At 59.2% G+C, this 57,671-nt stretch carries 46 protein-coding genes (1 of these 46 cut by a window edge); 24 read left to right on the top strand and 22 right to left on the bottom strand.

Annotated features, from left to right (window positions below):
• On the top strand, positions 1-271 hold the 3' end of the coding sequence (locus KT71_RS07055) for a DUF547 domain-containing protein (RefSeq protein ID WP_202962397.1). The gene continues 647 nt to the left of window position 1, outside the view; only the last 271 of its 918 coding nucleotides appear in the window; the start codon falls outside the window, past its left edge; the stop codon is at positions 269-271.
• Positions 272-295: 24 nt separating this feature from the next.
• Here the strand turns inward: KT71_RS07055 and KT71_RS07050 are convergent, their stop codons facing one another.
• From KT71_RS07050 to KT71_RS07025, 6 genes are read right to left on the bottom strand one after another with little or no spacing between them, the layout of a single operon-like run.
• Positions 296-1,486 (bottom strand): MFS transporter, encoded by a 1,191-nt coding sequence (locus tag KT71_RS07050; RefSeq protein WP_023659392.1) that lies wholly within the window; start codon positions 1,484-1,486, stop codon positions 296-298.
• Positions 1,470-2,510 carry an adenosine deaminase gene (locus KT71_RS07045; protein WP_008296131.1) on the bottom strand — a complete coding sequence of 347 codons (1,041 nt, stop codon included), beginning with the start codon at positions 2,508-2,510 and terminating at the stop codon, positions 1,470-1,472. The genes KT71_RS07050 and KT71_RS07045 overlap by 17 nt, the downstream gene beginning before the upstream one ends.
• On the bottom strand, positions 2,511-4,646 hold the full coding sequence (locus tag KT71_RS07040; protein ID WP_023659391.1) for a nucleoside hydrolase: 2,136 nt from the start codon (positions 4,644-4,646) through the stop codon (positions 2,511-2,513). It lies immediately after the preceding gene.
• Positions 4,647-4,675: 29 nt separating this feature from the next.
• Positions 4,676-5,524, bottom strand: coding sequence for a sulfite exporter TauE/SafE family protein (locus KT71_RS07035; RefSeq protein WP_008296133.1), 849 nt, complete (start codon positions 5,522-5,524; stop codon positions 4,676-4,678).
• Positions 5,525-5,539: 15 nt separating this feature from the next.
• Positions 5,540-6,643, bottom strand: a complete 1,104-nt coding sequence (locus KT71_RS07030) for a purine nucleoside permease (protein WP_008296134.1) — start codon at positions 6,641-6,643, stop codon at positions 5,540-5,542.
• Between the two features lie 51 nt (positions 6,644-6,694).
• Complete coding sequence (locus KT71_RS07025) at positions 6,695-8,221, bottom strand: adenosine deaminase family protein (protein ID WP_084566966.1); 1,527 nt, start codon at positions 8,219-8,221, stop codon at positions 6,695-6,697.
• A 251-nt stretch (positions 8,222-8,472) separates the two neighbouring features.
• Between KT71_RS07025 and puuE the strand changes: the two genes are divergently transcribed.
• The 13 genes from puuE to KT71_RS06960 all read left to right on the top strand — a co-directional run bounded on the left by puuE (position 8,473) and on the right by KT71_RS06960 (position 22,471).
• A complete protein-coding gene (gene puuE, locus KT71_RS07020; protein WP_023659390.1) occupies positions 8,473-9,489 on the top strand; it encodes an allantoinase PuuE in 1,017 nt (338 codons plus the stop codon).
• 105 nt (positions 9,490-9,594) lie between these two features.
• Positions 9,595-10,167 (top strand): cupin domain-containing protein, encoded by a 573-nt coding sequence (locus tag KT71_RS07015; RefSeq protein WP_238549460.1) that lies wholly within the window; start codon positions 9,595-9,597, stop codon positions 10,165-10,167.
• Between the two features lie 285 nt (positions 10,168-10,452).
• Positions 10,453-12,828, top strand: coding sequence for a TonB-dependent siderophore receptor (locus KT71_RS07010; RefSeq protein ID WP_008296139.1), 2,376 nt, complete (start codon positions 10,453-10,455; stop codon positions 12,826-12,828).
• Positions 12,829-12,937: 109 nt separating this feature from the next.
• Positions 12,938-13,912, top strand: a complete 975-nt coding sequence (locus tag KT71_RS07005) for an AAA family ATPase (RefSeq protein WP_008296140.1) — start codon at positions 12,938-12,940, stop codon at positions 13,910-13,912.
• Positions 13,913-13,922: 10 nt separating this feature from the next.
• Entirely contained in the window at positions 13,923-14,870 is a 948-nt protein-coding gene (locus tag KT71_RS07000; protein ID WP_008296141.1) for a DUF58 domain-containing protein, read from the top strand.
• Positions 14,867-15,400 (top strand): DUF4381 domain-containing protein, encoded by a 534-nt coding sequence (locus tag KT71_RS06995; RefSeq protein ID WP_008296142.1) that lies wholly within the window; start codon positions 14,867-14,869, stop codon positions 15,398-15,400. The genes KT71_RS07000 and KT71_RS06995 overlap by 4 nt, the downstream gene beginning before the upstream one ends.
• Positions 15,393-16,385: a vWA domain-containing protein gene (locus KT71_RS06990; protein ID WP_008296143.1), complete on the top strand. Its 993-nt coding sequence runs from the start codon at positions 15,393-15,395 to the stop codon at positions 16,383-16,385. The genes KT71_RS06995 and KT71_RS06990 overlap by 8 nt, the downstream gene beginning before the upstream one ends.
• On the top strand, positions 16,378-17,358 hold the full coding sequence (locus KT71_RS06985) for a vWA domain-containing protein (protein WP_008296144.1): 981 nt from the start codon (positions 16,378-16,380) through the stop codon (positions 17,356-17,358). The genes KT71_RS06990 and KT71_RS06985 overlap by 8 nt, the downstream gene beginning before the upstream one ends.
• On the top strand, positions 17,352-18,023 hold the full coding sequence (locus KT71_RS06980) for a hypothetical protein (RefSeq protein ID WP_008296145.1): 672 nt from the start codon (positions 17,352-17,354) through the stop codon (positions 18,021-18,023). Before KT71_RS06985 ends, KT71_RS06980 begins: the two co-directional genes overlap by 7 nt.
• Positions 18,023-19,438 (top strand): BatD family protein, encoded by a 1,416-nt coding sequence (locus KT71_RS06975; protein ID WP_023659388.1) that lies wholly within the window; start codon positions 18,023-18,025, stop codon positions 19,436-19,438. The genes KT71_RS06980 and KT71_RS06975 overlap by 1 nt, the downstream gene beginning before the upstream one ends.
• Positions 19,439-19,563: 125 nt before the next feature.
• A complete protein-coding gene (locus tag KT71_RS06970; RefSeq protein WP_008296147.1) occupies positions 19,564-20,583 on the top strand; it encodes an adenosine deaminase in 1,020 nt (339 codons plus the stop codon).
• Between the two features lie 3 nt (positions 20,584-20,586).
• On the top strand, positions 20,587-21,885 hold the full coding sequence (locus KT71_RS06965) for an NCS2 family permease (RefSeq protein WP_023659387.1): 1,299 nt from the start codon (positions 20,587-20,589) through the stop codon (positions 21,883-21,885).
• Between the two features lie 16 nt (positions 21,886-21,901).
• Positions 21,902-22,471: a phosphoribosyltransferase gene (locus tag KT71_RS06960; protein ID WP_008296149.1), complete on the top strand. Its 570-nt coding sequence runs from the start codon at positions 21,902-21,904 to the stop codon at positions 22,469-22,471.
• A 7-nt stretch (positions 22,472-22,478) separates the two neighbouring features.
• On the opposite strand, the gene KT71_RS06955 is transcribed toward KT71_RS06960, so the two are convergent.
• The 9 genes from KT71_RS06955 to cphA all read right to left on the bottom strand — a co-directional run bounded on the left by KT71_RS06955 (position 22,479) and on the right by cphA (position 35,911).
• Entirely contained in the window at positions 22,479-23,249 is a 771-nt protein-coding gene (locus tag KT71_RS06955) for an SDR family NAD(P)-dependent oxidoreductase (RefSeq protein ID WP_008296150.1), read from the bottom strand.
• A 40-nt stretch (positions 23,250-23,289) separates the two neighbouring features.
• Positions 23,290-25,437: a 3-hydroxyacyl-CoA dehydrogenase NAD-binding domain-containing protein gene (locus tag KT71_RS06950; protein WP_023659386.1), complete on the bottom strand. Its 2,148-nt coding sequence runs from the start codon at positions 25,435-25,437 to the stop codon at positions 23,290-23,292.
• 26 nt (positions 25,438-25,463) lie between these two features.
• Entirely contained in the window at positions 25,464-26,672 is a 1,209-nt protein-coding gene (locus KT71_RS06945) for an acetyl-CoA C-acetyltransferase (RefSeq protein WP_008296152.1), read from the bottom strand.
• Positions 26,673-26,787: 115 nt separating this feature from the next.
• Positions 26,788-27,627 carry an S-formylglutathione hydrolase gene (fghA, locus tag KT71_RS06940; protein ID WP_008296153.1) on the bottom strand — a complete coding sequence of 280 codons (840 nt, stop codon included), beginning with the start codon at positions 27,625-27,627 and terminating at the stop codon, positions 26,788-26,790.
• A 7-nt stretch (positions 27,628-27,634) separates the two neighbouring features.
• Entirely contained in the window at positions 27,635-28,741 is a 1,107-nt protein-coding gene (locus KT71_RS06935; RefSeq protein ID WP_008296154.1) for an S-(hydroxymethyl)glutathione dehydrogenase/class III alcohol dehydrogenase, read from the bottom strand.
• A gap of 94 nt (positions 28,742-28,835) precedes the next feature.
• The gene (locus tag KT71_RS06930; protein ID WP_008296155.1) at positions 28,836-30,107 is read right to left on the bottom strand and encodes a DEAD/DEAH box helicase; all 1,272 of its coding nucleotides are present in this window, start codon (positions 30,105-30,107) and stop codon (positions 28,836-28,838) included.
• A gap of 161 nt (positions 30,108-30,268) precedes the next feature.
• Positions 30,269-31,426 carry an amidohydrolase family protein gene (locus KT71_RS06925; RefSeq protein ID WP_008296156.1) on the bottom strand — a complete coding sequence of 386 codons (1,158 nt, stop codon included), beginning with the start codon at positions 31,424-31,426 and terminating at the stop codon, positions 30,269-30,271.
• Entirely contained in the window at positions 31,417-33,135 is a 1,719-nt protein-coding gene (locus tag KT71_RS06920; RefSeq protein WP_202962396.1) for a Mur ligase family protein, read from the bottom strand. The genes KT71_RS06925 and KT71_RS06920 overlap by 10 nt, the downstream gene beginning before the upstream one ends.
• Entirely contained in the window at positions 33,125-35,911 is a 2,787-nt protein-coding gene (gene cphA, locus KT71_RS06915; protein WP_008296158.1) for a cyanophycin synthetase, read from the bottom strand. Before cphA ends, KT71_RS06920 begins: the two co-directional genes overlap by 11 nt.
• 148 nt (positions 35,912-36,059) lie before the next feature.
• On the opposite strand from cphA, the gene KT71_RS06910 reads away from it, so the two are divergent.
• The 4 genes from KT71_RS06910 to KT71_RS06895 all read left to right on the top strand — a co-directional run bounded on the left by KT71_RS06910 (position 36,060) and on the right by KT71_RS06895 (position 41,175).
• Complete coding sequence (locus KT71_RS06910) at positions 36,060-38,216, top strand: cyanophycinase (RefSeq protein ID WP_008296159.1); 2,157 nt, start codon at positions 36,060-36,062, stop codon at positions 38,214-38,216.
• Between the two features lie 21 nt (positions 38,217-38,237).
• Positions 38,238-39,227 carry an acrylyl-CoA reductase (NADPH) gene (gene acuI / locus KT71_RS06905; protein ID WP_008296161.1) on the top strand — a complete coding sequence of 330 codons (990 nt, stop codon included), beginning with the start codon at positions 38,238-38,240 and terminating at the stop codon, positions 39,225-39,227.
• Positions 39,228-39,250: 23 nt separating this feature from the next.
• Entirely contained in the window at positions 39,251-40,624 is a 1,374-nt protein-coding gene (locus KT71_RS06900) for a YjiH family protein (RefSeq protein ID WP_152025186.1), read from the top strand.
• A 191-nt stretch (positions 40,625-40,815) separates the two neighbouring features.
• Positions 40,816-41,175 carry a hypothetical protein gene (locus tag KT71_RS06895; RefSeq protein ID WP_008296163.1) on the top strand — a complete coding sequence of 120 codons (360 nt, stop codon included), beginning with the start codon at positions 40,816-40,818 and terminating at the stop codon, positions 41,173-41,175.
• 91 nt (positions 41,176-41,266) lie between these two features.
• Here KT71_RS06895 and KT71_RS06890 read toward each other — a convergent pair whose 3' ends face one another.
• The 5 genes from KT71_RS06890 to KT71_RS06870 all read right to left on the bottom strand — a co-directional run bounded on the left by KT71_RS06890 (position 41,267) and on the right by KT71_RS06870 (position 48,921).
• Complete coding sequence (locus KT71_RS06890) at positions 41,267-44,638, bottom strand: TonB-dependent receptor domain-containing protein (RefSeq protein ID WP_008296164.1); 3,372 nt, start codon at positions 44,636-44,638, stop codon at positions 41,267-41,269.
• A gap of 243 nt (positions 44,639-44,881) precedes the next feature.
• Complete coding sequence (locus tag KT71_RS06885) at positions 44,882-45,718, bottom strand: PhzF family phenazine biosynthesis protein (RefSeq protein ID WP_023659384.1); 837 nt, start codon at positions 45,716-45,718, stop codon at positions 44,882-44,884.
• A 31-nt stretch (positions 45,719-45,749) separates the two neighbouring features.
• Positions 45,750-47,039, bottom strand: coding sequence for a serine hydrolase domain-containing protein (locus KT71_RS06880; RefSeq protein WP_023659383.1), 1,290 nt, complete (start codon positions 47,037-47,039; stop codon positions 45,750-45,752).
• A 97-nt stretch (positions 47,040-47,136) separates the two neighbouring features.
• Positions 47,137-47,430, bottom strand: coding sequence for a putative quinol monooxygenase (locus KT71_RS06875; protein WP_008296167.1), 294 nt, complete (start codon positions 47,428-47,430; stop codon positions 47,137-47,139).
• A gap of 72 nt (positions 47,431-47,502) precedes the next feature.
• A complete protein-coding gene (locus KT71_RS06870) occupies positions 47,503-48,921 on the bottom strand; it encodes a DUF3336 domain-containing protein (RefSeq protein ID WP_008296168.1) in 1,419 nt (472 codons plus the stop codon).
• 191 nt (positions 48,922-49,112) lie between these two features.
• Here KT71_RS06870 and KT71_RS06865 point away from each other — a divergent pair, with 191 nt between their 5' ends.
• The 4 genes from KT71_RS06865 (at position 49,113) to gdhA (ending at position 52,740) form a co-directional block, all read left to right on the top strand.
• Positions 49,113-49,781 carry a crotonase/enoyl-CoA hydratase family protein gene (locus KT71_RS06865; RefSeq protein WP_008296170.1) on the top strand — a complete coding sequence of 223 codons (669 nt, stop codon included), beginning with the start codon at positions 49,113-49,115 and terminating at the stop codon, positions 49,779-49,781.
• 29 nt (positions 49,782-49,810) lie between these two features.
• Positions 49,811-50,404, top strand: coding sequence for a flavin reductase family protein (locus tag KT71_RS06860; RefSeq protein WP_008296171.1), 594 nt, complete (start codon positions 49,811-49,813; stop codon positions 50,402-50,404).
• Between the two features lie 132 nt (positions 50,405-50,536).
• Positions 50,537-51,193: a tetratricopeptide repeat protein gene (locus KT71_RS06855; RefSeq protein WP_008296172.1), complete on the top strand. Its 657-nt coding sequence runs from the start codon at positions 50,537-50,539 to the stop codon at positions 51,191-51,193.
• Positions 51,194-51,378: 185 nt separating this feature from the next.
• Complete coding sequence (gene gdhA / locus KT71_RS06850; RefSeq protein ID WP_008296173.1) at positions 51,379-52,740, top strand: NADP-specific glutamate dehydrogenase; 1,362 nt, start codon at positions 51,379-51,381, stop codon at positions 52,738-52,740.
• Positions 52,741-52,769: 29 nt separating this feature from the next.
• Here gdhA and KT71_RS06845 read toward each other — a convergent pair whose 3' ends face one another.
• Positions 52,770-54,287 (bottom strand): amidohydrolase family protein, encoded by a 1,518-nt coding sequence (locus KT71_RS06845; RefSeq protein ID WP_023659381.1) that lies wholly within the window; start codon positions 54,285-54,287, stop codon positions 52,770-52,772.
• A gap of 17 nt (positions 54,288-54,304) precedes the next feature.
• Positions 54,305-55,387 (bottom strand): YkvI family membrane protein, encoded by a 1,083-nt coding sequence (locus KT71_RS06840; protein ID WP_008296175.1) that lies wholly within the window; start codon positions 55,385-55,387, stop codon positions 54,305-54,307.
• Between the two features lie 201 nt (positions 55,388-55,588).
• Between KT71_RS06840 and KT71_RS06835 the strand changes: the two genes are divergently transcribed.
• Both KT71_RS06835 and KT71_RS21045 read left to right on the top strand, forming a co-directional pair.
• Positions 55,589-56,779 carry an ISL3 family transposase gene (locus KT71_RS06835; protein ID WP_023659380.1) on the top strand — a complete coding sequence of 397 codons (1,191 nt, stop codon included), beginning with the start codon at positions 55,589-55,591 and terminating at the stop codon, positions 56,777-56,779.
• A 473-nt stretch (positions 56,780-57,252) separates the two neighbouring features.
• Positions 57,253-57,671, top strand: a 419-nt coding sequence (locus tag KT71_RS21045) for a hypothetical protein (protein ID WP_008296178.1), incomplete at its 3' end; no start/stop codon positions are given.

Genomic DNA, 57,671 nt, shown 5'->3' with positions numbered 1-57,671 from the left:
GGACAGCCAACTCGAGGAACAAACCCGCAGCTTTCTTGGCGATCCCAGCCGCAACCGCCTCCGCGGTGACGAGCTTGAGATCTCATCGATATTCAAATGGTACCGCGACGATTTTGAGCAGGGTTGGCGTGGCGCTGAGAGCCTTGAACTGTTTCTCGCACGCTACGCGGGCGCTCTGAATCTCAGTTCTCAACAGCTGGTACAGCTTGAAAAGGGCGACATCGATATCGAGTTTCTCGCCTATGATTGGCGGCTAAACCAAACGCCCTGACTTCTACGTTTCCTTCGCCGGCTGCTATGTGTCCTCGGGCAGGGCTGGCAGCAACGGCAGTATCACGAGAGATAAGGCGCCGAGCAGGCAGGCGGCCAATGCCGCGGGCCACAGACCACTGGCCACGAAGGGAGAGATCAGGGCCGTGGCAGCGGCGGTAATCAACATGACATAAAGGATCACCAGGGCTGATGCGCGGGCGTCATCACCATCAGATGCCTGGAGGGATCGATAAAAACCGGGCGGCCCCCGAAAACCGAAACCCATATTGAAGGGCAGAAACAGCGCCCAGATCACCCAGGGCTCCCGTCCTCCCAAAAGCCCATAGGCAAGCATCAGGATACTGCCTCCAAAGGCGAGGATGCTGCCGCCGTAGATCGTCCGCTCGGCACCAAAACGCCGCACGAGACGACTGGAGAGATTCGCAGCGACAATGTAGGTCGAGATACCCAGAAGCTGCATCACAATGAACTGCTGTATTTCACCCCCGAAGGCAACGACGTAAACCGTGGGCATGGCAAACACAAAGGCGAGGAGCGAACCCAGACTCAAGCCCTGACTCAGGGCGTAGCGCTGGAACACGGCATTGCGCACAAGTAACCAGTAACCCAGTCGCGAAGGGTTGCCAGATACGGCGGGAACGTAGCGCCCTGATACGGCCACCAGCACACTGAGACCCACCGCAAGCATTGCGGTCACCCAGAAGGATGCAGACCATCCATAGGCACTGAGCAACCACACCCCGATAATTGGTGCGATAGCCGGTGCCAGAGACTCGATGCTGCCCAGCGCGCCCAGGGCCCGGAGAGCGCCCTGCTCATCAAACAGCGCCCTGACCATCCCCGGTGTCACAACCGCGGCGCAGGACGCTGCCACCCCCTGCAAAAAGCGCAGGGCAATGAGCAGTTCAAGGTTCGGTGCCATAGCCGCGGCGCCGGACAAGAACCCATAGGCCAGCAAAGAGCTTACGAGCATTTTGCGGTGATCAAGAAAAGATCCCAGCTCACCAAAGAGCAGGAGACCGATACCGGTCCCCGCCGCGAAGGTCGCCAGCACAAACTGCGCCTGAGCTATGCTCCCGCCCAGATAGTCCGGGAGACCCGGCACCGCGGGCAGCACCAGATCCGTGCCCGCCAAACCCAGCACCGTGCAGCAGACCAGGAGACCTGCGACACCGACAGCTCTGAAACTTCGGGACTCAGGGGTGGCGCGCAAGATAGTCCTTAAGTTGTTCGTCGAGGGCCAGTTTTGCGTCGCTGGGGAGAAATGCCGCTTCGAAGCCGTTGCGCACGAGCATCACAGCCTGCTCGCGGCTCATGTCGAGCTCCGATTCAAGGGCGGCGAAATTCTCCAGCAAATCACCACCGAAGTAAGCGGGGTCGTCGGAATTCACTGTGATGCACAGGCCTTGTTCCAGTAAATCAAAAATTCGGTGCTCCGAGAGGCTGTCGTAAACACAGAGACGCACATTGGACAGAGGGCAGACGGTGAGGGGCACGCGATCCGCCGCCAGCTGCTGGAGGAGATCGGCATCGTCTACGGCCCGCACACCATGGTCGATGCGCGTCACCTTGAGAAGTTGCAGGGCGTCCCGGATAAAGCTTGCAGGCCCCTCCTCCCCCGCATGAGCCGTGAGTTCATAACCGCGTTTTTTTGCCTCGCGGTACAGGGTTTGGAAATTTGCCGGGGGAAAGTCTCGCTCGGCGCTTGCCAGACCGATGGCGCAAAAGTGTTCCCGATAGGGATCCGCCGCTTCCAACATAGCGAGGGCGTCAGCCTCGGGCAGGTGACGCAGAAAACTCAGAATGAGACCCACGGATTGCCCCCAGCCGCTTTTCGCCTCAGCAATGGCTTTATCAAAGCCCTCAAGCACCACGGACAGCTCCACGCCCTGGGGTAGGTAAGTTTGGGGCTCAACCATAATTTCGCAGTGCACGATGTTCTGGACACGGCAGACCTCGAGGTAGTCCTGCATCAGAAAATAAAAATCCTCGGCGTCACGGAGTACCGATGCCCCCAGATAGTAAAGATCCAGGAAACTCTGAAGATCGCTGAAGTTGTACGCCGCCTCCACCTCCTCCACGGAAGCGTATGGCAGGGACACGCCGTGCTTGGCCGCAAGCTGCAGAAGACGCGGAGCGCGCAGACTGCCATCAATGTGCAGATGCAGCTCTGCCTTGGGCATTGCAGCCAGCCACCGGGTGACGGGGCCATAGCTATCGTTTGTCACGTTACTCACTTACTTATCTCCACTGCTCAGGGGCCTGGCCGTTAAGGTATCGATGAAAAGCCGGAAAGCGGCCTCGGGATCGGTATCTCTGCAAAAGAGCGTATTTTTTGCGCCCTCCCGCCGCTCGATGACGCCGGCGGTTTCCGCTGCAAAATGGCGTCGCGGCGCACCCTGCCAATTGCTATCCGGCATGGATTTATCCGAGGTCGCCCACCAGGGTTCCTCCGTCTCCTCATACGTCGCGCCCAGGGCCAGCATTTCACCGTCACAGAAACGCTCGCGATCAATCACCGCCAGGGCCGCGAGCACATCCCAGAAATAGTACTCGCCAGAATCAATAAACCAGGTGTTGGCATCAAGCACCGCATCCCAAAAAGCGGCAGCCGGATTGTCCACGCGGGTTTTAAACGCGGCGGCAAACGCCGGCGTGACCTTCACGTGATTGGTCACATCCAGTCCCACCAACTCCATCGCCAGGTCCGAGCGCAGCACCTTGTCGGCGGCAAGTGCATCGACATAGATGTTCCACTCGGCCCGAGTGTTGGGATTATCGTCGGTAAAACCCGGCACGATGATATTGCCCGGCGCATCCAGGGCCCCGCCCATGATCACGAGGCGTTCGGTCTTGGCCGGGTCTTCGGGGTACCGTTCCAGCCACTGGGCAATATTGGTCAGGGGCCCCGTCGCCAGAACAGTCACAGGCTTATCGGCCGCCGCATGGACATCATGCAGGAGCTCAACCGCATGACGCCCATCGGGCTCGCGCAGGCTGGGCGTAATGGGAACCCCCGACAGCGTATCCATATCCTTTTGCCAGGGCACGGGAAACACGAAATAGCCGTCCAGAGGATAGGCGTCGCCACAGGACACAGGTATCGCGTTGTGGGGGTTAACGAGGTCCAGGAGCGCGAGAGCATTACGGGTGCCCGGTTCGCAATGGGCTTCACCACTGGCGGCAACGGTCACCGCCAGAAGCTCAACCCCCGGATGCCGTGCCAGGAACAGCAGCGCCGCCCAGTCATCAATCGCCATGTCCGTATCGAACACCACGGGAATACGGGCCGGGGCAGATGGCAGCTGATCTTCGTACACGTCCCAGCCCCCAAGAAGAGCGTCCACCACGGGTTGTCCCACGCGCTGGGCAGTTTCCAGAGCACCCAGACCACCGTCGGGATAATCCGCCGTGGTGCTCCAGGCCGCGCTCCTGCCCCTGGGTGGCATGGTGTAATTACTCGCCGTACGCAGGATCAGTACCCGCCGGGGATCCACGCGATCGATGCGTCCGAGACGGTGAAGCGCCGTCAATGTCCCGGAATCCTCCATATTCGAAGTCATGAATTCTGCCGACTCACCCGCGTAGACCTTCAGCCAGTCGTTTGCCCATTCATTGAGTTTCTCACCGTGCCAGTAGGTGCTCGCCGAAAGCGTGTCTCCCCGGGTCACAAACGGGGGACGCTGCGCCAGAGGATAGTTAGTGAACTCTTTGCGAAAGGCCTGCATCGCCTCCGTGTCCATGAGCGGCGTGTTACGCGTCAACTGGTACGCCCATTCGCTGAGACCGCTGTCGAGGGCAAAACTGATGGTATCGAGAGTCCAGCCGGTAGAAACATCCTGGGGGCCATCCGCAGGTTTTGACGCCCCGAGGGGAATAAAACCGTAGGGCCAGTCCTCGGGAATCTCCCGGGCATCAATCTCATATACCAGATCGCCATCGACCACCGCATTGGCCCAGGCGGCGGAGCCCAGGGAAAGATCCTCCGGGTCGCCCCCGGCGATGCCGGCGATGAGCCAGTAGGCCTTCGTAAGATCAAAACGTTCGTCAAGACCCAGAGCCATGGTTGACGCCGTGGCGTTGGGTATCCCACCGCCGAGGCAGGCCACAAGCAGGCCTTTGTCGTCGTAGTACAGTGAGTACTCCCCGAGGGCAAAAGGCATTTCCCGCAAACCCGGGTTACGCTCCAACCACAGCTGTAATTCCCCCGGCTTATCCCCGGTGGGCTCGCCATTTTCAAACATGCTGAGCACCACCACTTTTACCGGCAGGCGCTCGCCAGCAAGACCGGGCGTCACATACAACACCCCTAGTACGGCGAGCACTCTGACGACGGCGCGCGCGGAAAAACTTAAAAACTCAACGGAATTCATGGGATAAGCCTCGAGATGCGCTTTCAATACTAAAGAAACAGGCGGGACAGCATACGCAGTCCGACCGCCAGCAGGAAGCCTGCAAAGAGTTGCTGCAAACGTCGCGCGGACAGGGCTGCGCCAATGCGCACACCCAGGGGTGCCATGAGAATAGCCAGGGGCGCAATGCTGAGAAACCCCGGCACGCTGACATGACCGATGCTGTAAACCGGTGCGCCCGCAGGCACCACATGACACAGGGCCACCAAGACCCCCGGGGCCGCAATGACCAGACCCAATACGGCCGCGGTTCCCACCGCACGGTGCATGGGCACGTGGAACAGGGTCATCACCGCAACGCCAAGGGTCCCTGCCCCCACGCCAAGGAGCACGCAGACAAAGCCGATGGCAGCGGCGATGCCCAGCTGCAGATAGGCCGCGGGAAGCATCGGGATGTTCTCTTCGTCGGGACCTTCCACACCTAGCTTGCCATCCCCCGCACCGTCACCGCCAGACAGCTTCAAAAACCCTAAGGACAGCGCAAACACCGCAAACAGCCCGATCAGGGGTTCCGCCGGCAGCGATGGCGCCAGCCAGGCGCCAAACACCACCGCCGCGAGCATCGCTGGGAACCAGCGAAAAAGAATAGCGCCGTCGACGTTACCCCGGCGCCAGTGGGACAGGGAGGAACTCATAGCCGTGGGCACAATCACGGCGAGGGACGTACCCGTGGCAAGAAGCATCGCCGATGCCTTGGGCACCCCCTGAAGGAGAAAGACCTCAAAGAGCACCGGCACGATGATCAGGCCGCCGCCAATACCGAGGAGGCCCGCAAGCAGTCCTGCGAGGACACCGGCCCCTAACAACGCCGGAAGCAGCGCTGGAAGATCCGAGAGCATGCCCGGAGTCAGCGCCTAGGGAGCGGAAAGATCCTCGGGCGTTGGCGTGCGATCACGGTATACGTCCCAGCCCTCGACAATCGTGTCGATAACTTTTGAGCCAACGATGTAGGCAGATTCCAGGGAGGCATCCAGTCCGGCATAGCCCTCGTTCTCCGACAGGAGATTGGTCGCTGCATCTACACCCGGCGGCGGCAAGGTGTAATTGCTGCCTGTGCGCAGCACCATCATCCGATCCCGATCTGCCCGCCCCGCGTTGGTCAGCCAGGCGAGGGACTGCATGGTGCCCGTATCTTCCATCGCCGAGGTCACAAAGTTGCCATTACCGTCACTCCAGTAATCGACCCAATCGTTCGCCCAGTCATTCAGCAAAGTGCCGTGCCAGAAGGTCATAGCCGCCAGGTGATCACCCTTGAGCACAAACGGAGGCCGCTGGGCGTTAGGGTAATTGGTGTAAAGCTGGCGGGTTTCGTCCAGGGACTCAAAATCGGGCAGCTCAATATCTTTCGTTAGCTGATAGGCCCACTCCGTGAGCGCCGGATTGGTTCGAAACATTTCCCCCGTGGGCTCGGGCTTGTTCTCGTCAAAGGGCTTTTTGGTGTTTCGCGCAATGTAACCGTACTTCCAGTCCTCGGGCATTTCCCGGGGATCGATCTCATGGGCGAGGTCGCCGTCCACCAGATATTCCGCCCAGGCGGCGCTACCGATGGACGCATCTTCGGGGTCGATACCGGCGATGCCCGCCACCAGCCAATAGGCCTTGCTCAGATCAAAACGGGGATCCATACCCAGCATCATGGTCGATGCGGTGGATTTCGCCGTGCCGATACCGGTCACCATGACCAACACACTATTCTCGCTGTCGAAATGCAGATCGTGATGAGCACCGAACTCGAACACCTGATCGAGATTGCGACGCTCATTCCACAGCTGGAACTCCGCGGCCTGATCACCGCTGTCCTCGCCAATTTCAAACATGGTGACGACCACCACTTTCACAGGTATGGGCTCGGGCGTGGTATCCACCTTTGCAACGCTTGGAGCAGACGCTTCACCACCACAGGCGCTGAGCACCAGGCTCAGAAGGGGTAAGCACATCAGGGCGAGCATGTTTCGCATGGAGATCCTCTCGGTTATGACGTCGATAGTTTTAAAAAAAGGGGGATAACTCTACCACTCACAAAGCTCGTAGCGGTCGCAGATAAATCCATAGCTCTCGGCCTCCGATGACAGGGCAGCGGCGGGCTTCGCGGCTATCTGCCGGGCGAAGTCATCGATTCGCGCGGCAAACAAGGCCAGCAGCTCCGCTTTCCTGACCTCTGGCAGAAACCCGTGGGCGATGGAATTCCGGGACAGGAGCAGCAACTCGTCCCAGCTGAGATTGAACTCCTTCACGGCCACATAGAATTCATCCGTAAGATTACTGTCCCACATACCCCGGTCATCTGTGGACAGGGCCACGGGGATGTCCGTGCGCAGGTACTCGGGAAAGGGGTGCTCGCTGTAGTCCCGGACGTATTCCAAAAGCAGATTCGACACCAGGTTGATCTCCACGAGATAAGCGCCGTTGCGCATCAGGCGCATGGTGTCGGGGTCACTGATGAGGTTGACGCCGTGACCTATGCGATCAGCCCCCAGAAGCAGGGTATCGCTCACATGACTGTTGGGTTCGTCCACCTCCCCCGCATGGATAGACAGGCGCACATTGTTATAGCTGCGGCGCAGATCCCGCAGGGTCTCAAGAAACCGCAAGGGGTAGCCTTTGTCGTTGTCCTCCCGCCCCACCATGTTCACCGCGACAAAGAGGTCATTGTGCCGGCTTGTAAAATCGTAGAGATAGCGCAGATGCTCATCGGCATCGGGCAAAAAGCGCAGAATCGTGGTTTGGAGCCGAACTTCGACACCCGTCGCCAGCGCATCATCGTCCTGTAGGCGCGCGCGATAAATCCGGGCCACATCATCGGGGGTCAGGGCCTGCCCACCGGGGTCGATGAAGCCAAACACACCGATCATGCTTTCCATGTACAGCAGGCCCTCAGCACCGAATTTCTGCATATTCATTACGAGGGCATCGGCGGCAAGATGGGGGTTAAAGTACAGATCGCCCATGCGTTGCCAGTGTGTTTGAAAAAATTCATCCCGGCCCTCATGGGCTTTATCGAGGCGCAGACTATCCAACCAGGCTTCTTTTTCCTCGGCGTTGAGTTCGTCCAGGGGAAGATATTCCTCTTTCTCACAGGCACTGAGGGTCTCGTAGTTACTCTCCTGCACGTTGACAAACAGCATGAGGTAGGGAGTTTCGGTAAATGCATTGCTGCCATAGGGCCGGCAATTGTTGATCTTCACCCGCGTGTAGTAGCGGTAGCCGTTTTTTTGCTGCGCGAGCGCGAGTTCGTAAAACCATTCGGAGCGAATGGAGCCCGACAAATGATTGTGAAGGTCGCCACCTTTGGGCATGGCGTAGAGAAAACGATAGAGTTCCTCGTCGCTGGCCTCGCCCTTAAAAGCTTCAAACCACGCGGACATGTCATCGGAAGCCTCGGGCAGAGCAGCATGCCCTGCGCCACTGCACAGGGTAAAGAGCATCACCACCACGGCAAATAAATCGTGGATTCGGAGACGTCGGCCATGCGCCCGGCCTTGGCTGATGGCTGCCGTATCCACTGTTGAGTCGCTGTATTTAGTGATGACCCGCATAACTCCCGCTCTCTCATTGCCCCCAAGGCTGAGCATCATCCGTCAGTTGGGGGCCTCTCGCAACGCAAGTTCGATGCCACAAACCCTGAAGCTGACCACGACTCCGTTCCGCAAGCACTGACGGGCCCGGCGGGCCCGGCGCCAATCTGAGGCACGCCTTTGGTCCGCACGCCATAGAGCAACGCACCAAAATAGAGCAAAACGACACCCAAAAGAGGGCGCGGCCGCGAAACGAGCGTTTGAGCCAAGCCGTGGCCATCAACCCTTGCCGCTTTCCCACCGCCCATGCATCCTTAGGGCTCAGCCTTGCGCCGGAATGCTTTGTGGACCCCAAATCACCCTACCCTAGAGATATGCTTGGTTACGGCCAGCATCCTCCTGAATTTTCTCTCCCCGGCGGAAAGCGCATTGCCGTGCAATTCGTTGTGAATTACGAGGAAGGCGGTGAGAATTCCGTGCTCCACGGCGACGACGGCTCCGAGGTTTTTCTATCGGAAATGTTTAACCCCAGCGCCTACGCCGATCGCCATATGAGCATGGAGTCCCTCTATGAATACGGCAGCCGCGCGGGCTTCTGGCGCCTCTACCGCTTGTTCACTCAACGCGAGGTGCCCGTTACGGTGTTTGGCGTCACCATGGCCATGGCAAGAAATCCCGAGGCGGTCGCCGCGATGGGGGAAGCCGACTGGGAGATTGCCTGTCACGGCCTGCGCTGGATCAACTACCAGGAGGTGCCCGAAGATGTGGAGCGCGAACACATGCGCCGGGCCATCGACTGGCACACAGAACTCACGGGCGAACGCCCCCTGGGTTGGTACACCGGCCGGGACAGCCCCAATACGCGCTCACTGCTGCTGGAGCATGAGGGATTTCTCTACGACTCCGACTCCTACGCAGACGATCTGCCTTATTGGATTAAGGGGGGCGACGGCGCTCATCTGATAATCCCCTACACCCTTGACAGTAACGACATGCGCTTTTCCAGCGCTCAGGGCTTCGCGGATGGCGAGCAGTTTTTCAACTACCTCCGAGACAGCTTCGACGTGCTCTACGCCGAGGGTGCTGAGCAGCCCAAGCTTCTCAACATCGGTCTCCACTGCCGCCTTGCGGGGCGGCCCGGGCGATTTTTAGCGCTCCAGCGGTTTCTTGATTATGTGCAGCAGCATGATGACGCCTGGCTGTGTCGGCGCGTCGACATCGCGCGTCACTGGCACGAGCATTACTACCCCCACCAGCCTGTGCAACATTCCCCACCACAGCATCCCTGAGACAGCGAATCGCTATGAGGAGTCTTAACGATGATCCCTGCTTTTATGATCCGGAGCCGCAGAGGACGCACTGTCGGCATGTGCAGATCGGGAACCGGAACATTGTTGGCCGCGCTTTTAACGATGGCCACTGTCGTGACCTCGTCGGGCATGGCTGAGGAGGCACCCATCGACGCCCAGACGCTCATCGAGAGTCTCGACCTGAAGGGTCATGTCGAAGGCGGCTTTTATCGCCGCACCTACGAGGCCACAAACCAGCCGCGCGTAGACAGTGATGGCGCTGAACGTTTCAGCATGACCTCGATCTATTATCTCCTCACCGCCGAGGGGCCCATCGGTCACTTTCATCAAAACCGCTCGGACATCGTCCATTATTTCCATCTTGGCGACCCCATCGAGTACGTGCTGATCCATCCGGACGGTGAAATGGAAACCCGTGTCATGGGCGCCGATCCCCGTAAAGGCCAACTGCTGCAGATGACCGTGCCGGGAGGCGTGTGGAAGGCATCGCGGCTCACGGGTGTAGAGCAGGGTTACGGTCTTATCAGTGAGGCCGTGAGTCCGGGCTTTGATTACGGAGATATGACCCTGGGCGTAACGGCCGAACTCCTGGCGACCTACCCGCAACACCGCAGCTATATCGAAGCCCTGAGCCGGGAGTCCGCACCGAAGCGGTAATAATCCGCGCCCTCGGCAATTGACGGCCCTGCCAAGGTGGCGCACCATCTCGGTGCACGATGGCTCCGTGGAGCAAAACAACGGGCTGCTTAGGCGGAATATAGCGATATTCCAGCCCCGGCAGCCCCGCTAAGTCACTGATAAATATAACGATATTTTTGGCAACAAATGGCCTTGGTATTGGCATCAATCGTGCACTACTTTTTGGAGTAGTGCCCCATCGGTAATAAAGCAGTGTCTCGCAGCCCATGCCGCCTGACAGCATCATGTATTTGAGGAGAGTTCATGAAGACATTCACCACCCGCAGGCTGCCCCTGGCAGCGTCCATAGCCGCGATCATCGCCGCCGTGCCCCTTGCCCAGGCGCAGGGCAACCAGGCGCAGTCCATCGAAGAGGTTGTCGTGACGGGATCCCTGGGCTCTCTGCCCGGCGAGGACGTGCAGATTTTTGGCTTCGGTAAGTCATTGCTGGAGACTCCCCGTTCCGCGTCTACCATCAGTGAGGAGCAGCTTGAACGCTTCAACATCACCGACATCGATGAGCTGGTAGCCTTCGCCCCGGGTACCTTCACCCAGTCCTTCTTTGGTGTGGCCGGCTCGCTGGATGTTCGTGGCACCGCGGGTGAGACTTACTTCCGGGGCATGCGCCGCATTGATAACCCGGGCAACTATCCCACGCCCATTGGTGCTTCTGACCGTATCGACATTGTGCGAGGCCCCGCATCACCCATCTACGGTCCCGCCAAAATCGGTGGTTACCTGAACTTCAACCCCAAATCAGCACGTGCCGAATCCGGTGATTACCTTAGCGAAACCACCGGTGCCGTCTCCTACGAAACCGGCAGCTGGAACCGCAACGTGGTCACCGCGGAAATCGGTGGCCCCATCAACGATCGCATGGGCTACTACCTCTATGGTGAGTTGGAAGATTCCGACAGCTTTTATGACAACACGGAAACCAAGCAGAACATCATTCAGGCGTCCTTTGACGTCGACATCAACGACAAGCTGGTGATGCAGTTTGGTGGTATGTACCACGATTATGATGGTAACCAGGTTGCCGGTTGGAACCGCCTCACCCAGGACCTTATCGATAACGGCACTTACATTACCGGGCAGGCCACCCCCCTGGATACCGATGGTGACGGCAAAATATCCCACCAGGAATACGGTGCGACCTCTGGCCCTCTGTCCAATTTTGTTTTCCGCCCGGAGTTTGTTGACGATTCCAGCGTAATTCCCGAGATGGCCCTCGTAAACACCGGCACGACACAGCTAGACGAGAGCAATGTTCTCGTGGACCCTAACGACACCCTCGATAATCAGGTCCTCAGCCTGTACCTCGATTTTGTGTACGAAACTGATAGCGGCTTCAGCATCACCAACAAGCTGTTCTACGAAACCATCGACAACATCAACGAGAACGCCTACGGCTTCTCCCAGTTTGGTGAGGTCGACATGATCGAAGACAAGCTGGTCTTTGCCTTCACCAAAGACATTGGCTCCATGACCGCCGATCTACAGTTCTCGCCGTCGATCCGCTATACGGACTTTCTCCGGGGTCAGGACTTCATCAACGAGTACTTTGACCGCCGCGATCTGAGCCAGTCCAATGCCGAGCGCGATCCCTCCCTGGATACCCGGCTCCTTGCGACGCAGATCAACGATGACTACTCGGAGTATCAGAGCGGTGACTACACCATGTACGGTCTGGCGTTCCTGGGTGATTTCAGCTTTGACAACGGCATCGCCGTCACCCTGGGTATCCGTCAGGACTATGTAGAAACGGATGTCAGCACCCCCGTGGAGCTGCTGCTGTTCCCCGACGGTGCGATTCCTGAAGCCTCAGACTCCGAGGACCTGCTGTCCTGGTCCGCCAGTATCAACTGGACCACGGAGTTCGGTTTGACGCCCTACTTCACCATCGCAGAGCAGGCAACGCTGATTGCCGGTCAGGTGGGCGACCTTCCCACGGCGCAGGTGGCCAGCGGTTCCTGGACCGACACGTCGGATCTCTGGGAAGTGGGCCTGAAGGGAAGCTTCCTTGATGACTCCCTGTACTTCGCCGTGAACTATTACGAGCAGGAGCGTGTGGATTTCAACGCTCAGGCGATCGTCACCAACCCCACCAGCCGCACGGAAGGTATCGAGGCAGAGCTGCGCTGGGTGGTCAACGAAGATCTGGTTGTGACCGGCGGTTGGACCAACATGGAGGTCATCATCGTTGAGGCTGAGGAAAACGGCGGCCAGTTCGGTTTTTATGGCGCGGACGATATTCCCCAGATCGATCCGACCCTGGTCTTTGGTGGCCAGATCATCGGTATCCCCACATCGCCTGACGGCCGTCGTGCAGGTATCCCCGAGAACATCTACACGCTCACGGGCACCTACTCCTTCAACGATAATCTGGCCATCAGCGGCAGTGTTATCAGCGTCGACGAAACGCCGTCGGGATCATCCGGTGCGGTTATCCTGCCCTCCTACACATTGCTCAACGCAGGCCTTGTGTACGAGACCGAGTCCTGGACCTTCCAGCTCAATGCGAAGAACCTGACCGATGAGCGCTACTTCCGATCCAACTTCCCGGATCTCTTCGGATCGCAGATCGTGTTGCCGGAGCTGAGCCGGAACTTCCAGGCGCGGGTAGCCTACAAGTTCTAAGCACTCTCCCCGGCGCGACAAGCACCTGGAAAAGCCCTCCTCTCGGAGGGCTTTTTTTTGTCCCGCCGGTCTGTGAGACTTAGGGGCACTTCAACACCGGATCACACCCATGAGCAGTGACCTGCACAACGCCTTTGTGGAACTCGACGCGGCCATCAATCGCGCGGTCATCGGACAGGAGGATGTGGTCCGCACGCTGATCATCGCATTGCTCACCAACGGTAACGTGCTCCTCGAGGGGCTCCCCGGTACAGCCAAAACACGTTCCGTGCGAACCCTGGCCCGGGTGCTGGACGCCAGCCTCGGGCGCATTCAGTTCACCCCCGATCTTCTCCCCTCGGACGTTACGGGGACGGAAATTTATCAGGAAGTCGACGGACATCAGGAACTGCGGTTTCAGCAAGGCCCCGTGTTCAACAATGTGGTGTTGGCAGATGAAATCAACCGAGCGCCGGCGAAGGTGCAGGCCGCCCTGCTGGAAGCCATGGAGGAGCGCACGGTGACGGTAGCGGGAAAGAGCTACACCCTGCCGCCGCTGTTCATGGTCCTCGCCACCCAGAACCCCATCGAGCAGGAAGGCACCTACCCCCTGCCCGAAGCGCAGATGGACCGCTTCATCATGAAGATCAGCGTTGATTATCCCGATGACGACGCCGAAGAAAGCATTATCCGTCTGGTGCGTGGTGAAGAAAACAGCGACAGCGGCACCGAGGAGCCCCGCCTCTCCCAGGACCTGGTTTTTCAGGCCCGGGAAGCCTTGTCCGCGATCACCGTGTCGCCCAACATCGACAAATACATTGTTGCCCTGGTTATGGCCACCCGCGATCCCGCCCGTTATCCCGACTCACGTCTCAAGGAGTGGATTCGCGTGGGGTCCAGCCCCCGGGCCAGTATCGCGCTGGACAAGTGCGCCCGGGCCAACGCCTGGCTGTGCGGTCGGGATTACGTGGATCCCGAAGACGTGCGCACCGTCGCCCACTCTGTTTTGTGCCATCGCATGATACTCAGCTATGACGCCCTGGCAGAGTCCGTGGATAGTCACGCCGTTATCGACGAACTCCTTCGTCAGGTGGCCGCGGCCTGAGCAGACACTGATGCCGTGGTTTTCACCCAAGGAACAGCCGTCGGCTCCGGATAACCGAATCGCGGCCAGCCTGGCCCATCTGCGGGCCCTGGAATTTCAGGCCAGGGGTTTTTCTTTCCTGCCACGACAACCGGTGCAGAGCATCCTCAGCGGCCGTCACGGCTCCCGTCTGCGCGGCAGAGGCCTGAATTTTGAGGAGCTGCGCCACTACCGACCCGGTGACGATATCCGCAGCATGGACTGGAAGGTCACCAATCGCACGGGGAAGCCCCATGTGCGCGTCTACACGGAGGAGCGCGAGCGCCGCGTCCATCTGCTGGTGGATCAGCGCGTCAGCATGTTTTTTGGCAGCCAACGGGCCATGAAGTCTGTCGTGGCCGCCGAAGTGGCCGCCCTGGCGGCCTGGCGGGTCATCGCGTCAAACGACCGTTTGGGCGGACTCATCTTTGATGATCATGACTGCTACAGCATTCCCCCCCGTCGCAGCCGCGAAAGTGTCATGGAGCTGCTGTCGCGCCTCGCTGAGAGTAACGCGGCGCTCGCCGCAGGCCAGACATCCAAGGCGTCGCAGCTCAATATCGCCATGGACAATCTTGCCCGTGGGCTCTCCCATGACGCACTGGTTATCTACATCGGCGACGGCTTTGGCTGGGACGATCGCAGTGATGAACTCCTCAAGAAGATGAGCATGCACAACGACGTCATCGTCATCAATATTTTTGATCCCGCGGAGATCGAGCTGCCACGGCTGGACGAGCTCATTGTCTCCGATGGAGAAATGCAGATTGCCGTGTCGGGAAATCGCGCGCAGCTCGATGAACGCTTCCGCGATAGCTACAACGCCCACGTAGGCCACATGCTGAACATCCTGAAGCGCTATGGCTTGCCGCTGATTTCCGTGAGCTGTGCCGAAGACCCCGTCAACCAGCTGCTCAAAGCTCTGGGGGCGCGCCGATGACCGAAGTGTTTGGTCCCGGCTGGGGCAACTATGCAATCCGCGGCATCATCGAGACCTCCCTGCCGGAACCCGTGTCCCTTGTACCCGAGACCCCGGGATGGTGGTTGCTCCTTGGCCTCATCGTTGGCAGCGTCGCCTGGGGCGCCTGGGTACGCTGGCAGCGATTTTTGAGAAATGCCTATCGTCGGGAAGCCCAGGCCGCTCTGGCTTCTGTCGAGGCCCGAGTCAAAGGGGGTGACAAGGACTGTCTCCGGGAGCTCGCTCCCCTCCTGCGCGCCACGGCCCTGGCAGCAGTGGACAGCAGCAACAGAGACAGCATTGCCGCCCTGAGGGGCAAGGACTGGGAGGAGATGCTCCATCAGCTGGCCCCCCGCTTGGCGCCTCTGCCCGTTGCGACGCTTAATGCCCTTGCCTACGGACCTCTCTCCCATACACCCGATAAGATCGACGGCCTGTTTGAGCAACTCCGCGAGTGGATAACAGTCCATGAGAGAGCCAATGAGAGTGCCAATAAGGGTGCCCATGATTGAATTCACTCTCCCCTGGGCCTTCGCCCTCCTCGCCCTGCCCTTGCTGGTGCGCTGGCTGACACCGCCCCACCGGGAAAGCCAGGATTCTCTGCAGGTTCCCTATTTTCAGCGTCTGGTACTGCTCAGCGGAGAAACGCCCCGCTCCGGCGCCAGCGTCCTGCGCCGGCGACGCATGCAGGGGATTGTCAGCATCCTGGGATGGTGCCTCCTGGTCCTCGCTGCTGCGCGCCCCGAATGGGTGGGCGATCCCATCAATATCGAAAAGTCTGCACGGGACCTGATGCTTGCCCTTGATCTCTCGGGATCCATGGACGCCCGGGACTTCCGGGATGCAGAGGGGCATGAGCAAAACCGCCTGACTGCGGCTAAAGATGTACTGGAAGGTTTTGCGGCGCAGCGGGAAGGCGATCGCCTTGGACTCATAGTCTTCGGCAATGCCGCCTACCTCCAGGCGCCCTTTACCGACGACAGGGAAACCTGGCAAACCCTCCTCGAGGAGAGCGAAGTGGCCATGGCGGGACAGAGCACCGCCCTGGGCGATGCCATTGGTTTAGCGATTTCCATCTTTCAGGCTTCGGACACCACCAACCGCGTGCTTATTGTGCTGACGGACGGTAACGACACGGGATCCCGGGTGCCGCCCAGGGATGCGGCGACCATTGCCGCGGCGAACGATGTAACGATTTACACCGTCGCCGTGGGCGACCCTGCGACCATCGGAGAGGAAGCCCTGGATCTAGAAACCCTCAACGCCGTGGCCGAAACTACCGGGGGCGCCAGTTTTCAGGCGCTGGATACCCAGGCTCTGGAAAAGGCCTACGACGAAATTAACCGCCTGGAGCCCGCAAAGTACGACTCCCTGTCCTATCGCCCCCGGAGCAGTCTCTTTCATATTCCTCTTGGGTTATTTGCAGCGCTGTACCTCCTCGCCTTACCGCTGTTCGCGTTGCTGAGCTTACGCCGTCAGGAGTCCGTGCATGCTTGACGGGTCGTTTCTGGCACAGTTTCATTTTTTGCGGCCCTCCTGGCTGCTCTTAATGCTGCCCTTTGCGGTACTCAGCATGATCCAGTGGCGCCGCAGCGATCTGGGCAGGCAATGGGCGCCGGTCATTGCCTCCCACTTGCTCCCCGCCATGATTGTCCCCGGAAGTCAGCGACGCCTGTTCTCGCCGCTCTGGGTATCCATCGTTCTCGGCCCGCTGGTCGCGTTCGCAGTAGCAGGACCCAGCTGGCAACGGGGGGAATCGCCCTTTGCCCAGGATGCTGCGGCACTGATCATTGCCATCGATCTCTCCACGTCCATGAACGAAAGCGACCTGCAACCCAGTCGGTTACAGCGCGCCCGGGACAAAGTTCTCAAGCTCGCCGAAGCCCGGGGCGATGCCTACACTGCCCTGATTGCCTACGCGGGTAGCGCTCACACGGTGCTCCCCCTGAGCGACGATTCCAACATGCTGCTCCATTATCTCGATGCCCTGAAGGTGGGTATGTTGCCCCGCCGCGGAAAAGCACCGGAGGAGGTGCTCCCCATCGCAGAGCGCTTGCTGGCGGAGCAGGGTCATGGCGGAAGTCTTCTCATAGTGACGGACGGTGCAAACAACCAGTCCGTGCCGGCCTTTGCAGCATGGGCTGAGAACAGCGACACACAGCTCCTGGTCTGGGGCATGGGTAAAACGCAGGAACAGCTGGACCGAGATGCCGCCCGGGGCCTGGCAGCACGGGCACAACCCCTGCAGGAGTCGCAGTTAAAGGCTATCAGCGACGCGGGTAAGGGCTACTACGAGGCCGTCAGCGTCGACGACAGGGACCTTCGCAATCTCACCCGACGCATCAACCGGCATTACCAACTCAGTGAAGACAGCGCCCGTCCATGGATTGATGGGGGCATTTATTTTCTGCCCCCTATCATGCTGCTGTTTCTGCTCTGGTTCCGCGCAGGCTGGGTCCTCCGATGGTAAGCAGTCTCCCCAGCAGGGCGCGTCAGTTACTCTCCCGGAAGGGCCTTCTGCTCCTGATCGCCCTGGGGCTCCTGTGGTCCCTCGCCAATCCCGGACGGTTCCTGGACTTATGGCTGACCCCGGACCAACAGGGTCGCCTGTGGTTTGCCTACGGCGACTATGAGCGAGCGGCGCGCAGCTTTGACAATCCGCGATGGCGCGGGATGAGTCTCTACGCCGCCCAGGACTTTGATGCGGCGGCCCAGTACTTTTCCCAGTACCAGGACGCGGAGTCCCTTCTCGCACGGGGCAACGCCCTTGCCCAGGCCCGGGAGTATCTCGACGCCAGAGACGCATATGAGGAACTGGCGGAGCGTTATCCTGAGCACCCGGCTCCCGCCGTGAACATTCCGATTGTTCAGGCGCTCATTGATGCCAACCGGGAGCTGTCTGAAAGTCAGGTATCAGAATCCGGCGATATGTCCTCGGATGACGATGACGGCCCCCGCTCTTCCGAGGGCGACGACCGGCTGACTAATGTCGAGCGCGAGCAATTCACGGCGAAGCAGCTTCTGGAGGATCCGGGGCTGACGGAGATGTGGCTCAGGCAGGTACAAAGAAACCCCTCGGAGTTTTTGAGCACCAAGTTTGCCCTGCAGCTTCGCCGGCGTGAGGGGGAACAGTGATGCCCTGCGGCTTACAGCGCCTACCCCGCCTCGGGTCTGCCCTGGGGCAGTTCCTGGCCACCCTGATCATCCTGGGATTCTGCGCAGGTTTTAGCCATGGCGCTACGACCCTTGATAAGCTCATCGCCGACGATCAACTGCAGATGACCGTGGATATCACTACCGAAGGGACACTCTATCAGCGCGCGCCTTTCGTACTGGTCGTAGAAGTCGCCACGGCGCGCTGGTTCAGTCGCGGCACCCGGGTCCGTGATTTTCGTATCCCGGGCGCCGTAGTGCGTCCCGTATCCAACTTTGCCAACAATAGCTCCCGTCGCATCAACGGCGAGACCTGGAGTGTGCAACAGTGGCGCTTTCGCGTGTTTCCGCGGGAAGCCGGGAGCCTGGAGCTACCCTCCCTGCGGGTCTTTGCTTCCGTCAATACCGAAGAAGGCACCGTGGAGGGAGAGCGCCTCCTTTACGCAGCTCCGGTCCTGATCGTCGCTCCGCCGGGCGCCGACGAGTTTAAAGACTGGATAGCAACCCCATCACTGACCGTTGCAGAAAACTGGGCAGGCACCCTCGAGAGTTACCTCCCCGGTGATGCCATCACGCGTACGCGTCGGTTCATGGTGAAGGATGCGCCGGCGATGATGCTCGTGGGCTCAAAGATTGACGACGTTGAAGGCCTGTCGCTCTACGCGGCCCCCGCCACCGTTGCGGATCAAAGCGATCGTGGTGCCCTTACGGGCAGACGGGAAGAGACCCTCGTGGTGACCTTTGAGGCGCCGGGAAGTTACCAGCTTCCGGGACTGGAGTACGCCTGGTTTAACACGACAAGCGGCGAGTTTGAGCAGCTGTCGCTACCGCCCTTTGATATTGAGGTGACGGCCGCTGCCCCGGCGGCGTCGGACACCCGGGAGGATGCGCAGGCATCTTTGTTAAACACGAAAGTTGTGATTCCTGCCCTACTCCTCCTCACGATCCTGGCGATTCTATGGAGCGCGCGCAAAACCCCAGTCGCAATCCGAATACGCAGGACGCTCGTCGCCAGGAGGGCAAGGAGGGAGCGTTACCGACGTTATCTCAGGGCCCTGGGGCAGGAAGATAGCTCTCGCTGCCTCCAACTGCTCTACGACAACCTGGGCCACGCATCAGCGTTGCGGCCACAACACGCGGTAAAAACAGGGCAATCGCCGGGTTCGCTCCGGGATGCTCTGGATCTCCCGGCAGGAGCGTCTGGCGATGAGGCTCATGATTCGGACATCCCGGGGCGCGCTCTCGAATGCTTTTTGGAACACGCCTACGGTGGTGGCGATGCCCTGCCCCACCGCGACGCTGCCATCGCGCTCTGGAACGCCATTGACAGGCACAGCCGCAAAAAATTCGGCACGGATGCTGGGGGTCTTCGACTGAATCCCGCGCCATCAACATGAGGCCCCGAGGGACCTGCGGCGGACGCGCGCTGCGTCCAAAAAGACGGAGAAGCTGCCCCGGCAGAGACATCAATGGCATACTCGTTGCTTTGCCATAAAAGAAACCTACAGTGCCCGGAGACACCATGCAGGAAGAAGCAAAGCCATCCATGTTGGATTTTGTACAGCAGCTGCCAAAAGCGGAGTTACATGTACACCTCGAAGGCACCCTGGAGCCGGAGCATATTTTTAGTCTGGCCCAGCGCAACGGCATTGAGCTGGCGTACAAAACTCCGGAAGAAGTCGTGGCCGCCTATGACTTCCATGACCTGCCCTCGTTCCTGGCCATTTATTACGCTGCCATGGACGTGCTCCGCACGGAAGAAGACTTTTACGAGCTCGCCTTCCACTACTTTGAACGTGCAGCCGCGCAGAACGTTGTCTACGTAGAGCCTTTCTTTGACCCCCAGGCTCACACCAGTCGCGGGGTAGCCTTTGATACGGTCATTAATGGCATTCACAGGGCCCAGAAAGACGCCGCCGCCACCCTGGGCGTCGAGAGCAATTTAATCCTGTGCTTTCTCCGCGATCTGAGCGCTGAATCGGCAGCAGAGCATCTGGAGATGGCGGTACCTCATCTGGATAAGCTCATCGGCGTGGGACTGGACTCCGACGAGAAAGATAACCCCCCGGCGAAATTTGCCCATGTCTTTGCCCGGGCCCGGGATCTGGGTTTAAAGCTCACCATGCATTGCGATGTGAACCAGAAAGATATTCTCGAGCACATTGGCGAGTGCCTCGATCTCATAAAGGTTGATCGCATCGATCATGGGATTAACGCACTCGAGGATGACAGTCTTTGCACCGAGATAGCGCGCCGGGGCCTGGGTTTAACGGTCTGCCCCGTGTCCAATCGCTTCGTGGTGCAAAACCTCACCGCCGCCGAAATCCGCGACATGCTGGCCCGGGGTATGAAGGCCACCATTAATTCTGATGACCCTGCCTACTTTCGTGCCTATATGAACGAAAACTTTATGGCGCTGGTAGAAGAAGCGGATTTTTCCAAAGACGAAATCCGCACCCTCAATCGCAATGCCTTTGAGGTAAGTTGGATGGATGAGGCAAAGAAAGCCGACTACCTCTCGCGTCTAGAGCAGGTGCAATAAGTGATGCTGGACGCCATAGACCGATTTTTTGGACTGACGGAACACAACAGCAGCATCCGGCAGGAAGTCCTCGCGGGAGTGACGACTTTTTTGGCCATGGCCTACATCACCGTGGTCAATCCGGGTATTCTCTCAGCGGCGGGCATGGACTTTGGTGCGGTATTCGTCGCGACCTGTTTGGCCGCGGCCCTGGGTACCGCCATCATGGGGCTCTATGCCAACTATCCCGTTGCTCAGGCGCCAGGCATGGGTCAGAACGCCTTTTTTACCTATGGCGTCGTGCTGGGCCTGGGCCACAGCTGGCAAAGTGCCCTCGGTGCCGTCTTTGTGTCGGGGCTTATCTTCATACTGCTCTCGGTGCTTCCCGTCAGGGAGTGGCTAATCAATGCCATTCCCCGTTCCCTGAAACTTGGAATCTCTGCGGGCATCGGTTTTTTTCTGGGCATCATCGCCCTCTCGGGCAGCGGCATTATCGTCAGCAATGATGCCACCATGGTCGGTCTCGGGGACCTCACGGAAACACCGGCAATCTTTATGCTCCTGGGATTCGTGCTTATTGCCGCGCTCTCCGCGCGCCGCACCGTCGGCGCGGTGGTGATCGGCATGCTGGTGGTGACCGCCCTGGGGTGGCTCACGGGCGCTGCGGAATTCAAGGGCATTGTGTCCATGCCGCCACCCATGACTTCCTTCCTCGAGCTCGACATCGCCGGCGCCCTCGATCTGTCCATGGTCACGGTTATTCTTACCCTGCTACTGGTGGACGTGTTTGATACCGCCGGCACCCTTGTAGGCGTTGCCAATCGCGCCGGCATGCTCGACAAGAATGGCCATCTGCCCCGTTTACGCCGCGCCCTCCTCTCGGACTCCAGTGCGACGGCCGTGGGCGCCGTGTTCGGCACCTCCTCCACCACCAGTTTTATTGAGAGCGCTGCGGGGGTAGAGGCTGGCGGTCGCACGGGACTCACTGCCCTTACCACAGCAACCCTGTTCCTCCTGTGCCTGTTTATTGCGCCTCTCGCGCAGAGCGTGCCGGGTTTTGCCACGGGCGCTGCGCTGTTGTTCGTGGCCACGATCATGGCCAGAGCACTTGAAGATCTGGAATGGGGCGACGTGGCGGAGAGCGCCCCTGCCATCGTTACCGCTATCGGGGTGCCCCTCAGCTACTCCATTGCCGATGGCATCGGTCTGGGGTTCATCACCTACGCGCTCATAAAAATAGCCTCGGGCAATGCCAGCCGCTGCCCTATCGCAGTCTACGTAGTGGCCGGAATCTTTATGCTAAAGTTCGGCTTCCTCTCTTGAGCATGGCCTGGCACTGATGGATAAAGTCTATATCTCAGCGAACGATCTGCTGCTGGATTCCTTTCGCCTGGGTGAAAAGATATTCGCCAGCGGCTTCAGACCCGATTTCATCATCGGCGTCTGGCGCGGCGGTGCTCCCGTGGGTATCGCGATCCAGGAGTATCTCGAATACGTGGGCGTTGAGTCCGACCACATCGCCATTCGCACCTCCTCCTACACCGGCATCAACCAGCAGGATAAGACCGTGCGCGTGCATGGCCTGGATTACATCATCGACAATGTGAATGCCAACGACGACGTGCTTCTCGTCGATGACGTGTTCGATTCAGGACGCAGTGTCAAAGCGATCTTTGACAAGATGAGTTCCAAATGTCGCCGCAACATGCCGCAGAACATGCGTGTGGCAACGCCCTGGTACAAGCCCTCCAAGAACGTCACGGATATCACGCCGGACTATTTTGTTCACGAAACCGACGCCTGGCTGGTGTTCCCCCACGAATTGGTAGGGCTTACCCAGCAGGAGATTATCGACAACAAGGGCCCTCTTGCGACGACCCTCGAAGCGCGCCTGAAAAGCGCGAGCTGAGCAGCCTCTAGCGAGGCTGCATGCGGATAGCGCCGTCCATGCGGATGGTTTCACCGTTGGTGTAATCATTCTCCACGATGTACTGCGAAAGATGCGCAATCTCATCAGGCCTACCGAGACGCTTGGGATACACCGGCTGCGCGGCGAGACTGTCGTAGGCCTCTTTAGGTATAGCCTCAAACAGCGGCGTGTGAATCAGGCCCGGTGCAATCGTGTTAACACGTATTCCCAATGAGGCCAGGTCCCGCGCAATGGGCAGGGTCATTCCGACGATGCCGCCTTTGGAGGCACTGTAGGCCGCCTGGCCCACCTGCCCTTCAAAGGCTGCCACGGAGGCGGTATTGATAATCACGCCACGACCACCATCGTCAGTGACGGGGTCCTGCTTGGCCATCTGCGCCGCCACAAGGCGCAGCACGTTGAAGGTACCGATGAGATTGACATCGATCACCTTCTTGAAGCGGGCAAGCTCCACGGGCTCACCGCGGCTGACGGTTTTTGCCGCATCACCGATGCCCGCATAGTTATTGCAGATGTGCACCGCGCCGAAGGCCTCAACGGTGGCGGCAACAGCGGCGGCCACCTGCTCCTCATCAGCAACATTGACCTGACGATAAAGCAGGCCTTCGCCCAGCTCCTCTACCAGTGCCGCTCCCCGAGCCTCATTCATGTCAAAAATCGCTACCCGGGCACCGAGGCCGTGATAGCGACGCACCGTCGCCTCCCCCAGTCCCGAGGCGCCGCCGGTCACAATCGCTACTTTTCCCTTGATATCCATGCTTGCTTAACTCCTTTGTCTATTAGTGATCGAGCGGTATTCAGGCGGCCTGCTGTGCATGCTCTGCCGCGCGATCGAGGGCAATCTGTGGTGTCGCAAAGCGTTCGCCATAAGCGGCTTCCAACGCCCGACAGCGCGCAACAAATCGCTCGTAACCATAGGTTTCCACAAACTGAATCAGACCGCCGGTCCACACGGGCGCGCCGATACCCATGATGGAGCCAATGTTGCCATCCTCATCGGAGCGCAGTACGCCGGTTTCCCGGCACTTCAGGGCTTCGATCACCTGGCGAAACAACAGCCGGTCCTTGATATCGGACTCGGGGAGACAGACGTCGGATTTATAATAGAGATCAAAAAGCGGAGGCCAGATCGCTTTGCTGCCGTCTTCACGGTACTCATAGAAGCCGCCGCCGTGGTGCCGGCCGCCGCGACCATGCTCCACCACCATCGTGTCGATGACCTGGCGCATAATCGTGCCGTCGCCCCATTTGTCCACGACACCCATTTCCTTCCAGGTCTCCTGGGCTTTCCGGGACAGCTCCATGCTGACTTCATCAAACACCGCCAGAGGACCCACGGGCATCCCGATACCCTTGCCCATATTGTCCACAAGCACCGGATGGACACCCTCGCTAAGCAAGCGCACACCTTCATCCAGATAGGTGCCAAAGGTCCGAGAGGTAAAGAAGCCCAGGGAGTCATTCACCACAATGGGCGTTTTCTTGATCTGCTGGGTGTAATCAAAGGCTTTCGCCAGCGCCACGTCGGAGGTTTTCTCCCCTACAATAATTTCCACAAGGGGCATTTTGTCCACGGGGGAGAAGAAGTGGATCCCCACAAAATTCTCAGGCTTCCCGGAGCCCTCGGCAAGCTGGGTGATGGGCAGCGTCGAGGTGTTCGAACCCCAGATGCCTCCCTCACAGAGCTGACCCTCGAGCTGCGCTGTAATCTTGTGCTTCAACTCAATGTTCTCAAACACCGCCTCAATAATGAGATCGCAGCCCGCCAGATCATCATCACTGGCGGTCGGCTTTATGCGGGCGAGGATTTCATCGCGTCCCTCGACAGTCAGACGGCCGCGCTCTACACGCTTGTCCAGAAGCTTCTCAGAGTAGGCTTTGCCTTTCTCTGCGGCTTCCATGCTGATGTCCTTGAGTATCACTTCGATCCCGGCCATCGCCGAGACATAGGCAATACCCTGTCCCATCATCCCCGCGCCGAGGACGCCAAGCTTCTCGGTCTTCTGCGCCGGCACGTCCTTGGGACGACTGGCTCCCCCGTTAACCTTGTTCAAACCAAAGAAAAAAGTGCTGATCATGTTTTTGGCTTCCGGCGTGACCGTAAGCGCGGCAAGGGCTCGGGATTCCACCATGAGTGCGGTGTCGAGATCTAGGCGCAGGGCCTGCGCCGCAACGTCCAGAATTTTAGCCGGCGCGGGCAACAGGCCACGGGTCTTCTGCGTGAGCATCGCCGTAGCGCCGGTAACGGCCTGTACGATCTTGGGAGAGGTAATGCCTCCGCCGGGAATCTTGTAGCCTTTCTGATCGAAGGGTTGCACCGCCGCATCCGGATTATCTTTGTTGTCCTTGATCCAGGCTTTTGCCTTGGTGACCAGGTTGTCCTTGTCCGCCACCAATTCGTGAATCATGCCGGCATCCAGTGCCTGCACCGGTGCCACCCGCTTGCCTTCGAGGAGATAGGGTGCGGCCTTTTCGAAACCCAGCAGTTTCGTCAGGCGAACGACGCCACCGCCGCCGGGCAACAATCCCAGGGTGACTTCCGGTAATCCCAGCTGCACAGACTTGTGATTCCAGGCGATGCGATGGTTACACACCAGACACAGCTCAAAGCCTCCCCCCAGGGCGGCGCCATTGATGGCCGCTACCGTGGGTACCGGCAGCTTCTCAAAACGGCGCATGGTGCCCTTGGTGCTCACGAGGCCATCCATGAACTCTTCAAGACGATCCGGTGTCACGGCGACGAGATCATTGAGATCACCCCCGGCAAAAAACACCTTCTTTGCCGACGCGACAACAACCCCTGTGAGCCCCTCTTCCGCCTCCAGCTTGTCGACCACCGCGCCAAAGTCCTCGCGGAATTCGGCGTTCATGGCGTTCACGGGCCCGGTCATATCCATGGTCACCGTGACGATGCCATCGGCATCCTTTTCATAATGCATAGTCATAAAATTCTGTCCTCAGCGCCTGGCGATTAAACGCGCTCGATAATCGTTGAAATTCCCATGCCACCGCCCACGCAGAGGCTCAGCATGGCGCGGCGCAAATCCCGGCGCTCCAGCTCATCCAGCATGGTGCTGACCAGCATGGCCCCGGTGGCACCCAGGGGATGCCCCATGGCGATAGCACCACCGTTAACATTGGTGATTTCGTGATCGATACCCAGATCCTGCATGTAGCGCAGAGCCACGGATGCAAAAGCCTCATTGATCTCCCAGAGATCGATGTCTTCTTTTTTCAATCCCGCTTTCTCGAGGCATTTTTTGGCAGCGGGTCCCGGGCCGGTGAGCATAATGACGGGGTCCGTGGACAGCACTGCTGTGGCCACAATGCGGGCTCTGGGTGTCAGCCCGAGGTCCTTACCCGCTTTTTCACTGCCAATGAGCACCGCGCTGGAGCCATCGACAATGCCCGAGGAGTTCCCCGGCGTGTGCACGTGATCGATATGATCGAGCACCGGATACTTGCGCAGAATGACATCGTCAAAACCAAACTGGCCGATCATTTCGAAGGAGGCGTTGAGTCCGCCGAGGGTCTCAAGGGTAGTGCCCGGCTTGATAAAGTCATCTTTCTCAAGAATGGTCAGGCCGGACTCGTCCCGAACCGGCACTACGGACTTGTCAAAGTATCCATTGTCCCGCGCGTGGGCCGCACGGCGCTGGGATTCCACCGCGAAGCGATCCACATCCTCGCGACTCCACCCCGCCAGGGTAGCGATGGTATCCGCGCCAATGCCCTGGGGCACAAATCCGGTTTTCGCGGCAAAAGCCGGATCTGAACTCATGGGACCACCGTTGGATCCCATGGGAACACGGGACATGCATTCCACCCCGCCGGCCACCACCAGGTCTTCCCAGCCCGAGGCGACTTTCTGCGCGGCGATATTGACAGCCTCGAGGCCTGAAGCGCAGAAACGATCGAGCTGCACGCCGGCAACGGACTCATCCCAGTCGGCGTTCTGGACAAGCATTTTTGCAATGTCAGACCCCTGTTCACCAATAGGTGTCACGCAACCCATCACAACATCGTCTACATAGCTGGTGTCGAGATCGTGACGCTGCTGCAGTTCCCGGAGAAGGCCGGCACCGAGATCAAGGGGCTTAACCTCGTGGAGGCTGCCACCGGGCTTCCCTTTACTTCGCGGGGTGCGCACGGCGTCATAGATAAATGCGGAATGAGGCATGGTAGAACTCCTGGATGAAAAACCGGGGACCCGGATACTGACGGGGCCGTAGCGGCCACTCAATGACCCGGGGATTTAGCAAAATAGACCGTAAATGACAGCCCGCAAACGGGACTCAGGGAGCGCAGTGTCCGGCGTGAAACGCAACATGCTCGTCCATAAAACTCGCGATGAAAAAGTAGCTGTGGTCGTAGCCCTCCTGCATGCGAATGTTCGCGGGGTAGGCACTTTCCTGACAGGCTGCGGCTAGAAGCGGCGTCTTGAGCTGCTCTTCGAAGAAACTGTCTTCAGCACCCTGGTCCACCAACATGGGCAGATGCGACGTAGCACGACGAATCAGCTCGCAGCTGTCGTGGGATGCCCACAGCTCACGATCCATGCCCAGGTAGGCGGAGAACGCCTTCTCCCCCCAGGGACATTGCAGGGGCGCGCAAATCGGTGCGAATGCTGAAACACTGCGGAAGCGCTCGGGATTTCTGAGGGCGATGCTCAGAGCGCCGTGGCCTCCCATGGAGTGTCCAAAGATGCTTTGACGTTCCAGGTCCACAGAATGCTGCTCTGCAACCAGCGCCGGCAACTCCTCCAGCACATAGTCGTACATGTGGTAATGCTCGGACCAGGGGGCCTCCGTGGCATTTACATAGAAGCCGGCGCCGAGACCCAGGTCCCAGCTGCCCTCGGGGTCATCGGCTACTCCCTCCCCCCGGGGACTGGTATCGGGCGCGAGAATGGCAACCCCCTGTTCCGCCGCCGCCCGCTGCGCGCAGGCCTTCTGAACAAAGTTTTCGTCGGTACAGGTCAGCCCCGACAACCAGGTCAGGAGAGGCACGGACCCCGTCGCTGCCTGGGGCGGCAGATACAGGGAAAAATGCATGTCGCAGCGGAGCACCGCCGACGCATGTTTGAAGCGCAACTGCTGTCCACCAAAACTGCGTACCGCTGATACCCGTTCCATGGCGGCCTCAGTACAGCACGACGGAGCGGATGCTCTCGCCGGCATGCATCAGATCAAAGGCCCGGTTGATGTCATCGAGGGGCATGGTGTGGGTGATGAGATCATCAATGTTAATTCGGCCATCCATGTACCAGTCCACGATCCGGGGCACATCCGTGCGCCCCCGCGCACCCCCGAAGGCAGTGCCCCGCCAACTGCGGCCCGTGACGAGCTGAAATGGTCGCGTGGAAATCTCCTTGCCCGCGCCGGCGACGCCGACAATGCAGCTTTCGCCCCAGCCCTTGTGGCAACACTCCAGGGCCTGACGCATCACATCAACGTTGCCAATACATTCGAAGCTGTAGTCCACGCCACCGCCGGTGATCTCCACCAGATGCCCGACGATGTCATCCACGTCCCGGGGATTCACAAACTCCGTCATACCAAACTGCCGACCAAGGGCTTCTCGCTCGGGATTCAGATCAATACCAATGATGCGTGAAGCGCCCACCATTCGGGCACCCTGCACAACGTTCAAGCCAATCCCACCCAGACCAAACACGGCGACCGTGGCCCCGGCCTCCACATTCATGGTGAAGGCTACGGCACCAATGCCCGTGGTAACGCCGCAACCGATGTAACAGATTTTTTCGAAGGGTGCGTCCTTTCGCACCTTTGCGAGAGAAATCTCGGGCAGCACGGTGTAATTGGAAAACGTCGAACAACCCATGTAATGAAGCAAGGGTTTGCCATTCAGGGAAAAGCGGCTGCTCCCATCGGGCATCACCCCCTGGCCCTGGGTCTCGCGAATCGCCTGGCAGAGATTGGTCTTTGGATTCAGACAGAAGTCGCACTCGCGACATTCGGGGGTGTACAGGGGAATAACATGATCGCCAGGCTCCAGCCCCGTGACCCCGGGCCCTGTCTCTACAACGATGCCCGCGCCTTCGTGTCCAAGAATCGCCGGAAAAGCGCCCTCGGGATCATCGCCGGACAAGGTAAACGCATCCGTATGGCACACGCCCGTGGCCTTGATTTCCACAAGCACCTCGCCGGCGCGCGGACCCTCCAGATCGACATCCATGATCTCAAGAGGTTTTCCTGCACCCAGCGCTACCGCCGCGCGTGTTTTCATCGCTTTACTCCTGCAATTCGTTGACGTTCTGCAAGTTAAACACAGATAGGGAGTAGGGAAAACGTGCGCTGCCGAAGGAGATCTTAGGCCGTGTTCAGGCCGATTTTTTCCAGGACGAGGAGCCGCCAGGCTCACGGGAGCGACGGGCTACAGCAGCGTCCCGGGGCGCGGAGCCGGGCGTCTTCCGCCCCCTGTCCTCGCGGTCTCCTGTGTTGTGTGAGGACGGCGGCCGGTCCGTAGGCTCAAACCCAGAAACGTGCTCCATGGGGATTTCCCGTCGTATCAGGACCTCGATAGCCCGCAGGAGGGGCTCATCGTCCGCGCTCACCAGGGAATGGGAGCGACCGGTGGCACCGGCCCGGCCCGTGCGACCGATGCGATGCACATAGTCCTGGGGCACCGAGGGCAAGTCGAAGTTCACCACCTCGGGCAACTGATCAATATCCAGACCCCGGGCCGCAAGGTCCGTAGCAATCAATAACTGCAAGTCGCCCTTCTTGAAGGCGTCCAGCGCACGCTGGCGGGCATTCTGACTTTTGTTACCGTGTATCGGTGCCGCCGCAAAACCTGCGTTGAGTAAGGCTTTGCTGAGCTGATTCGCGCCATGCTTGGTGCGACAGAACACCAGCGCCTGGCCCCACTCGCCCTCCCGGAACAAGTGCATGAGGAGATCACTCTTGTGTTCGGGATCGACCGCGTAGGCTTTTTGCTCAACGAGTTCCGTAGTGCTGTTCGCCGGTGCTACGTCCACGGATACGGGCTCCACCAGATAGCGCGCCGCCAGGGATCGGATTTCCTGGGAAAAGGTTGCGGAGAACATCAGGGTTTGCCGGTTGATGGGCAGCATCTCGATAATTCGACGCATGTCATGGATGAACCCCATATCCAGCATGCGATCCGCCTCGTCGAGCACCAGCACCTCCAGCGCAGAAAAATCCACATAACCCTGCTGTGCCAGATCCAGGAGTCGTCCCGGGGTCGCAACGAGAACATCAACGCCAGGCTCCAGGGCTTCGATCTGTGGTTCCGCTCTTACGCCCCCAAACACTACGGCACTGCGCAGATCGAGATACCGGCCGTAGGTGAGCACGGAGTCGTGGACCTGGGAGGCGAGTTCGCGGGTGGGCGTGAGGACCAGCGTCCGCACCTGTCTGCCTCGCGCCCCGCCTACAAAGGCCAGGCGCTGCAAAATAGGAAGTACAAAGGCGGCGGTTTTGCCGGTGCCCGTCTGGGCCGCGGCAAGGACGTCCTGTCCGTCGAGAACCAGGGGGACGGCTTTTGTCTGTATCGGTGTGGGTTGACTGTAACCGCGGTCGTTTGCGGCTTTCACCAGATTTGGTGAAAGGCCCAGGGCGTCGAAGGTCATGTCTGGCAATCCGTCAGCAGATTTTCATTCACTACGCGGAGAGTTCACGGCTCCGCGCAACTGTGTGCTGACGATGTTGACGCACGGTCAGCCGGTGCGTCACATCATGATAGACCAAAAAGCCCTGAAAATCAGGTAGTGCGAAATACTACGCAAAACGCCTAGAGCAGGAATTCACCCCGGCGGAGTAACCACTGCCCTCCCGCCATCACCGACTCGACGGCGCCCGCAGCGGGATCCAGGAGCAAGAGATCGGCGCGCCCCCCAACGGCAATAGCTCCCGCATCCGCAAGTTTCAGGGCCGCTGCGGGATTTCGGGTCATGCCTGCCAAGGCTACAGGAAAGAGATCCGGGTTCTCGCTATGAAGGCTCAGGAGCAGTTCCGGCAGGGAATCCGGAGATGCGGCAGTCAAACCCACCAGTTCGCCGTCCACATAAACAGGCAGCGAGCCCCCGGCGTCCGAGGACAAGGTGATTTTCTCTGCCGGCGCCCCCGCTTCCAACAGGCGACGCAGTGCCCGCTCTGAGGTGATGTCCCCCGCTGCGATAAGCTCCGGGGTTGTGGACACCGTGATATCCACAAAACCGCCTCGCAGGGCCCAGTCCGCCGCCTCATCCAACAAGGCGGTGGAGCGATTAACGTGGGTGGGATACAAGACTGAGGGTGACAGGTCACTACCCTCCAGGGCGTCCCGAAGCAGCTTGAGCCGCGATTCACCGGCACCCACATGCACAAGCACCGTGCCACCCTCGCCCGCGAGGATGCCGCCAAGTTGCGTCTCCGCAGCGAGGCGCCGAAGCTCCTGCGCCGTGGGCTGCGTACCTCGATGATCGGCGATGGCGACTTCTCCGACGCCCACCACCGGCGACACGAGATAAACATCGCGGGCAATATCCCCCGTAAGGCTCGGCGCGGGCACGCGGTAGGCGCCACTCAACATAAAGGCGTTCAATCCCTGGCGGCGCATGCCCATGACATTGCCGTAAAGCACCTCAAGAGAGCGCCCGATGGAATCGGTACCCAGGGCGCCCACCGGTGCGGTAACTCCCGCGCGCACAAAGGTTTCTACATCGATCTCCGCGGTGCGGTTGCCAAAACCGCCCTCACCACCGCCGCCACAGGGGTGCGTGAGCGCATCGACGATCCCGGGCATCAGAAGCTTGCCGCGGGCGTCGACGCGCTCCGCTTCCGCAAGCTCCCCGACGGCATCGAAGGATCCCGACTCTCCCATGGCCACCACCTCGCTACCCGCGACGAGGAGATCAAGATGACCTCGGGGGCTGGGGTCAAAGCATTCAGCGCCGCTGATCACGTACATCCGTCTGTTCCTCTTGCGATGCGGGATTCAATTAACTCACGGGTTTTGTCGCGTTTCTCATGGGACAGGAGCACCACGAGATCGCCGGGTTTTGCCCAGCGCAGGGCTGCCCTCGTGGCATCCAGCTCCGTCTTGCTGAGACTGATGGATTTTGCGCTGTGTCCCTGTTCAATAAAGGCATCGCGCATGATTCTGGCAACCTCGCCCTCCGCGCGGCCCCGGGCGTGACCATCCATGCGCTTGAGCCAGATCCGATCAAAATGCAGGGCCGCGGACGCATCGGCGAAGGCCCTGATATCTTCATCGCCACGATCCCCTGCCTGTCCTGTAATCAGCGCCCGACGCCTGGCGGGCAATCCTTCGACCATGGGCATGAGCGCTTCAAGACCCGCGGGGTTGTGGGCAAAATCCACAAGAAAGGTGGCCCCGCCCACGGTATACAGATTGGCCCTGCCGGGATTGTCTTCGTTACCCAGGGCACACAAGCCCCGGGCGATGACCTCAAGGTCCATACCCAGTGCATCGGCGACCGCCGCAGCGGCGAGGGCGTTGGCGATATTGTGACGGGCCACGCCACCGTAACTTAAGGGCATCTTTTTCGCCGAGAGAAAGCTTTTGCCAACGCCCCCTTCGATGCGCTCGAGACGACCGCGACGGAGGGTAAAACCCTTTCCACCCTTTTCGACGTGGGTCTTGAACGCCGGTGCCGATGGCGACAGGGAAAACAAACACAGGGGCGCCGACGCTGACGCCGCCCGGGCCATGAGCAGGGGATCCTCGGCGTTGAGCACCAGAGACGATTTTTTGTCCAGGGCTGCCGTTACGGACCACTTGACGTCTGCAAGATCCTCAAGGGTCTCCACGCCGAAATCCCCGAGATGATCCGCGGCAATATTGGTGATGAGGGCAACATCGGCGCGCGCTACCGCAAGCCCTCTTCGCAACAGACCCCCTCGCGCGGTCTCCAGCAACGCGAGCTCGCAGCGCTGATCCCGAAGCACTATTCGCGCCCCCCCGGGCCCGGCGTAATCATCGCGATGCAACAGCTCGTCGCCCATGGCCAGCCAGTCCGTGGAGCTCACCCCCGCGACCTGTCCCGCAGTCTTGGCAATGGAAGCCAGAAGACGCACCGTCGTGGTCTTACCATTGGTACCGGTAATCAGAGCCGTAGGCACCGCTTTTAAGCCACGCCAGCTCACATCATCCGGGTGGGGAAGTTCGAACAGATCCCAACTCTGACTGTGGCGACCGGTGCCCAGGGTCAGCACATCCTCGTCCAGGACCACGGGCGCGCCGTGTTCCCGGGCCGCTGCCAGCACGCGCTGTAGCCGGGGCCGCTCCTCGTCCCGGTACTCCCCGCGCAGGGATCTTGCCGCGCGATTCAATAAATGCCGCTGCCCGCCTTCAATCCAGTCCCGCGCGGCTTCATAGGCTGTTTCGTTGAGCTCCGTCGCGGTGTACAGACCGTCTACGGGCGCCGACAGACCCAGGGAAACGCCGCCCTCGAAGGGTCGCACGGCCAGCTCCTCATCGTCCCAGTCCAGCTGTTCCAGGAGCCGCCGTGCGTGGAGTCGCCATGCCGCAATGAGTACCTCGCGCTCCCTGTCATCCACGGCGATATCCATCACCGCGCCGGGACGCCGAAGTAAAAAATTGGCGCCCGTGAGGCGCCTCGAATCAAGCAAACGCATGGCGGTGTTAGTCGTCACTCTCCCGGGCTATGCGCACACCCCGTTCATCACGGATAAGTTCCAGATCGTCAGAGAAGGAGAAGCTGCCGACAAACTCTTCGGGCACATCAATGGCGGGACGCTCTCCCTGCTCACTGACGACATCTTCTCCCGGCTGGAAGTAGATAATCTGCTTCCAGGATCGGGTGACATGATCCGCGAGGATGAGTACCAGGTCGCCGCCACGGGCCATCTCCAGAGCTGCCTGGTTCGCATCCTCTTCCCGCTCGATAAGTTGAATACTGTCGTCGGACACGCCCCCCTCCAGGAGTCCGCGCTTGAGCAGTCCCGGCACCTCGCCGGGCTCACGGCCCCGCAGGTTATCGTCCCGACGACAGATGTAGTGATCAAAATGTCCCGCGGCAATGCCCGCCACCTCGACGATGTCTTCGTCCCTGCGATCCCCGGGCATGGTGAGGACCACGATCTTGCGGCCACCAATTTCGTAGCGGTCCACAACGTCGCACACCATTTTCACCGCGGCGGGGTTGTGAGCGTAATCCAGAATCACTTTAAAAGGATGCTTGTCGTAGACGTTCAAACGACCCGGCGATTGGAAAAAGGTGCTGTCGAAGGTTCGCAGACCCTGGCGGATGTTCTCCAGATCCACATGCATATGATAGGCAAGCGCCGCCGCGAACATGGCGTTCTGCACGTTATGCAGGGCCCGCCCTTCCAGCGTTGCGGGTATGAGATGCGTCCACAGCAAAGGAATGTTATGACCGTTTTCATCGTAGAGCGTGATCATGCCGCCGTTGATTCCCTGCTCGAGCACCAGGGCCGTACCCCCGGCCTTGATGTGCTCCCGCACCAGGGGATGTGAGCGGTTCATGGTGACATAGCACAGCTTTTCCGCGGTGCAGTGATCGGCCATTTGCAGACAGTGCACATCGTCGGCGTTCAAAACCGCGGCGTCCCGCGCCACTTCTACTACCACGCGCTTCACCTCTGCGAGATCCTCGAGGGTGTCGACACCCTTGAGTCCCAGGTGGTCCGCCGCAATATTCAGACAGGCCGACACGTTGGACCGCTGATAACCCAGGCCACTGCGCAAAATACCGCCGCGCGCCGTCTCCATGACGGCAGCATTCACCGAAGGATCCCGCAGCACAATCTGTGCAGCGGTGGGGCCCGTCATGTCTCCGGCCACCGTGAGACGTCCATCGATGTAAACGCCATCGGTGCTGGTCTGACCAACGGTCAACCCCGACATCTTCAGAATATGCGCGAGCATGCGCGATGTTGTTGTTTTACCGTTGGTACCGGTAATCGCCGCGATGGGAATCGACGAGGGACTGCCTTCGGGAAACAGCATATCGATAACGGGGCCCGCCACATTCCGCGGCTCCCCCTCGGAGGGCGCGACGTGCATCCGAAAACCCGGTGCTGCATTGCACTCACAGATGCCGCCACCCACCTCACCATAGGACCGCGTGATATCCGTGGTAATAAAGTCCACGCCACCCACATCAAGCCCCAGAGCCAGGATAGCCCGCTCGGCCATGCTCTTGTTGTCCGGGTGAATCACGTCGGTCACATCCACGGATGTGCCGCCGGTGCTCAAATTTGCCGTGGGCTGCAGATACACCACCTCACCTTCCGCAGGGACACTTGCGCTGGTCATCCCGGCCTGGGAGAGCATGCGCTCCGCCGCCGCATCCAGAGAAATACGCGTAAGCACTTTTTCGTGGCCTACGCCGCGCAGGGGATCCTCATTGACCTTGGCCACGAGCTCTTCCACCGTTGACCGGCCGTCGCCCTTGACATGGGCGGGCACCCGCTTTGCCGCTGCCACCAGCTGACCACCGACGACCAGGAGGCGATGATCAAGGCCCGGCAGGAAGGTTTCTACGATGATCCCGTCACTGTGCTCCTTGGCCTTGTCGTAGGCTTTTTCTACCTGCACTTCGTTTTGAATATCCGTGGTGACACCGCGACCGTGGTTGGCGTTCAGGGGCTTGATGACCACGGGGTAACCGATGCGCTCGGCCGCAGCGATGGCGCGGCGCAGACGGTACACCAGGGCCTGACGCGGCACGGGGAGACCCAGGTCCCCCAGAATGCGATTGGTTTCATCTTTCTCAGAAGCGAGCTCCACGGCAATATGCGGCGTAGCGCTGGTAATCGTAGCCTGGAGACGCTGCTGGTAACGGCCATGGCCCAGCTGTATGAGGCTGTGCTCATTGAGGCGGATCCAGGGGACTCCCCGGGCCTCCGCTTCTTTGACCAGAGAGTGGGTGCTGGGACCCAGGGACCGGGACTGGCAGGCGCGGATAAACTGATCCCGCTCCTCATCGAAATTGAAATCCTCGGGCACATCCGAGGGGCGTAGTTTCTCCGGCAGAAGGGAGTGCAATAAGTCCAGGCCCAGCTTTCCCGCCTGAATCCCGGCGAACTCCTCCTCGTACTCGAAGACCATGTCATAGACACCCTTCTCGTCCGTGGAGCGCGTTTTGCCAAAGGACACCTCGTAGCCCGCAATACCCTGGAGTTCAAGCACCACATGCTCGAGCACATGGCCCAGCCAGGTGCCTTCGTCCTCCAACATCCGGCGGATAAGACCGCCGGGCTCCCGGTAGGAACAGCCGTGGTCTTCGAGTCCGGGTAATGCCGCAACCAGCGCTTCGACAAATTCCTTTCCCAGGCGCGCCGTGGGCCACTCTTCGAGCTCCCCGAGATCTACCGTATGACGGATAACAGGAAAGAGTGCATAGACATTCGGGCCACGGTACACACTGGTATCGAGGAACTGCATGGGTAAACTCCGGTTCGATCTGGGAAACCACCACTCTACCCGCGATGGGTGGCGCTTGAAAGTCGCAGACGGTCGCTAATTCAAGGCACATTAGCGATAATGGCGACGTTCTTTGCCAACTCTCGACCATCCAGTCCGGATATACACATTGCCCTTTGATTCCACTGACAAAGCTTCCTCGGACCGCGCCGGCCCCTCAGGCTCCCTCGCACTGATCGGGGGGCGCTTTGAAGCTGATAATGCAGCGCTGTACAAAGCCCTGCACCGACGCTGTGACGGGCGCATCGCCGTCTGCTCCATGGCGTCCGGGTACCCCGAAGAAGTAGGCGCCGAGACCGTCGATGAGTTCCGCGCCCAGGGCTTCTACGCCGAATTGGTTCCCATTTTTTTCGAAAACCGTGAGGAGTCCGCCTTCGATCCGCGGCTGATCGAGCGACTGCAGGCCTTCGGCAGCGTGTTCTTCACCGGCGGCGATCAATCGCGCATTGTGGGCACCCTGGTGCAGGACGGACGTGAAACCCCTGCCCTGGAAGCTATCCGTGCCCTTTATGCCTCCGGTGGATTGATTGCCGGCAGCTCTGCGGGCGCTGCCATTATGTCGGGGCCGATGATCATGGGCGGCACCTCTCTCAACGCCATCAGCCGAGGCATCGATACGCGGGAAACCGCTACAGATGACTTTGATGCCTTTCGTCTGGGCAAGGGACTGGGGTTCTTCGACTGGGGAATGGTGGATCAGCATTTTCTCCAGCGGGGACGGGTGGGTCGCCTCATCAAAGCGGCGGAGCTGTCGGGTGAATCCCTGGCCTTTGGCATTGATGAGAACAGTGCCCTCATCGTTCAGGGCAGCCACGGTGAAGTCGTGGGGGAAACGGGGATCCTTTTTATCGATCTTCGCAAAGCGATCTTCGGCGATGCGGAGTTCGCCGTTCGTAACGCCCGGGTGTCGTTCCTCGATGACGGTGACGCCATCGACCTGCGACGGGGAAAGCCCCTTCCCGCCGCGGACAAACGCCGTGCCCGGGTGGGCCGTGCCTCCTATCGTTCACCGGCACCCGTGCGCCGCAATGCCTTTGCAAGCTACGGGCTCCACGACCTGATGCTTCGTCTCATAGAGAGTGACCCGGCGTTTTACAGTAAGGACAGCGCCAGTGCTTTCGATGCCCTGTTCGCCAATCAGGTCACGCTGCACATAGAACGCCGCCCCCGTCGCTCCCGAGCGTTGCGGGCGGTGAGAGCCGGGGAGATCCGCTACACCGCACTGAATTTTAATCTGGATATCCATTGTGCGACCCTGGACGCCTGTCCTCTCAATGAGAGCACCCAGGTACTGCGCCCGGATCCTGCGCCCGAGGCGCGCCTCGTGATGCTGGGCAGCACCCCCATCAACTGGTCCTCGGATGCCCGCAGGACCCTCCTGAGCGAGCTGCGGGAACCCGTGGGCGTGCTGGCGACGGCCTCGGGGGAGCCCACGGCCATGGCAGAGCGCTATCTGGACTGGCTGGCGAGCGAGAACATACAGGCGGAGCTCCTGCCCATATCCCTGCACAATATCGAACGCGCGAGCCGTGATCGGGCGCTGCTCAAAACCATCGATCGCATGGGGAGCTTGCTGCTTACGGGCGGGGATCAGCGCCGGGTGACGGAAGCACTGCTGCACTGCGCCGAGGCAACACCAGTGCTCCACAGCATTGTCACTGCCTATGAGCGCGGCACACCGTTGATTGCTGTCGCGGCATCCGCCACGGCCCTGGGCAACCGAATGATCGCCGAAGGCGACAGTGTCGCTGCCTGGCGCTACGGCAGTTCCGAGGACGCCAGTTTCTCCGGGGTGGTCGTTGAGCGGGGCATCGGGCTCACCCGCCTGGGTCTCATTGACCAGAACTTCCTTCGCCGGCACCGCCTCGGACGCCTGCTTATCGCCTGCGCAGCGCAGCAACAGCGTTTTGGTTTTGGTCTTTGCGAGGGTGCCGGCATGATCATCCATGGCAACGAGCAGACCATCGAGGCCATCGGCAGTAAGGGCGTCGTGGTTGCGGAACTCGACCTCGATCGCGTGCGCCTGGCGCCAAAAGTGCCCGATCCTTCCGGCGTCAGACTGTATCTGCTGGAGCCCGGGCAGCGTGTTCGCCTGGAAGATCTCGCAGGCGCCACCGCTGAGCACTCGGCAGCGGCCACCGCCCTTCTGAGAGAAACCCTCGATGACCTCGCCAGGGATTATCAGATCGCCCTGGGGGACAGCGAACGCAGCTTCAACGCACCCCGCTGGCTCCAGACCCTGGGCAATTCAAACAACCTTCATTAAGGCTCAGATTAAGGAATCAACATGTCCGACAGCTTCAACGCCCTGGTCGCCCGAAAAGATGACAGCTACGCCTGCGCCTACGAGACCCTGACCCTGGATGACCTGGATGCCGGTGATGTCACCGTCGCGGTGGAATACTCCACCCTCAATTTTAAAGATGGTCTGGCGATTAGCGGCGCTGCACCCATCGCCCAGCGTCACCCCCTGGTGCTGGGGATCGATTATGCCGGCACGGTGCTGGAATCGACGCACGCAGGATTCACGGCCGGGGACCGCGTGGTAATGAATGGCTATGGGGCGTCGGAATACCTTCACGGCGGTTATGCGGAGCGAGCCCGCGTCAGTGGCGACCTCCTGGTAAAAGTTCCCGAATCCATTTCCAATGCCCAGGCCATGGCAATTGGCACCGCCGGTTACACCGCCATGCTTAGCGTCATGGCCCTGCAGAAAAATGGCCCCGCCCCGGGCGATGGCCCCATTCTGGTGACCGGTGCTGCAGGCGGTGTAGGCACCGTGGCGATCAGCCTCCTTGCGGATCTCGGTTATGAGGTCATCGGCTCCACGGGACGGGCTCAGGAATCCGAGTTCCTCCTGGGCCTCGGCGCCACGGGCATCCTCGATCGCGCAGAGCTCTCCGACAAAGGCAAACCCCTTCAGAAAGAGCGATGGGCAGGCGTCATTGACTGCGTCGGCAGCCACACACTCGCCAATGCCATCGCCCAAACCCGCTACGACGGCGTCGTCACTGCCTGCGGCCTCGCCCAGGGCGCGGATCTGCCCTCCACGGTCATGCCTTTTATCCTGCGAAACGTGCGCCTCCAGGGTGTCGACTCGGTGCAGGCGCCCATGTCACGCAGGCTCACCGCCTGGGACCGCCTCGCGAAAGAGCTGGATCTCAGCAAGCTCGAAGCACTCTCCTTCGATCTCCCCTTCAGTGAGGTCCTGTCCCGGGCTCCGGAGATTCTCGCCGGCAACATTCGTGGTCGCGCCGTGGTGGACCTATCCCACTAGATCAGAGCGGGACTCCCGGGGCCATGAGCACAGATGCAATGGAGAAAGCACCCGCCAGTCTGAGTCGGTTCCTCCTGCCGTCCCTGATAGGAGGAACCGTATTTCTCTGTCCGATTTTCTATGACGGAGCCTGGACCATTCTTCTGGGCGTTGCCGCAGATTCTCTGCGGAGCGCTATCGGCGATGCCATGCCTGCGCTGTTGCTGTCTATTGTCACAGTGTCCGCGCTTCTCACCATCGCCGGCGCGGTGAATCCGGCGTTGCAGACCCGCTATCGACAACACGGCGTTACCCGGGTGTTTGATGTTCCCCTGTTCTGGCTGGCCTTGAGGCTGCTGGGAACCCTCTGTGCCTGGCTTATCGTGTTTAAGGTGGGACCGGAGTTCATCTGGAACGAATACACAGGTGAGGTTGCGCTGTTTTCCCTTGGGGGCACCATCGTCACTATCTTTCTGTGTGCATCCTTTCTCCTCCCCATGCTCACCGACTATGGGCTGATGGAGTTTGTGGGCACTCTCCTGCAACCGTTGTTTCGGCGACTGTTTACCCTGCCGGGGCGTGCTGCGGTGGATGCCCTCGCCAGCTGGCTGGCAGCAGCTGCGGTGGGCGTACTTATCACCATCAGCCAGTACGAGCAGGGCCATTACTCCCGCCGTGAAGCGATCGTCATTGCCACCAACTTCTCCATAACCAGCCTCCCCTTCTGTCTGTTTGTGGTGGAGTTCATCGGGCTTCGAGAGCACTTTTTTTCCGTCTATGGAACCATCGTTACCATCGGTGTGTGCTGCGCCATTCTCCTGCCAAGGCTTCCACCCCTCAGGGGTATCCAACCCCTGTCTGGCGATGCCGCACGAGGGGGAGTGCCGCCTGAGGACGCAAGCCACAGCAGCGACGAGGGATCGCTTTTTTCCAGGGCCCTTGGCGCAGCCCGACAGCGTGCCGCCTCAAGTCCTGATGTTCGGCAGTATCTCGCGGCTTCTGCCCAGCATGTGATGGACATCTGGATGGGGCTGGTTCCGCTGGTGATACTCATCGGCACCCTGGGCCTGGCCGTCGCGGAGTTCACCCCGATCATGCAGACCCTGTCCGCGCCCTTGATCCCCTTTTTGACCTGGTGCGGCCTCCCGGATGCCGCCGCCGCGGCGCCGACCTTTATGGTGGGCTTTCTGGACATGTTCCTGCCTGCTGCGATCGGTCAGGGGGTGGAAAGCGAGCTTACCCGCTTTGTCATCGCCGCCGTGTCCCTGACCCAGCTTATTTACCTTTCTGAGGTGGGCTCGCTACTCCTTCGCAGCGCCCTCAGGATCAACATAATCACCCTGCTGGGCGTTTTTATCATGCGCACCCTCATCGGCTTTCCCATTGCCGTGGTGGCCGCAAAGTTTTTTATGGCCTGAGGGCACGCACCGGATGTTTACTAACAGGCAACATCACAGCTCCACTGGTGTAGGGCCAAGATAACTAGCGCAGTGTATTAGGGGGAAGACCTATCAAACCGCATCACCATATCGTTGCCGCCACTGCGGAAATTCCCACAAGCCGCCAGCGTCTCCTGACGCGCTATCTCATTGCGCTCCTTGCTGATCTCGTGGTCATCAATCTCTTTGCCGAGCACTGGGACCGGGTAAGTCTGGACAGCTTCAGCATCTCCCTGGTGGCTGCGTTGCTACTGCAGCTGCTTCTGCAGGCAACCCTGGCATTGGAGCATCGCGTCGGTGGCTGGTTCCATAAGCGTGAAGGCTTCCACTGGACGTTCCTGCGCTATTTCAGCGCCTGGCTCATCCTCTTCGGCTCAAAGTTTGTCATGCTGGGCGCCGTGGACCGCATCCTCGGCGAAGGACTTCACTTTGCAGGGGCCATGCACGGTGTGCTGGCGTTCATCGTAGTGGTGGCCGGGATGCTCATCGCCGAAGAACTGATCACCCGGGTATACCGACGTCTGGCGTGATCCTCTAAAGCGCGGATCGGCAGTTTTCGCAGACAAAAAAAGCCGTCTACGCAATGTAGACGGCCCTCTTATCCGCTTTGATCAGGAGGTCTTAGAACCCACCGAACACCATGTTGAAGCCGAGGTACACATAGGTACCACGGGCACTCGCAGGGTATCCACGGTTGGTAATGAACGGCTGCTCGTCCGTGAGGTTGCGCACACCGCCAAAGACACTCATGGTCTCCTTGATCGCAAAGGTAGCCGCGATATCGTGCTGCCAGTACTCATCCTGCACCACGGAGTCGCCATACAGCTCCTGGGCCGTGTCGATTTCGATAAAGGCCAGCAACTGCTCGTCCTGGTACTGCGTCTGCCACTGCACCGTCAGGTCTTTCCAGTACCAGTTCAGCCAGATGTTACCGGCAAGCTCAGGTCGGTTGACCTCACCCAGCTCCACGTCAACCACAGAGGAATCGAGGGGATCAGAGAACCGGTTCAGCTCATTGACATAGGTACCACCGATGGACGCCTTGAAGCCGTGCTCTCCGATGGAGAAATCATAGCTACCCTGGAAGTCGATACCGTCTGACTCGAGGTTGGCGAAGTTAATGGGCGACACCTGCAGGAAGTTAAAACCACCAAACTGCACCGAGGACGAGTTTGTGTTTCGAGTGAACTGGCTGCAGAAGGCGTCGTTGAGGGAAGTACCCTGATAGCAGGCGTCCACGATGTTCTGCGACGTCACCTCCTCGATAGCGTCCTCAATCTCGATAGACCAGTAGTCAACACTGAGGGTCAGACCTTCCAGGAACGTGGGCTGGAAGACCACACCAATGGTGTAGGTGTCCGCCGTCTCTTCCTGAAGATCCTGATTACCGCCCTGGGTGCCGCCGAAAGAAGCGGAGAGAGGATCGGTGTACACGTAATTACCCTCTGCGTCGAAGGGGTTCAGCCCGAAGGTTGCAAAGTCCGCTACGCAGTTCGCCTGCGTCTGGGCACCGATAGAACCCGATAGCGCCGCAAGCTGGGCCGCGTCACAGGGATCGATGGGGCGGAAGTTGGTACCCGTCGTAGGCGCAAACAACTCGTTGATGTTCGGCGCACGCACCGCCTGGGATACCGTTGCACGGAAACGGATATCGTCGATGGGTGTCCACGACAGACCCGTCTTCCAGGTGTATGCCTCGCCGATGGTGCTGTAATCCGAGGCGCGTACCGCTGCATCAAACACCAGAGATTCTGCGAAGGGTGTTCCCGACAACAGGGGAACATTCACCTCGAAGAACACATCGGTGACATCGTAGTCGCCCACTTCGTTGCTGTTGGACAGCGCAGGTCGGAACAGGAGGTTGCTGTTGTCACTCACGTCAGACAGCTGAGTGCCTTCGGGGAACGGAGCCCCCGCAGGAATGATGCCCAGGGCATAGGAGTCAAAGGATGTTTCTGACTCTTCCTTGCGATACTCAACACCCGCCGCAAAGGACACGGCGCCCGCAGGTAACTCAAACCAGTCAGCAGAATCACCGGTGACCACCGCCGCGAATACCGTCTGCTCGAGGGTTGCGCCCTCGCTGGTGGCACGGGTCACAAAATCTACCGCTTCATCCGTGATACCGGGCTGGCCAGCCCAGATATTCAGGGGAACACACTGGCCGTCACCTGGCGTAAAGGAGTAGTAGCCGGGATCAAAAACCGGAATATCAAAAGGTGTGGCAACTACCGGGGCGTTGGGGTCCACGGAGGAACGACAGGCCGCCTCGCCTGTTGCAGGATCCGTCACCGCGTCGATGGCAGCCAGGAAGCGGTCAACGATGACTTCGTTGCTGCGTTCAATGGTCTGCTCAAACTTGCCGTAGTTTGCCGACACCTCGTAGGTCCAACCGTTTGAGAAGGTGCCCTCAAGGCCACCCACAAAGCGGAAGGTTTCACGCTCGGTCACGCGCTGGGTCGGTCCGAGACCGATGGGATCGATGGTGATGGCAACACCGCCGAGCTCCTGAGCTACGGGCTGGATGAATCCCGGGAGGAAGGGGTTGTCAGGGGCGCCGAACAACAGATCCCAGAAGGACTGGGGTCGCACCTGGTTTTCGTTTTCCTGCCAGCCGTACTTGAACTCACCAAAGGCCGTCATGTTCTCGTTGATATCGAAATGACCGACCATATTGAAGGTGATCTTGTCTTCCGGCGTGATCAGATAGCTGTCAGCCTGCTGAATGGTGTTGAGAGAGTCACCACCAAAGCCCTGGAAGTTACCCGCGACCCGTCCGTCCTGCACCGGCGCATAGCCGCCGTTCTGGTCAACGTTCCAGCAACCGCCTACGACACCGAAAGAGGCGGCGCCAAACACCGAGTTGTAACCGGTGAAAGAGTCCTGACAGTCGTTACGGCCGTTGTTGTCCAGATCAATAGGCACATCGGGATCAAAGCCTTCGAAGGTGTAGGGGTTACCCGGAATGATGTAGCCATAGCCGGATGTGAAGGGGAAGCTGCGTCCCAGTTCCACGGCACGCTGAGGAGCGCTTCCCGCCTGCGCAAACAAGGCTTCCTCGGCTGCGGTGATGGACGGCGCCACACCAAACTCCGCCTGGTAATCGGCGATGAAATCTTCCTGGGTGGGAATAGGCAGACCGAAATCCGTCAGCCCCGTATTCTGGTAGTTAAAGAACTGCTGGAAGTTGGGAGTGTCACCGGTAATGTCCCCCTGCTGGAACCGCAGATCGGGGTTAACCCAGTCACGTCCGGTACCTGTGAGCAGGCCGTCACGGCCACGCTCGCCAGCTTTCAGGCCTTCGTCCGTACGATAATCCAGGGTGACCGCGACGTTACCGCGGCCGTTGCTGAAATTCTTACCCCAGAGGGCAGAAATCGCAGACTGTCCCGCATCGGCTTCGCTGGACATACCGGTTTGCAGGTCGATTTCGAAACCTTCGTAATCGTCCTTGAGAATAAAGTTCACTACCCCGGTTACCGCGTCAGCCCCGTAGACCGCTGAGGCGCCGCCGGTGAGTACTTCGACGCGCTCGATGAGTTTCATGGGCAGTGAGCCCACATCCACTGCCTGGGTACCCGCCGCGCCCGCTACGTGGCGTCGGCCATCCACAAGCACCAGGGTTCTTGCGGCGCCCAAACCCCGAAGGTTCAGCGTGTTGGTGCCATCGGCAACCTCAGCGCCCTGGTTACCGTCCAGAGAGTTCTCGGAAGTATTCGATGAAAAAAGCGCGGGGATATCATTGATGACGTCGGTGATATTGAACTCACCGGAAATGGCAATATCCTCGGCGTTAACGCTGGTCACCGGCTGTGAGGCTATGGCGTTGGGGTCACCGGCGATACGTGAACCGGTAACAACAACTTCTTCTAGCTGGATGTCCTCGCCCTGCTGGGCAAAAACACTGGTGGATGTGGCTGCGCTGAGTGATGCGACAGCTGCTGCAACGCTGAGACTGAGTACAGAACGACTCTTCTGGCAGTGCTTCCTCATTTTACTAACCCCTCCCTCGGGATATTGACGCTAACCATCCATATCTTTGGATTTAGTTAGGATTCGAAGTGCCTTGCGGGGACTTGGGGTTAGTAAACACCATCACAGGGGTGTTGCAAAGACGTCTGAAAGGTAAAATTTGCATTTTCGCCCTGCTGAGCGGCAAATTTATCTAAATTCTCCTGGGCAAGTTTTCGGCGTCAGGATCGAACAGAGGATCGCGTTGCCTGCGCCGGCCGGGGTTCAAAATGCGGCGGTGCCGGTAATACAGGTCCTTGTTTCGCCACCAATCCACACCGTGTCCTGCTCTTTGCTGACGCGGATCTGGCCTGCCCTCTCAATGACCGTGCCCTGAGACGCCAGATAGCAATCGGGGGCACGTCCCTCGCGTATCAGCCACTGGGCAATACTGGCGTTGAGACTTCCCGTCACCGGGTCCTCGGGCACGCCAAGAGACGGCACAAAGGCTCGCACCTCAAAATCACAGGCACTCCCCGGGGGGTAAGCGCCCACAAGCCCAAGACAGGCATCACCCAGAGCGGCCATATCGGGCACCACATCCAGGACACGCCGGGCACTGTCCAGTTGCAGGGCGCACCAGCCGGGCCCGTTATCCACCCATTGATGAGCAACGAGAGCTTCTGGCGGTAAATGCAGCGCGGCCATCAACCGGGAGACAAACGCCGAATCCAGCGGCCCCGAGCGGTGCACGGGGGGCGCGGCAAAAGCCAGTCCCTCGGATCCCCTGCGAACACGCACCAGACCGGCCTCACACTCCTGCACAACGAAGGCAGCACTCGCGGATTGTCCACCGGCCTCAAGCCATGCGTGGCAACTGCCCAGGGTGGGATGCCCGGCGAAGGGCAGTTCCCCCCCGGGCGTAAAGATCCGCAGGCGATAGTCCGCCTCATCACTGCGAGGCTTCAGGAGGAATGTGGTTTCCGAGAGATTGGTCCAGCGGGCAAAACAGTGCATCTCATCCGTGGTCAGTGCATCGGCATCGTGAACCACGGCAACGGGATTTCCGCGATAAGCATCCTTTGCAAACACATCGACCTGAGAAAACGGATGGCTATTCACGATAAGGACGCTCCCGACACGACCGCGAGCATCAATCCTGGGCCATCAGGTAATCCGCCACCGCCTGATAGGCCGGCAGGGACACATCATCGTAGTTGCCATTGGCAGCCAGGGGATGAGAGGCCAGACGCACAATCACCATTTCAGCGCGAGGGTCGATGTAAATCGTCTGGCCGTGGACACCCCGGGCACTGAAGGCACCGTTCGGGTTGTGGTGTACCCACCACTGATTGCGGTAGCTGGCGCCAGGCAGCGTGGTGTAACCCGCCTTGGCGAACTTCTCCCGGTCACCGCCGCGGCGGATATCATCAACCACCACCTCGGGAACCACTTGCGCGCCGTTCCAGCGACCGCCCTTGCGCATCATTTCACCAAAGCGGGCATGGTCTCTCAACGTGGCATTCAGGCCTCCCGCCGCCCATCCCGTGCCGAGGGTATCGATGAGGATGTAGGCATCCTCTTCGGCGCCCAGGCGGCTCCAGATGCGCTCCTGCAGCAGGTCAACAGCGTTGGAGCCGGTGACGCGCGCAATAAGCCAACCGAGGACTTCCGTATTCACGGAGCGATAGCTGAAGGCATTCCCGTGCTTGCCCTTCGCTTTGAGGGTAGCGACATAGGCGTAAAACCCCTCGGGGCCGTCGTAATCGCCCCGGGGAAAAATCCCGCCGGATCGCGCAAAGTCAAAAACGTGTGCGTCGGGGTCTGTGTAGTCTTCGGAGTAATCAATGGCGGTGGTCATATCCAGGATCTGACGTACCGTGGCCGTAGCGAAACCGCTGTCCGCCAACTCCGGTAGGTAGTCCCGCACCAACTTATCCTCTTCCAGCTGTCCCTCTTCCACAAGCATCGCCGCCAGGGTGCCGTAGTAGGACTTGGTCATGGAAAAGGAGATGTGCGGTGTTTCGCGGGATGTCGCCCCAAAATAGTTTTCGTAGACCACATCGCCCTTATGCAGCACGAGCGCAGCGTCTGCGTAGGTGGCCGTCAACATGTCTCCAAAGCTCATAACGGTGCTCTGGCCCATGGGCGTAAACTCCACGCCATCAATAGCACCATCGGGCATTGCTACCAGCGGGACCCCTGCCCCGGCACCGCGCCACAGGCGCTTTGTCGGCAGCAACTCCCGGAAATGAGAAAAGGTCCAGCGCGTGCGCGGAAACTGATAAAAGCTGAGATCGTCGTGGCGAACCAGCTTGGCGGCGTCCGGTGGCGTCCCAAGCATCCATCCCATCACCGCGGGATCCGTGCTTTCGGCTGAGGGCAGCGAATTCTGCGCGATGCTCTCGCCGGCGAAGAGTACCGTGAACACCACGAAAAACACCGCGCGCAAGCGGCGGTGTTGGTGTTGGTGTTGGTGTTGGTATCGATGTCGGTGGCGCGGAAACATGATGCTATCGCTGTTCAGGAAAGAAGCCCCCTCACCCTACGGAGTCAAGAACCTCGACCTGCGGTGCCGCCGCGACAACGGACGCCAGAGCGCCATTGGCCGCTTTAAAGTAGTCCGTCTGGCCGTGCTTGGCGAGATCCTCTGCCGTGGCGTATTGCTCGAGGACCTTGTACTCCTGGGGATCAGTCTTGCTCACGTGCAGTTCGTAAAAGTTACAGCCGCCTTCGTTTGCCCGCACTTTTTCCGCAAGGTCCAGAAAGGTTTTTTCAAACTCCGCGTTCTTGCCTTCCTGAATCTTAAGCGTTGCGATTACACCTACTGCCATGTCCTTATTCCTTATCGTTTGAAAGTAAAAATAGCGCCTCTTCGGCGTCGTTAGCTTCGCTAGCGCAGAAGGCTAATGCTTCACCGCCCCGGGGCGGTTTGCAAGAATAGTATCGAGTTTGCGACTGATGCGGGTCTGCAAACGAATCATCTCGAGTTTGGGCCAGGTGCAGCGTTCACCGGAGGCAATGAGCTGTCGCAGCTTTTTCTCCCCGGGAAAGGTGAGGAGCTTCAGGGGATTCTGAAATTTATAGTCCGGAAGAATATTGATGTCGCCCACGTAGTCCTGATTGATGATCGAGCGCAAGCGGCTGGCCCGCTGGGAAATGACGCCATTTTTGCGATCAAGACGCTCGGCCAGCAAAGTCACGGCGTTAAACCACTCCCGCGCCGAGCGCCGCCCCGCTTCCGTCAGTATGCCTCTCGCACTTTGCTTACGGTGACCGTCGGTCACAAAGGGCAACACATGGGGATTGGTCTGACTCACCACAAAGTGGTTTACACCATAAAGCCTGGCGAGGCGCTTGGCGGGCAAATCGTCACTCACAGAGCCATCCACCCATTTTCGGGAGGCCAGATAGTGCTTTCGTTCCCCGTGGCTATCAATAGCCTCCAGGACGACCGGCGGAAAAATACCCGGCACCGAAGCGGATGCCATCACCGCGCTGCGAATAAGCACACTGGGAGAGGTGATGGAATTCAGCAGTCGTGAGGTCTGATGCGTCTCCGCCGGCGCTACGGACACATTCATGGCCCGGCCGGTTTTTGCGAAGGCCTGCTGGAAGGTAATGTCCGGAATAAACTGCTCCACGGCAGCCTCCAGCTCAGCAAGGCGGGATGCGTGGGGCTCGTCCCCTTCCTTGGGCACGTATTGCATAAAGTATTCAGGCTGCAAAAGCTCAAGGAGTTCTTTTTCACTGTGGGTGGAGACAATGCTACCGACAATGGCCCCGCCACTGGACCCCGAAAGTACTGCGGGTAGTAGCTCCGCCTCGGCCAGGGCGCGAATAACGCCCACATGAAAGAACAGCAGGGAGCCTGAGCCGCTCATCATAAAAGCGGAACGACCAAAACAGTGACTGGCGCGCTTGAAGAAGTCGAGCTTCTCGTCGTCGCTGATATCGCCGCTGGTGTCTGCGTCGAGCATCTCCAGGGTATCAACGATTTCTTCGATGTAGTTCTCGATGAGGGTTTTGGTGCCCGACAAGGCGTGGCCATACAGCCCTGCACGTCCCATGCCCCCCATGTTGCCGTGGATGCCCTCGTTCAGGGTGTACAACAAGCCGCGAATATCGTGGCGCGCTTTGAGGCTTTGAAGCGCGTCCAGCCTGATGCGGATGGACACATTGTCGTACTGGCGGGTGGAGTCTTTTTGCCGCCAGCGGTCGAGACCCTTGCTGCGATCATACTCCCGGGCCGCGGTCATCCATTCTTCGTAATTGGACGCCTGGCTGAGGGCTCGCTCGATGCGACTATGGGTATTGATAAGCATAGGGTGGACCTTGAATGTCAGTCTTTATTCTAAACCTTCTGGCGCCCAAGAGCTTTGATTTTGATCAAATAGTTGGCGGCTAAAATTCTCGAATCAGAGCCGCTTCCTGGCAATCTTCGCCCAAAACGAGAGTTGCCCATCCATGACAGCGCTGGCAGACTGCCTGCCCCGCCTTTTGCAAAGACACCTCCATGGAATACACCCTCCAAAATCAGGTCGCCGTCCTCAAGTTTGATGACGGTAAAGCCAATGTCGTGGGCCATCAGTTTTTGGATGACATCAACGCCGGACTTGACCGGGCGGAACGAGAGGATGCGGGGGCGGTGATTATCCGCGGGCGGGACGGCATGTTCTCCGGTGGATTTGACCTTGGAGAGTTTAAAAAAGGCATGGCCGAGGGACAGGCCATGGTGAAACGGGGTTTTGAGCTCTTGGTCCGCCTGACGGGGTACCCTCTCCCTCTGGTCGCGGCGTGCACGGGACACTGCGTCGCCATGGGCGCTTTTATTGTGATGGCCAGCGACACGCGCGTGGGCACTCGGGGCGACTTCAAAGTCACCCTCCCCGAGACGGCCATCGGTATGGATTTGCCACCCATACTCATCGCTCTTACGGAGTCACGCATTGTCAAAGAGCATCTGACCCGTGCAGCGCTGCAATCCGAGATTTACACCCCGGAGCAGGGAGTTGCGGCAGGGTTTTTAGATGAAATCGTCGATGCATCGCAGTTGGATGACCGCGCCATGGAAATAGCCCGGCGATTGGCAGAGCTGCCGAAGGGCCAGTACGCGGCGAATAAACTGCGGGTTCGTGCAAGGACCCTTGAGGCCATGAAAACCGATCTCGCCAGCATGGCTTGACGACAGGAACAGCTAAGCAGGTAATCCCGATGTATTACGAAACCGCCACGAACGATCACGGCCTTCCCCACGATCCCCTCAAAGCCCTCGTGGCACCGCGGCCCATAGGCTGGATCAGCTCTCTCGACGCAAACGGCCAACCCAACCTCGCGCCGTATAGCTTTTTTAACCTGCTCTCCACGCACCCAGCGATTGTGGGCTTTTCCAGTGCGACCCTCAAAGACTCGCAGCGCAACATCGAGGAAACCGGCGATTTCGTCTGCAACTTTGCCTCCGTCAATCTCATCGATGAAGTGAACACGACATCCAAGCATGTCGCCGCAGATGTGGACGAATTTGAGCTTTCAGGGCTTCATCAGGCTCCTTCAAAACTTATCAAGGCACCGCGCGTTAAAGAGGCACGGGCACATCTGGAATGCGAGTATCTTCAAACCCTCACCCTGCCCCATGACGAAGGCGGCATGGTTTGGAGCCTGGTTCTAGGACGGGTGCTGGCGGTACATATTGACGACCGGTACATCAAGGAGGGCTTGGTGGATACCCTCGCCATGGAGCCCCTGACCCGCATGGGCTATATGGATTACGGTGTATTAGGCGGCGTTGAAACCCGCAATCGCCCCTAGGAAATTTTTCCCGTGCCCACTTGCCCAAAATGTGCCAGCGAGAGTGCTCGGCGATCGCGCAAAGCCCTGGCCAAAGACCGGTCGCGTAGACTGAAGGCGAGGTTTACCTGCAATAGCTGCGGCACGCGCTTCGTGGCCTACGACCCCCTCGCGATCACCTTCCACTCCCTGGCAGCCGTGGCGGTTATGCTATTCCTCGTGATCTTATGGCAATCCCTGAGCGAGAGCCCGGGGGAGAGGGCGATGCGCGAGGCAAGGGCCGGGAGCGAGAGGTCCGACAACCCCGGGGTCATAAACCCCCGCGCCTCCGTGAACATCGATCGCCTGAATTCAAATGCCGAAAACGGCGATGTGGACGCCCAGTACCGACTGGGCATGGCCCTGCTTCGAGAGTTCGACATCAGCACCGACCCCGCTACGCAATCGGAGGCCATCGCGATGCTCCGCAAAGCAGCGGACGGGGATCATTCCCAGGCCCAGAGCCTCATGGGTGATCTCTATTTCCAGGGCAGAGGCGTGGTGCAGGATTTTGTGCAGGCCTTCGACTGGTACAGCAAAGCCGCAAATCAGGGCCACGCTGAGGCCATGTACGGTCTTGGGAAAATGTCGCGTTCCGGATGGGGACGACCCGTGAGCCTTGTTGATGCCTATGTCTGGCTCAACCTCGCGTCGGCTCGGGGCGAATCCAGAGCAGTGCAAGCCCGCCAGGAAGTGCTTCTGCAGTTATCCTCGGGGGAACTGGCCGAAGCGCAGCAGAAATCCAGAGAGCTCGACCTGAGCATACCCTGATAGCTGCCGAGGGCGACGCACGATTCAGAGACTTCATGGACACCGCCGTGGCGGTCGAAGCATTTAAAGACTGACTCGGGAGCCCTTGCCCAACGCCCGACATCCATAGCTTTGTGATCTGAAAGCCCCAATAAACGGTATGTCTCTGGCATGATAAGCCTGCTGCCCAATCCCTGAGGCCCCCCATGAGCAAAGCATCATCAGAAGTCACCGCTTTTATGCAGGGACTGGAAAAACGGAATCCCGGAGAGCCCGAGTTCCATCAGGCCGTCCACGAGTTCATTCAGTCCGTTATGCCCTACACACTGGACAATCCAGCTTACCGTAGGGCACAAATCCTGGAACGTATGACCGAGCCGGACCGGATCATCATCTTCCGCGTCACCTGGGAAGACGACGAAGGCAACATTCGTGCAAACCGGGCGTGGCGTGTTCAGTTCAACAACTCCATAGGCGCCTACAAGGGCGGCCTGCGCTTTCACCCCGGCGTCACCCTCAGCGTTCTCAAGTTTCTGGGATTTGAGCAAACCTTCAAAAACAGTCTCACGGGCCTGCCCATGGGCGGCGCCAAAGGCGGCTCAAACTTTAATCCCAAAGGTAAGAGCGATCGCGAAGTTATGCGCTTTTGCCAGGCACTGATGACGGAGCTACACAAACATATTGGCGAGGACAGAGACGTGCCCGCCGGTGATATCGGCGTTGGTTCGAGAGAAATCTCATTTCTCTTTGGCCAATACAAACGGCTGGAGAATCGCTTTGTCGGCACCCTCACGGGTAAGGGCCTGGCCTTTGGAGGCAGCCTCGGGCGCACCGAGGCCACGGGCTACGGGAGCGTCTATTTTTGCCAGAACATGCTCGGTCACATAGGCGACAGCATCGAAGACAAGACCTGCGTGATATCCGGATCCGGTAATGTCGCTATCTACACCGCAGAAAAAGCACTGGAGCTCGGGGGCAAAGTTGTCACCCTGTCGGATTCCTCCGGTTTTGTTCACGATCCCGATGGATTTTCCGAAGATAAAATCGCGTTTATCAAGGATTTAAAAGAGGTACGCCGCGGCCGCATCAGCGAGTACGCCGAAAAGTACAAGTCCGCGTCCTATCACGAGGGAGAAAAACCCTGGGGAGTACCCTGTGATATCGCCTTCCCCTCCGCAACGCAGAATGAGCTCAGTCTCGACGACGCAAAAACCCTCATCAGGAATGGCGTTTGCGCCGTGAGCGAAGGAGCGAATATGCCCACGGAACTCGAAGCTGCTCACGCCTTTATTGAAGCCGATGTGCTTTTTGGCCCTTCAAAGGCTGCAAACGCCGGTGGTGTTGCCGTGTCGGGTCTGGAGCAAAGCCAAAATGCCCAGCGCCTCGTGTGGAGTCGCAAGGAAGTGGACGATCGCCTTAAAAGCATCATGGAGGACATCCACAAAAAGTGCGTTGCCTATGGCTCCAGCGGCGGCAATAAAAAAGGATCCGTGAACTATGTGGATGGCGCGAACATCGGAGGCTTCATCAAGGTGGCCGATGCCATGCTGGCCTACGGGGCGGTTTGACGCGCGTTAACGCAAAGTCAGCGGCTTCTCTATTGCGAAACCGGGAAGCGAATCGCCTTCCCTGCTGCCACATCGGGTAGCACCCGCCCCTGCACCACCGTGGGCCTGCCGCTGACCAGCACATAGTCTATGCCAGTGGTGGGTCGCATGCCCTGCGCATAAGTCGCGTTGTCCGTCACGGTGTCTGGATCAAAGATCACAATATCGGCAACCATGTTCTCCTGGAGTCGGCCGCGAAGGTCCATGGCAGCGAGGCCCGTGGCACCGAGGTGTTTCGCAGGCCGATAGCTCATGGCGGCAATCACATGCATGAGAGGGATTCCCTCCTCGCGAGCGATGCGCAGGGTACGACCACGGGCACCCGCGGTGCGGGGATGTCCATTGGGGAGCGACGCATAGGGCGTGTCCCAGGCGAAGGAGGGAGACACGGGCATACCGTCAGAACCTAGAGTAATGCCTTCCATACGCAGCCACCGGGGAATACTGTCCGGGGACATCTTGTAGACGACAATGCCCCGACCCGGGTCTTCAGCCATTAGCTCGTGATAGCGCGCCTCGGTAAGAAAGCTGTTGGTCTGGGGATCAAACAGCGTGTCTTCATAGCGGTTACCCAATTCTTCTATCCAGGACTCAGGCTTGAGAAAAACGGCGTTCAAGGTCGTCGAGCCCGCTGCGTAGGGGTAAACCTCGCCCCAAACATTGAGTCCGCCGTCGCGCATACCCAGAATAAGTTCCTGAACCAACTCCCAGCCCGGATTATTGAAATGCATCACCAGAAGCGGCGCTTGGAGCGCTGCTGCATTGGCCATCACCTCCTGGACACCGTTGGGCACGGTCGTTGCCGTACCCGGCGTGTGCCGCGTATGCAGAGCACTGACCCGGCCCCGCTCCGCCGCGATCTTCTGGGCTTCAAAAAGCTCTCTGGCTGACACCCCGGGCATGTAGCCTACGGTGGATCCCAGGGCAACGGCGCCGGCAGCAAGGCCCCGATCAATTTCTTCCAATATTGCCGTGAGCTGACCATCGGTGGGAACGCCCACTGCCCAGCGATCACCACCGGTTCGACTGATGGTTGCTTCACTCACATCGATGGCGCGAATCCCATCGAGGACCAGGGAGCGCGCAAGTTCATGGCTCGAGGCGGTACCAAAGTTAAGCTGCGTTTTACCTTTCCGTGCCGCATACCAGTCATTCACGGCGCTGCCGAGAGTGCCGTACTCGAGGTCCATGGCAGTAGTGAGGCCGTCGCGAAGCGCTAACTTATAAGCCATGGGGCTGTTGCCGTGAAGATGGGCATCGATAAAACCCGGTGCCACCACCTTGCCGCTGGCATCAATAGTACGGTCACCGCTTAGGGCCTCTTCCGTGATGGCTGCGATGCGGTCTCCGGTGACGCCGACGTTCATCACCTTATCCAGTCCCGTCTCCGGGTCCATGACCCGGCCGTTATTAATCACCAGATCGTAAGCGCCGGCGACGCTGGTAAGCACAAATGCCGCGAGGGCCAAAACGGCGGTAACGGTTTTTCTCTTTATTGATCGATCCACAACGGTCTCCAAAGCAATCAAGGGTGCCTGCGTGTTTTTGAGTAACTGAGCATTAGCAAGGGAGCAACGTAAACGATGGCAAAGCCCACCGCCATAGCCGAATAGCCCCGTGCAATCAGTGAAATGATGCCCAGAGATGCAAAGGCGGCGCTTACTCCCAGGGCTGTCACAGCAAGCAGCGCCCTCGGCCAATGCCCCATTCCGTCGTCCCTGTCAGGCATCAGCGCAAATTCAACGCGTTCGATCACGCCCTGTACAAGCCCTGCACCGGTCTGCGCCAGCGTTCCCAACAGCGCAATCAGATAGACAGGCAACATCCAGGATGGTGCGTACTGCTCGATCATCCAGTAGACCGGGACCGCCTCGCCGAGAACGTGCGGGAGACCGAGGGAGAAACTGATATGGAACATGACTGCCGGGAGCATAATCAGTCCAGAGGTAAGTGCCCCGCAAAGATACGCTTCTTTTCGTGTCTCAATACCCCGCACGGCAAACAGCAACACGGGCGCAAGGGCGACATTGTAAAGTGCGTAGAGCGCGCCGCCTTTCAAGGCGCCGGGCACGGCTTCTGCACTTAGGGGCACATCAAGCCCGCCCCCCACAAACTGTTGCAACATGATGACGAAATACAGAAGGAATACACCGTACATTGCGAACATCCAGCCGGTGAGGATGCGCTCAAGAACCGCCCGTCCAAAGAAAACCATCGCCGCCACCACGGCGAGCATCATGATTAAACCGAGGTGTTGAGGAATGGCAAATCGGGTCGACAGAATACTGCCCGCGGCGGAACTGAGCACCGCAAGCACGAGCAGAAACAGCAGCAGGTACAAAACTTCAAAGGTCCACCAGAATGGGCCGATTAAATGCCGGAAGAATTCACGGTACTCATAGCTGCCCATACGGCGGGCAAAGTCGAAAGTCAAAGCAAACACAATGGCAAAGACCAGACTGGCCACAAGAATGCCCAGAAGACCCTCACTCTGTCCGTGTCGGGAAAAATACTCCACCACCTCGCGACCGGTGCCGTATCCGCCACCCATGATGACGGAGACAAACACCGCCGGCGGCATGACGTAAACCTGAACCCAGCGGCTCATGGGAAGGAGCGGAAAAAGGAGAGATTAATTCGAACCATTTGTAAGCTGCCCTGACTCCTGTTCAATGGTGTCGCCAGCGACCCCGTCCAAACAGCTCCTTTGGTCGCTGTTTGTCGAACCAAAGGGGCTCTTCATCATTAACGGGGGACACCGGGGCTCATTAAACTGAATTTGCGGAAACGGTTTAATGGAGAACACCCGATGTCCCACGCAGGAGTAATACTAGGACTTCCAGAGTTGGAGGTCGAACGCGTCGATCGTAATGATGCGATTTCTGTCTATGCCAAACCCAAGCAGCGACCCTGCTGTTTGCACTGTGAGTATCCGCGAGTCCGGATTAAAGCGACGTACCAGAGAACTCTGAAGCACACACGCCAAGGCAACCAGCTCATCACTCTGCATCTCAGAGCACCGAAGTATCACTGCCCGCGCTGCGGTCGCTATTTCCGCCATCGATTCAAAGGCGTACGGCCGCGCTATCGAGCCTCCGAGGCGTTTCGCCACGAGGTCTTCGAGACCCACGATGGCGGGGTCACCCAGGCCAAGCTCACACGCACCCATGGCATCAGCGCAGCCACTACTGAACGCTGGTACCACGGCCACTGTGAGCGACGCGTCTCGGAGATGTCGAACCGCCCCTGCCCCAAGGTCCTCGGGATTGATGAGCACTTCTTCACCCGCAAGCGCGGCTTCGCGACCACATTGGTCGACCTGCGGCGCCACAAAGTCTTCGATGTGCGCCTGGGACGCTCCCAGGCCAGCCTGGACAGCTATCTGCGGCGTTTGCCGGGCAAAGACAACGTCAAGCTCGTGGTGATGGATCTGTCCGAGACCTATCGCAGCATCGCCCGCCAGTACTTTCCCGGCGCCACGATCGTCGCTGATCGATTCCACGTCATTCGCCTGGTCAATCAGCACTTCCTCAACGCCTGGAAAGACGTGCACCCCGAGGGTCGCAGAAACCGTGGCCTGCTAAGCCTCATGCGGCGCCATGCCTGGCGCTTGAAGCCGGAGCAGCGCGAGAACCTGCAGCGCTATCTGAGCGACTATCCCGGCCTCGCCGCACTCTACGACGCCAAGCAACACCTCAACGAGCTGATGCTACTCAAGAATCTGAGGAAGAAAACGGCCCAGAAGAAGCTGCCTGAACTGCTGGCGTTGATCGAGCAGCTGCGCCACAGTCCGCTGAGGCGGCTGGCGAGAACTCTGACGTCCTGGCTTGAGCCCATCGTCATGATGTGGCGATTCAGTAAGAGCAACGGGCCCACGGAGGGCTTCCACACGAAGATGGAGATGATGACGCGAAGAGCGTACGGATTTAGAAATTTTGAAAACTATCGATTGAGGGTCTTAACCCACTGCGGGTGGGATGGCATCATCAATCGTGTTTAGTGAGAAACGGTCCATCCCCCGTTAAGTGGGGAGAGCCCCGAAACGGTCCATCCCCCGTTAAGTGGGGAGAGCCACCAAAGGGTTCTCGTCTAACCGCCTTCATCTAACAGACATAAAAAAAGGCCCCGCTGGGGGCCCTTTTTTATGTCTGGCGGTGGTGGTAGTCCCTCGCTAACTGTTCTCCCCTCAAAACTTCCCTGTTCCAGCGAATTCTACAAGGAAAATCCGCTAAGAAACCCCAACCTGCCCGAGCGGTCGTTAGAAATCTTCTAACAATCAATCTGTTATCGAAAAACAGTGCGTACAGCTCTCAGGCCATCAGGGAACAGCAGGGAAGAGGCCTTGTTGGTACGCCGACCTTCATCAGGCATTCGCCTACGCCCCGTTTGCCTATAGTTTTCAAGACGCTATTGCTTTTTGACAAATTATTTGCAATATTTTGTCGATATGCCATAGAATATGCTGAACCTAACATGTCAATCACGCTGAAGCAGCTTTTGATCGATCACCTCCCGCCTTCCTTTGTCTGCGAGCTAATAGATCGTATGCCGGGTCTCTACATGAGCTCTCATGGGGTGCTGCAGCAGGACCCGGACCTCGATAAGAGCGAAGCTCAATACTGCCTCGGCTACTATCGTAGAGGCCAAGCCGAAACCCTGCTTCGTAGACTCGCTAGAAAGCACGGTGTGACATTCAAAGAAGTGCAGCCCGCTGGAGGAGGCCCCTCACATGTAGCGCTGCTCGCAGGGCCGTTCGAGCTAGTCATGTGCCACGTTGGGTCTAGAGGTGCGTTCCCAAAATATTCGCTGGAGAGAGAGTCAGCATCTAAGGCCAACGAATACATAGACCAAATCGATTGGCTCAACGAACCCAAACCTGCGCAGGATAGCAA

This window comes from Congregibacter litoralis KT71, from assembly GCF_000153125.2.
In the GTDB taxonomy this organism is placed as follows: Bacteria; Pseudomonadota; Gammaproteobacteria; order Pseudomonadales; family Halieaceae; genus Congregibacter; species Congregibacter litoralis.
The sequence above is the reverse complement of the archived record's forward strand: the minus strand, read 5'-3'. Positions and strand labels throughout refer to the sequence as shown.

Excerpts from the sequence above, each read along its gene's own strand:
- KT71_RS07040 (WP_023659391.1), bottom strand. The coding sequence starts at position 4,646 with ATGAATTCCGTTGAGTTTTTAAGTTTTTCCGCGCGCGCCGTCGTCAGA.
- KT71_RS07035 (WP_008296133.1), bottom strand. The coding sequence starts at position 5,524 with ATGCTCTCGGATCTTCCAGCGCTGCTTCCGGCGTTGTTAGGGGCCGGT.
- KT71_RS07030 (WP_008296134.1), bottom strand. The coding sequence starts at position 6,643 with ATGCGAAACATGCTCGCCCTGATGTGCTTACCCCTTCTGAGCCTGGTG.
- KT71_RS07025 (WP_084566966.1), bottom strand. The coding sequence starts at position 8,221 with ATGCGGGTCATCACTAAATACAGCGACTCAACAGTGGATACGGCAGCC.
- KT71_RS07010 (WP_008296139.1), top strand. The coding sequence starts at position 10,453 with ATGAAGACATTCACCACCCGCAGGCTGCCCCTGGCAGCGTCCATAGCC.
- KT71_RS07005 (WP_008296140.1), top strand. The coding sequence starts at position 12,938 with ATGAGCAGTGACCTGCACAACGCCTTTGTGGAACTCGACGCGGCCATC.
- KT71_RS07000 (WP_008296141.1), top strand. The coding sequence starts at position 13,923 with ATGCCGTGGTTTTCACCCAAGGAACAGCCGTCGGCTCCGGATAACCGA.
- KT71_RS06995 (WP_008296142.1), top strand. The coding sequence starts at position 14,867 with ATGACCGAAGTGTTTGGTCCCGGCTGGGGCAACTATGCAATCCGCGGC.
- KT71_RS06990 (WP_008296143.1), top strand. The coding sequence starts at position 15,393 with ATGATTGAATTCACTCTCCCCTGGGCCTTCGCCCTCCTCGCCCTGCCC.
- KT71_RS06985 (WP_008296144.1), top strand. The coding sequence starts at position 16,378 with ATGCTTGACGGGTCGTTTCTGGCACAGTTTCATTTTTTGCGGCCCTCC.
- KT71_RS06980 (WP_008296145.1), top strand. The coding sequence starts at position 17,352 with ATGGTAAGCAGTCTCCCCAGCAGGGCGCGTCAGTTACTCTCCCGGAAG.
- KT71_RS06975 (WP_023659388.1), top strand. The coding sequence starts at position 18,023 with ATGCCCTGCGGCTTACAGCGCCTACCCCGCCTCGGGTCTGCCCTGGGG.
- KT71_RS06970 (WP_008296147.1), top strand. The coding sequence starts at position 19,564 with ATGCAGGAAGAAGCAAAGCCATCCATGTTGGATTTTGTACAGCAGCTG.
- KT71_RS06965 (WP_023659387.1), top strand. The coding sequence starts at position 20,587 with ATGCTGGACGCCATAGACCGATTTTTTGGACTGACGGAACACAACAGC.
- KT71_RS06960 (WP_008296149.1), top strand. The coding sequence starts at position 21,902 with ATGGATAAAGTCTATATCTCAGCGAACGATCTGCTGCTGGATTCCTTT.
- KT71_RS06955 (WP_008296150.1), bottom strand. The coding sequence starts at position 23,249 with ATGGATATCAAGGGAAAAGTAGCGATTGTGACCGGCGGCGCCTCGGGA.
- KT71_RS06950 (WP_023659386.1), bottom strand. The coding sequence starts at position 25,437 with ATGACTATGCATTATGAAAAGGATGCCGATGGCATCGTCACGGTGACC.
- KT71_RS06945 (WP_008296152.1), bottom strand. The coding sequence starts at position 26,672 with ATGCCTCATTCCGCATTTATCTATGACGCCGTGCGCACCCCGCGAAGT.
- fghA (WP_008296153.1), bottom strand. The coding sequence starts at position 27,627 with ATGGAACGGGTATCAGCGGTACGCAGTTTTGGTGGACAGCAGTTGCGC.
- KT71_RS06935 (WP_008296154.1), bottom strand. The coding sequence starts at position 28,741 with ATGAAAACACGCGCGGCGGTAGCGCTGGGTGCAGGAAAACCTCTTGAG.
- KT71_RS06930 (WP_008296155.1), bottom strand. The coding sequence starts at position 30,107 with ATGACCTTCGACGCCCTGGGCCTTTCACCAAATCTGGTGAAAGCCGCA.
- KT71_RS06925 (WP_008296156.1), bottom strand. The coding sequence starts at position 31,426 with ATGTACGTGATCAGCGGCGCTGAATGCTTTGACCCCAGCCCCCGAGGT.
- cphA (WP_008296158.1), bottom strand. The coding sequence starts at position 35,911 with ATGCAGTTCCTCGATACCAGTGTGTACCGTGGCCCGAATGTCTATGCA.
- acuI (WP_008296161.1), top strand. The coding sequence starts at position 38,238 with ATGTCCGACAGCTTCAACGCCCTGGTCGCCCGAAAAGATGACAGCTAC.
- KT71_RS06900 (WP_152025186.1), top strand. The coding sequence starts at position 39,251 with ATGAGCACAGATGCAATGGAGAAAGCACCCGCCAGTCTGAGTCGGTTC.
- KT71_RS06890 (WP_008296164.1), bottom strand. The coding sequence starts at position 44,638 with ATGAGGAAGCACTGCCAGAAGAGTCGTTCTGTACTCAGTCTCAGCGTT.
- KT71_RS06875 (WP_008296167.1), bottom strand. The coding sequence starts at position 47,430 with ATGGCAGTAGGTGTAATCGCAACGCTTAAGATTCAGGAAGGCAAGAAC.
- KT71_RS06870 (WP_008296168.1), bottom strand. The coding sequence starts at position 48,921 with ATGCTTATCAATACCCATAGTCGCATCGAGCGAGCCCTCAGCCAGGCG.
- KT71_RS06865 (WP_008296170.1), top strand. The coding sequence starts at position 49,113 with ATGGAATACACCCTCCAAAATCAGGTCGCCGTCCTCAAGTTTGATGAC.
- KT71_RS06860 (WP_008296171.1), top strand. The coding sequence starts at position 49,811 with ATGTATTACGAAACCGCCACGAACGATCACGGCCTTCCCCACGATCCC.
- gdhA (WP_008296173.1), top strand. The coding sequence starts at position 51,379 with ATGAGCAAAGCATCATCAGAAGTCACCGCTTTTATGCAGGGACTGGAA.
- KT71_RS06840 (WP_008296175.1), bottom strand. The coding sequence starts at position 55,387 with ATGAGCCGCTGGGTTCAGGTTTACGTCATGCCGCCGGCGGTGTTTGTC.
- KT71_RS06835 (WP_023659380.1), top strand. The coding sequence starts at position 55,589 with ATGTCCCACGCAGGAGTAATACTAGGACTTCCAGAGTTGGAGGTCGAA.